We start from the raw sequence: 57,671 nt of genomic DNA, 5'->3' as shown, positions 1-57,671 counted from the left end.
GTGTCGAAGATCACCACCATCGCCTTGGCGGTGTTGGCCATCGGCCTGGGCGTCCTGTTCGAGAACCAGAACATCGCCTTCATGGTGGGCCTGGCATTCTCCATCGCCGCCAGCTGCAACTTCCCGGTGCTGCTGCTTTCCATGTACTGGAAAAAACTCACCACTCGCGGCGCCATGGTCGGTGGCTGGATGGGCTTGATCAGCGCCGTGGGCCTGATGATCCTGGGCCCGACCATCTGGGTACAGATCCTGGGCCATGAGAAGGCGATCTTCCCCTACGAATACCCGGCGCTGTTCTCCATCGCCATTGCCTTCGTCGGTATCTGGTTCTTCTCGATTACCGACAAGTCGCCTTCGGCCGTCGAAGAACGGGCATTGTTCTTCCCGCAATTCGTGCGTTCGCAAACCGGCCTGGGGGCCAGTGGGGCGGTCTCCCACTAAGTTTCAATGAGCATAAAAAAGGCAGCCCGCAGGCTGCCTTTTTTTATGGCGCAACGTTAGCGCTATATTCTGCCCAGCAATACCAAAATCAGCAGGACGACCAACACGACCCCAATAATCCCCGACGGGCCGTAACCCCAACTTCTGGAGTGAGGGAACACGGGTAAACCACCGACCAGCAGCAGTATCAGAATGATGATAAGTATGGTGCCCATGGCGTTTTCCTTGTTTGGACTTAGTTAGTGCTCGCCAGTCAGGAAGTCTTGACCGCTTAATAAGTCGGACTCTGGCGATGTGAAAAAAGTCAGTATTTTTTTGAAAAACTTTATTCAAGCACCCGTGGCGGTTTGCCTTGCCCATTCAGGGCGCTAATGGTACGTGGGCGCAGAGGCTTCCTTCGCTAGACTCGCCATACCACTCAAGGAACTACAAGGCATTCCCTATGCAAAATCGCATCATGATCACTGGCGCAGGTTCAGGCCTGGGTCGCGAAATCGCCCTGCGCTGGGCGCGTGAAGGCTGGCAGTTGGCGCTGTCGGACGTTAACGAGCCAGGGCTTCAGGAAACCCTCAAGCTGGTGCGAGAGGCGGGCGCAGATGGCTTCGTGCAACGCTGCGACGTGCGTGACTACAGTCAGCTCACCGCGCTTGCCCAGGCCTGCGAGGAAAAACTCGGTGGCATCGACGTCATCGTCAACAACGCCGGGGTCGCCTCGGGCGGTTTTTTCAGCGAGTTGCAACTCGAAGACTGGGACTGGCAGATCGCGATCAACCTGATGGGCGTGGTCAAGGGGTGCAAGGCGTTCTTGCCGCTGCTGGAAAAAAGCAAAGGCAAGATCATCAACATCGCCTCCATGGCTGCGCTGATGCAAGGGCCGGCCATGAGCAACTACAACGTCGCCAAGGCCGGCGTGGTGGCATTGTCCGAAAGCCTGCTGGTGGAATTGGGCCAGGAAGAAATTGGCGTGCATGTGGTGTGCCCGTCGTTTTTCCAGACCAACCTGTTGGACTCGTTTCGCGGTCCTACACCGGCCATGAAAGCCCAAGTGGGCAAATTGCTGGAAAGCTCGCCGATCAGCGCCACCGACATCGCCGACTATATTTACCAGAAAGTGGCGGCGGGCGAGTTCATGATTTTGCCCCACGAGCAGGGGCGCCAGGCGTGGGCCCTCAAGCAACAGAACCCGCAGTTGCTGTACAACGAAATGGCCGCAATGGCCGAGAAAATGCGCGCCAAGGCCCGGCAAAACCAGGGCTGAAGCGCCACTTGCGGTATTCTTGAGCGGACAACGGCCCGGGCACGCCCCCGGGCCGATTCCGTTGATGGATGACAGCGAGATCAGACGTGCTCAATTACCTGTGGTTTTTTCTCGCGGCGATCTTCGAGATTGCCGGTTGCTACGGCTTTTACCTCTGGCTGCGCCTGGGCAAGAGTGCTTGGTGGATCCCCCCCGCGCTGGTCAGCCTGACCCTGTTCGGGTTGCTGTTGACCCGGGTGGAAGCCGCCTACGCCGGCCGCGCTTATGCCGCTTACGGCGGGATTTACATCGTGACGTCCCTGGTGTGGCTGGCCGTGGTGGAAAAAGTCCGGCCCATGGGCAGCGATTGGCTCGGCGCACTGCTGTGCGTGGTGGGCGCCAGCATTATCCTGTGGGGCCCGAAGTTGCATTCCGCTTAGTTCAAAAGGATGCAACTTCATACACGCTTAAGTTATAAACTCAGAAATATCTGTAGGTTCATTCTTGAAATGTTGTAGGCCGGGACTAATTTGATTTGTATGCATTGATGCCGTCCATTCGAAGGGGCAGTCTTTAAAAACAGCCACCTTCAAAAGGATTGTGAAATGCTAGTACTGACACGTGACGTAGGCGAAGCCATCTCCATTGGTGACAATATCTGGGTAAAAGTGCTGGAAGTGCGCGGCGGCCAAGTGCGCTTCGGGGTGCAGGCGCCAAAGAACATCGAGATCCACCGTTCCGAAGTCTACCGGCGCATCGTTGCGCAACTGGTCGCCCAGGGGAAGGCGCGCTGAGCCATCAGTCGAACAGCGCCTTGGGAATATCGTGCTTGAGCATCAGCTGGCATTGTTGGCTGTCCGGGTCGAACACAATGAACGCCTGCAGTTTGGTCAGGGCGTGCCGTACGCGCAATACGCGCGTGTCCAGCGGTGTTTCATCGCCGTTGTCGGTGCCGTCGCGGGTAACGAAGTCTTCGATCAGGCGGGTAAGGGTGTCGGCTTCCAGTTGGTCGTAAGGAATCAGCATGGGGTTCTCGCAAAGTGTAGGCAAATGCTACACGAAGGTGACTGCTGCGTCTGTCTGCCTGTAGGCGCGGATTGATCCGAGAAAAGCACACCGCGTTGGGTCAGGAGTACTGCGGCGTGGCCTTCGCGGATCAATCCGCTTGCTCCTACACCTAAGAGCGGGTTGATCCGCGAAAAGTACGGTGGGGGCCTAACTCTTGTTACCCACCAAGCTGTCAACCGCTGGCACTCGGGTATCACTCTCCATCTGCGCATCATGTTCCAGTTGATGGCTGAAGCGCTCCAGCGAGCCGTTGGCCGGCTGGGCATCGCTGGCAAATACCGGTGGGCTTAGCAGGTAGGCCACCAGGATCTTGCTCAAGGCACTGAGGCTGTCGATGTGCGTGCGCTCGTAGCCGTGGGTGGCGTCGCAACCGAACGCCAGCAGGGCGGTGCGGATGTCGTGGCCTGCGGTCACGGCCGAGTGGGCGTCGCTGAAGTAATAGCGAAACAGGTCGCGGCGCAGCGGCAGCTCGTGCTCTTGGCCCAGGCGCAGCAGGTGCCGCGACAGGTGATAGTCATAGGGGCCGCCCGAATCCTGCATGGCCACGCTGACGGTGTGCTCGTTGGAGTGCTGCCCGGGCGCGACCGGCGCGATGTCGATGCCGACGAATTCACTGACGTCCCAAGGCAAGGCGGCCGCTGCGCCGGAACCGGTTTCCTCGGTGATGGTAAACAGTGGGTGGCAGTCGATGGCCGGGGTCTGGCCGCTTTCAACAATGGCCTTGAGCGAGGCCAGCAAGGCCGCGACGCCCGCCTTGTCGTCCAGGTGGCGGGCACTGATGTGGCCGCTTTCGGTGAACTCGGGCAGTGGGTCGAAGGCGACGAAGTCACCGACGTTGATGCCCAGCGATTCGCAGTCGGCGCGGGTGCTGCAATAGGCGTCCAGGCGCAGCTCCACGTGGTCCCAACTGACGGGCATCTGGTCGACGGCGGTGTTGAAGGCATGCCCAGAGGCCATCAGTGGCAACACGCTGCCGCGGATCACCCCGGTGTCGGTGAACACGCTGACGCGGCTGCCTTCGGCAAAGCGGCTGGACCAGCAGCCCACGGGCGCCAACGACAGCCGGCCGTTGTCCTGGAAGGCGCGCACGCTGGCGCCGATGGTGTCCAGGTGCGCCGATACCGCGCGGTCGGGTGAGTTTTTCTGGCCCTTGAGCGTGGCGCGGATGGTGCCACGCCGGGTCAGTTCGAATGGAATGCCCAGCTCTTCCAGGCGCTCGGCGACGTAGCGCACGATGGTATCGGTAAAACCGGTGGGGCTGGGGATGGCGAGCATCTCCAGCAGTACCTTTTGCAGGTAGTGGATATCCGGTTCGGGAATTCGGGAAGTCATGGAATCTCCTGAAGGATGGGTAGAGGGCGGCGTAGGCGCGGATTAATCGGCGAAAAGAACGCTGCGGTTCATTGGGTAAACCGCAGCGGTACAGACGGCTTTAACTGATGACCTGGGTATGCGGAAACAACAGGTCCACAAAGCGTTCGGCCGTGGGTTGCGGTTCGTGGTTGGCCAGGCCCACGCGCTCGTTGGCTTCGATGAACACGTACTCCGGCTGGTCGGCCGCCGGCACCATCAGGTCCAGGCCCACTACCGGGATGTCCAGTGCCCGGGCCGCGCGTTGAGCGGCGTCCACCAAGGTGGGATGGAGGATGGCGGTCACGTCTTCCAAGTGCCCGCCGGTGTGCAGGTTGGCGGCTTTGCGCACCGCGAGCACTTGGCCTGCGGGCAGCACGGTGTCGTAGTCGACGCCGGCGGCGTGCAGCGTGCGCTGGGTTTCGGCGTCCAGCGGGATGCGGCTTTCACCGCCGGTTGCGGCCTGGCGACGGCGGCTTTGTGCCTCGATCAGCGCGCCGATGGAATGCTGCCCATCGCCGGTGATCTGCGCTGGCCAGCGGATGGCCGCCGCCACCACTTCAAAGCCGATGACCACGATGCGCAGGTCGTGGCCCTCGTGGAAGCTTTCCAGCAGCACCCGGCTGTCGAACGCGTGGGCGTGCTCGATGGCCTGTTGCACCTCCTCCAAGGTCGACAGGTCCACGGCGACGCCCTGGCCCTGTTCGCCGTCCAGCGGCTTGACCACGACACGCCCGTGCTCGTCCAGAAAATCCTGGTTGTCGTCAGCGCTGCCGGCCAGTTGTTGCGCCGGCAATTTCAAGCCGGCGGCCTTGAGCACCTTGTGGGTCAGGCTTTTGTCTTGGCACAGGGTCATGCTGATTGAACTGGTCAGGTCGCACAGCGATTCGCGACAACGGACCCGGCGGTTGCCATGGCTCAAGGTAAACAACCCGGCATCGGCGTCGTCGACCTGTACTTCAATGCCACGACGATAGGCTTCATCGACAATGATCCGCGCGTACGGGTTGAGTTCGGCTTGCGGGCCGGGACCCAGGAACAGCGGTTGATTGATGCCGTTCTTGCGCTTGATGGCAAACGTCGGCAGGTTGCGAAAGCCCAGCTTGGCGTAGAGGTTTTTCGCCAGGCGATTGTCGTGCAGCACCGACAGGTCCAGGTAACTCAAACCGCGGCTCATGAAGTGTTCCACCAAGTGGCGCACCAATACCTCACCCACGCCTGGGCGGGTGCAACGGGGGTCTACGGCCAGGCACCAGAGGCTGCTGCCGTTCTCCGGGTCGCGAAAGGCCTTGTGATGGTTCAAGCCCATCACGCTGCCGATCACTTTGCCGCTGTCTTCGTCCTCGGCCAGCCAGTACACCGGCCCGCCTTGGTGGCGAGGGGTCAACAGGCCCGGGTCGATGGGTAGCATGCGACGCTTGAGGTACAACTGATTGATGGCTTCCCAGTCGCCTTCGGTTTGCGCGCGGCGAATGCGAAAGCCGCGAAACACCCGTTGTGCGGGGCGATAGTCACTGAACCACAGGCGCAGCGTGTCGGAGGGGTCCAGGAACAATTGCTGAGGTGCGTGGGCCAGCACTTGCTGCGGTGCGGCCACGTACAGGGCAATGTCGCGCTCGCCTTGCTGCTCGTTGAGCAACTCCTCGGCGAGTTGGGCCGGGTTGGGCCAGGTGTGCCCGATCAGCAACCGGCCCCAACCGCAATGCAGCGCGCGAGGTTGCGCGTCCGGCGTTTCACCGTCCTCGGCAAAGCGCGCCTGCAGGCGTTCGTAGGAGGGCGACTGGCCGCGCAGCAAGCGTTGGCTGTAGGCCGTGGCATGAGCTTTCATCGATCAGATTCCTTGTTCGCTGAGCCACAGGTTCAGCGCGGCCAATTGCCAGAGTTTGGAACCACGCAGAGGTGTGAGTTGGCCTTGCGGGTCGCTCAGCAGGCGGTCGAGTTGGGCGGGGTTGAACAGGCCGCGGTCCTGGCTTGGGTCCAGCAGCAGGTCGCGCACCCAGTTCAAGGTGTCGCCTTGCAAGTGCTTGAGGCCGGGCACCGGGAAGTAGCCTTTCTTGCGATCGATCACCTCGCTGGGGATGACCAGGCGCGCGGCTTCCTTGAGCACTTGCTTGCCGCCATCGGGCAGCTTGAACTTGGCCGGCACCCGCGCCGACAGTTCCACCAGGCGGTAGTCCAGGAACGGCGTGCGTGCCTCCAACCCCCAGGCCATGGTCATGTTGTCGACCCGCTTGACCGGGTCGTCCACCAGCATCACCGTGCTGTCCAGGCGCAGGGCCTTGTCCACGGCGGCGTCGGCGCCGGCCATGGCGAAATGATCACGGACAAAATCACCGGCCGCATCATTGGGCGTGCGCCATTTGGGCTGCACCGTATCGGCATAGTCGGCATAGCTGCGGTCAAAAAACGCCTCGCGGTAGGCAGCATAGGGATCGCTGGCACCGTCCACCTGCGGGTACCAGTGGTAACCGGCAAACAACTCGTCGGCACCCTGGCCGCTCTGCACCACCTTGCAGTGCTTGGCCACTTCACGCGACAGCAGGTAAAAGGCGATGCAGTCATGGCTGACCATCGGCTCGCTCATGGCGCGGAACGCCGCAGGCAGTTGCTCGATGATCTCGCGTTCATCGATGCGCAACTGGTGATGCTCGGTGCCGTAGTGCTTGGCAATCAGGTCCGAATACTGGAACTCGTCGCCGCGCTCGCCACCGGCGTCCTGAAAGCCGATGGAAAAAGTCGAGAGGTTCTCGACCCCAGCTTCGCGCAACAGGCCTACCAGCAGGCTGGAATCGACGCCGCCCGACAACAGCACACCGACGTCCACCGCTGCCCGTTGGCGTATGGCCACGGCTTCGCGGGTGCTGTCCAGCACCCGGTCGCGCCAGTCTTCCAGGGTCAGGTTGGCTTCGTCGGCATGGGGGCCGTACGGCAATGTCCACCAGGTTTTCTGTTCGGTCTTGCCATCGGCATCGATGCGCATCCAACTGGCCGGTGGCAGCTTTTCAATGCCAGCGAGCAGGGTGCGTGGCGCAGGTACCACGGCGTGGAAGTTCAGGTAGTGGTTCAGTGCCACCGGGTCCAGGAGGGGGCTGATATCGCCGCCCTTGAGCAGGGCCGGCAGCGCCGAGGCAAAGCGCAGCCGTTCACCGGTGCGCGACAGGTACAGGGGCTTTACGCCAAGGCGGTCGCGGGCAATGAACAGGCGTTGCGCGTCGCGTTCCCAGATGGCGAAGGCGAACATGCCATTGAGCTTGGGCAGCAGGTCCGCCCCCCAGGCGTGGTAGCCCTTGAGCAACACCTCAGTGTCGCCGCCCGAATAGAAGCCGTAGCCCAGGCCTTCGAGCTCTGCGCGCAATTCGGGGAAATTGTAGATGGCGCCGTTGAATGCCAGGGACAGGCCCAAAGCGCTGTCGACCATCGGTTGGGCGGAGCCGTCCGACAGGTCCATGATTTTCAGCCGGCGGTGGCCCAAGGCGACCGGCCCTTGGCTATGGAAGCCCCAGGCGTCCGGGCCACGAGGGGCCAAATGATGGGTGATCCGTTCTACGGCCGCAAGGTCCGCAGGTTGACGATCAAAACGCAATTCACCAGCTAATCCGCACATAAGTCCTTACCGGGTTTCCGTTGGGGAGATAGGGGGGCACGTGCCCCGTACCCAGAAACTGACCGGTGAGAATCTCAGGAGTTTTAGAACGATCGGTTATAAGCAGGCCTCCCCTACGCCGCGCGCCGTCAGCAGCAGGCGCGCTCGGGAAAGCAGTCATAGGCGTTTGAAAAAAATGTTGCACGAAATAAGAAGGGTTTAATTAGTTGTTTGCCAGCGACAGCGATATGATTTTAAATATTCAATCGATACTCATGAGATGCTTCAAGACAGTACGTTGGTTCATAAGGGAGTTACGGATGCTGAGGTGGATAAGTCAAGTCAGGGAAAGGCTTGAATCGGACTCTGAAGAGCAGTCTTTCTATCAGTCGTTGTTAAAGGTGGTCGAAGAGTTAGGCTTTGAGTTGTATTCTTTTCGAATAATAATCGACACGCCAAGGTACGGTGTAAAGATATTTTCGCGCAATAACTATACCGCCACGTGGAATGACTATTATCAAATGGAACGGTCCCATTTGGTCGATGCCGTTTATCAACACTGTCGACAGTCCATTCTGCCGTTGCGTTGGTCCGACGAGCTGTATACCGATGCTCCGCAGGTGCGGGCCCGAATCATTGAACAGGGCATGCGCCACGGCATATCCCAAGGGGTCCAGGAACATTCAGGCGTTACCAGCATGTTCAGCATGGTCCGCAACAGCCCAGCGGTGGAGGAAGGGGAGTTGCTGGACAAGGCCGGGCACCTGATGTGGCTGGCCAATTACTTGCACAATCGGGAACTGCCTGGTTTTTTGCAGAAGTTTGCGCTGATGCGCAGCCGCAGTTCGCGCGTGCGCTTGTTGTCTGAGCGCGAAATCGAGGTACTGTATTTGAGCGGCCAGGGGCAAACGGCCGAGGAAGTGGGCCTGGCGTTGCACCTGACCCCCCGCACTGTCAATTTTCACATTGCCAGTGCCATCGCCAAACTTGGGGTCACCAATAAGACCGCCGCCGTGGTGCAGTTGGCCCTGATGGGGTTTTTCAACGCTGCGCCCCGTCAGTAACCGGTCATTTCCAGGTAGCCTTCGCCCCGGGTGCTGCCATTGAGCTGGACTGGCCCTTCCCAGTACGGCGGGCTCACATTCATCCAGGCATTGGGGTTAAGCGCCTGCAAGGTCACATCCAGGCCTTTACTGGGTACTTGCACCTGCCAGCGAACCGGCACCGAACGCCCCTGTACACGGTGTGAGGCAGTGGGCGTCAGGGTAATGGCTTCGCTGCCCAGCGACTGGTTGCGCCCATCTGCACTGATCCAGTTACCGCTCAAGTGCTGCGTGCCGTTGGCGTAGCGCAGGCGGTATAGCATCACTTGCTGACCATCGGCCAGGTGCAGCGAGAACCAGTCCCACCCGGTTTGCTGCGCCGCCAGCGGCTGGCTGCTCCATTCGCGATCCAGCCAGGCGTGGCCAGTGACGTGCCAGGTCTTGCCGCCGCTGCTGACCTCGCCACTGGCCTGGTAGAAGGGTTGGCTGTAGTAGTAAGACGCCTGGCCTTGGTCGGATTTCTGGCTGTACCCTTGCTGGCCCTGCAACACCGGCGCCTGGGCGGTGCTCAGGTGCAAGCGGTAACTGAAGTCGTCGCCTCGCGCCGAGAGCAGCAGGTTGCCGGCAGGATCCTGCCCGGGGCTGGCCAGGCTCTGCATTTGCCAATCGTCGATCCACGCCTTGAACGGGCTTGGGTTCACGCCGGCCTGGCCGATGCCGCCACGGGCCAGGGCCTGGGCGACGAAGTGCTGGCTGGCAGTGGTCAGCGCGGCGTGGCCCAGCCACAGGCTGCGGTGGCTCCAGCCTGACGCTTCGGCGCCGGGCGCCAGGGCGTTGCGAAACAGTGTCCATTGCACACCGAACGCCTGGCCGTCATCGGCCTTGAGGTTGGCGGTCACGTACCACCATTCGATGCGGTAGTCCGGATGGGCGCCGTGGTCCTGGGGGAACACGAATGTGCGCCCCGGGGTGACTTGGGCAAAGCCTTGGGCGTTTTGATTGAGCCCGGCATAGCCAGGCGCCGGCGCATCGTTGGCATCACAGCCGGCGAGCAGGGCCAGGGCAATGATTACCCAGGTGTTAGCGTTCATCGGCAAATACCCGTAGGAGGTCGGCCGGGCGGCTGCCGAGCAGCTTGAGCAACGGCCAGGCCGACGCCAGGGCGGTGGCCAGCATCGCCCAGCCCAACAGGCGCAGTAATTGCGCAGGAAATACTTGCAAGGGCAGGCGCCAACCAAAGGCCTGCACATTGACCACGGCCACCAGGCACCACGCCAGGAGGATGCCCAGCGGTACGGCCAGTAATAACGTCAGCAGGCTCAACAACCAGGTTTGCGCCAAGGCCAGGGCGATCAGTTGCCGCCTGCCCACGCCCAGCGCCCAGAGCGGGGCCAGTTGGCCAAGGCGGCTTTGGCTTTGGGTCAGCAGGCCGATGAACAGCGCCACGGCCGCCACGCCCAGGGTCAGGCTGTCCAGGGCCGTGGTGGCGCTGAAGGTGCGCTCGAACACCTGCAGCGCCCAGCCTTTCAATTGCCCTTGATCGATCAGGTGGGTGTCGTCCAGGCCAAAGGTGGCTTGCAACTGGCCTTTGAGCGCTGCCACGTTGGCCGCATCGGTGCGCACGGCGAACCGGCTGGGGGCCTGGTTAGGCCAATGTCGCAGCAATTGCGTGGCTGCCACCAGCACTTGGCCCTTCGGGTTGCCGTAGTCGGCATACAACGCGACGATGCGCGGCGCCCAGGTGCCCGTTTCGCTGGGCAGCACCAGGTGGTCGCCCAGGCCCACCTTGAGCTTGCGTGCCAGTTGCTCGCTGAGCATCAGGCTGTCGCCAGCAAACAGTTGGTCCCAGGGGTTGCCCGGCGCGCTGGCCAGCAATGGCCAGTGCTGGCGATACAAGGGGTCATCGACCACCGCGTTGAGTTCGCTCGGCCAGCCTTGCAGGCGCAGTTCCAGGTCACGCCGGGGCAGCACCGCGCTGATCTGCGGTTGGGCCTGCAGCCAGGTTTGCAGGGCTGCGGTTTGCTCGGGGTTTTGCGGGCGCACGTAGAGTTCGGCGGCCAGGCGTTGTTCCAGCCAACTGGCGAACGTGTGCCGGAAGCCTTCGGTCATGCTGCCGGCGCCGATGTTCGCGGCCATGGCCAGCAACAGCGCCATTAGGGCCAGGCTCAGGGCCGGCAATTGCTGGCGGCAGTCAGCGACAAACCACTGGCCCAGTACCGAGCGCACGTGCAAGGCCAACAGTTTGAGCAGGCCATTGAGCAGCACCGGTAGCCCCAGTGCACCGGCCAGCAACACGCAGCCCATCAGGGCAAAGCCTGTGGCCAAGCTGTCGCCCCACAGGGCGGCGGCCAGGGCCAATGTGGCAGCGCCTGCGGCGATCCAGGCCTGGTTGCGCAGCCAATGGCCGTGGCTGCGCAGCCAGGCTTCGTTGTCGGCCAGCGCCAGCAGCGGCAGTCGGGCGGCGCGCCACAGGCTGTTGCCCCCGGCGAGCAGTGCACCGCCCAGGCTCAGCCCCAGGGCTTGCAACCACCACGCCGGGCTCAGGGTGAGCTGCGTGGCCACCTCGGCGCCGTACAGCCCGCGCAGGCTGGCGGCGACGTCAGGCAGCAGGGCCGCGGCCAGGCCATAACCGCTGACCACGCCCACGACCCCGCCCAGCAGGGCCAGCGCCAGCAGCTCCAGGCCCAGCACCGTCACCAACACCCGTGCACTGACGCCGCAGGCGCGCAAAGTGCGCAACAGCGGCCGGCGTTGTTCCAGGGCCAGGCCGATGGCTGCGTGGGCAATCACCAGGCCCACGGCAAAGGCCAGCAGGCCCAGGGCCTGTAGGTTCAGGTGAAAGCTGTCGGTCAGGCGATTGATATCGGCGCTGGCGTCTTGCTGCTCGCGTTGCAGCTGCTCGCTCCACGGCGCGGGCAGGGGGCGATCGGAATGTGCCGGTAGCAACAGGCTGCTGATTTGCCCGTGGGCCAGAAGCAGTGCCTGTGCGCGGTCGATGTCCATCAGCAACAGCCCGGGGGCCATGTCCTGCTTGGTCAGCAGGGGTGGCAGGCGCTGGCCGCCTTCAGCCTGGGGCTGGTCACCGTCGTGGGCCGCCAGGCTGCGCAGGGTTTGCGGCGCGGCCCAGGTTTGCCCGGGGTCGCCGATAAACCGGCCCAGGCCCTCGCCGTCTGGTACCTCGCCGGCCAGGGAGGTGTCGTGGGGCAAGGTCAGCGGCTCGATGCCCAACACCTGCAGGGATTGGCCGTTGACGCTAATGCGGCCCTGCAACACCGGTGACACCGGCACGCCGGCCAAGCGCAGGTCAACAAAGGCTTGCTGGGTGAAGCGCCCGCCTTGGCGTAATACCAGCCGGGCCTGGGGTTGGCCGCCGATCAGTTGGCTGGCCTGGGCGTAACTTTGCCGGGCCTGGCCGTTCAGCGCCTGCACGCCGATCAACAGGGCAGTGGCCAGCCACAGCCCGGCGAACACACTGAAGAACTGCACTGGATGCTTGCGCCAATGGCTGAGCAGCGCGCGCAAGGTCCAGTACAGCACTTTCACTTGAGGCGGCCCAGGTGCAGCACCACCTGACGTTGCAAGCGGGCGGCAATCTTCTGGCTGTGGGTGACCATCAGCAGGGTGGCAGCGCTGTCTTCAAGCAGTTCGAGCATCAGGCCGAGCACCTCTTCGCTGGTGTTTTCATCCAGGTTGCCGGTGGGCTCGTCGGCCAGCAGCAGGGCGGGCCTGGAGGCCAGCGCCCGGCCCAGGGCCACCCGCTGCTGCTGGCCGCCGGAGAGTTGTTCGGGGTAGCGGCCGAGCAAGGCGCCCAGGCCCAGGCGCTCCACCAATTCGGCCTGCCAACGTGGGTCGAAACGCCCGGCCAGGCGCGCCTGGAAGGCTAGGTTATCGGCGACAGACAAGCTGCCAATCAGGTTGAACTGCTGGAAGATCAGCCCGATCCCGGTGCGTCGCCATTCGGCCAACTGGCTTTCGGTCATCGATTCCAGCGCGTGCCCGGCGACCTGGATGCGCCCGCTGTCGACCCGGTCCAGCCCCGCCACCAGGTGCAGCAAGGTGCTCTTGCCGCTGCCTGACTCGCCCATCAAGGCCAGGCTGGCCCCGCGTTCCAAGGTCAGGTCGATGCCTTGCAGCACCGGCAGCGGGCCTTGTGGGGTGGGGTAGGTCTTGAACAGGTTTTCGATGGATAGCATCACAGGTTCCTTGAAGCTTGCAGCTCACAGCCTACAGCTTCCCCCTCACCAAAGCCCGCACCGCGAACCGGTTCGGGTGGCAAGCCTGGGCCACGTCGCGGGGCAAGGGCAAGGGCTCGTCATCCAGCCAGGCGGCGATCAGTTCCCCCGACAGCGGCGCGGTAATCAGCCCCCGCGAGCCATGGCCGCTGTTGACGTACAAACCATCCAGCCAGGGGCAGGGCAGGTCGGGCACCTGGCGGGCGTCTTTGCCCAGTACCGCATAGGTGGCGTTGAACGCCTCGCGATCGGCCAGGGGGCCGACGATGGGCAAGTAATCCGGGCTGGTGCAGCGAAACGCCGCGCGGCCCTGCGCCTGTTCGGCCGACAGCGGCCCCAGGCGTTCGGCCAAATCCCGGGAGATCTCGTCGAGCATTTGCAGGTTGCCCTGGTGTTCGGCCACGGTGGGGGTCAGGTCATCGTTGTTGAAGTCGAAGCTGGCGCCCAGGGTGTGTTCGCCCAGCCGCGCCGGGGCCACGTAGCCTTCGGCGCACACCACGGTCGCCAGCTGCGCGCTGGCGGCAGTTTGCGCCAGCCGGGTGATCTGCCCGCGGATACGCTTGAGCGGCAAGTCGGCGCTGGCAGCGAAGGCCTTGACCTCGGCCGCCCCGCACAGCACGGCGACCGGGGCTTGGGCCAATAGCCGATCACCGTCCCAGGCCTGCCATTGGCCATTGGCCCGACGCAGGTCGAGGACATTGTGGTGGGGCTGCAGCGAAATCCCCGTGCCACCTGCCTGTTTCTGGCAGAGCGCGGGTGGGTGCACCCAGCCCCCTTCGGGGTAGAACAGCCCGCCGCTGGGCAAGCTGATACCCGCCAACGCTTCGGCGCCCGGGCGGTCCAGCAGGTGCAACAATTGCGGGTCGAAGGCGGCGGCCAGTTGCGCCTGGCGCTCGCCTTCCTTGGCGTCGAAGCCCAGTTGCAGCACGCCGCAGTCGTCCCAGTCGCGGCCCCGCTGCAACTGTTCAAGCAGCCTGCGGGTGTAGCCGAAACCGCTGAGGATCAATTGCGAGAGGGCCGTGCCATGGGCCGAGAGCTTGAGGTACAGCACGCCCTGCGGGTTGCCCGAAGCCTCCTGTGCCACGTCGCCATGGCGCTCCAGCAGGCTGACTTGCCAGCCACGGGCAGCGAGGCTGGCCGCCGTTGCGCAGCCGGCAAGCCCGGCGCCGATCACCAGTGCCCGGCGCTCGCCGGCGGGCAAGGCCGGGCGGGCGAACCAGGGCTTGGCCGGCGCAGGGGCGGGCAGCTCATGGGGCCAGCCTTGAAACTCGCCCCGCAGCACTTCCCATTTATGCCCGATGCCCGGCACGCGCTTCATCTTGAACCCGGCGGCCTTGAGGCTGCGGCGTACCCAGCCGGTACTGGTGAAGGTGCCAATGCTGGTGCCAGGCCGGGACAACCGCGCCAGCTCGGCGAACAATTCGGGGGTCCACATCTCGGGGTTTTTTGCCGGTGCAAAACCGTCCAGGAACCAGGCATCCACCGTGCCGTCCAGCAAGGGCAATTGCTCCAGCGCATCGCCGATCAGCAGTGTCAGGGTCACCCGGCCGCTTTCGAACACCAGGCGCTGGAAGCCCTGGTGCACTGCCACGTACTGCGCCAGCAAGGCATCGGCTTGGCTGCGCAGTTCGGGCCACAGGTGCAGGGCGCGGGTCAGGTCGGCGCGGGTCAGCGGGTATTTCTCGACGCTGATGAAATGCAGCCGCGCTTTTGGGTCGGCGCATTGTTCGAAGAGCTGCCAGGCACATAAAAAGTTCAGGCCGGTGCCAAAGCCGGTCTCGCCGATCACCAGCCGCTCGCCCGCCTGCAGCGCCGTGAAGCGTTCCTCCAGGCGATTTTGCAGCATGAACACGTGACGGGTTTCCGCCAGCCCCGACTCCAGGGAAAAGTACACGTCGGCGTAGGCCCGCGAGTGCGGTCGGCCTTGTTCATCCCAGTCGATCTGGGCGTGGGTAGCGGCGGTGGTCATGCTCAACTCAGGTGGCGGCGGGTATCGAGCGGCACATTTTGCCAGATTGCCAGTCCGATGTTCCGCTAGAGTTGTACTTCACGGAACAGGAGCCGCGCATGTTTGAGTCTGCCGAAATTGGTCACGCCATCGACAAGGACACCTATGACGCCGAAGTCCCGGCGCTGCGCGAGGCATTGCTGGAGGCTCAGTACGAACTCAAGCAGCAGGCGCGCTTTCCGGTGATCGTGCTGATCAATGGCATCGAAGGCGCCGGCAAGGGCGAGACCGTCAAGCTGCTCAACGAATGGATGGACCCGCGCCTGATCGAGGTGCGCACGTTCGACCAGCAAACCGATGAAGAACTGGCCCACCCGCCGGCCTGGCGTTACTGGCGACAGTTGCCGGCCAAGGGCAAGATGGGTGTGTTCTTCGGCAATTGGTACAGCCAGATGATCCAGGGCCGGGTGAGCGGTCGGTTCAAGGATGCGGTGCTCGACCAGGCCATCAACGGCGCCGAGCGCCTGGAGCAGATGCTCTGCGATGAAGGTGCGCTGATCTTCAAGTTCTGGTTTCACCTGTCCAAGCAGCAGATGAAGGCACGGCTCAAGGCGCTCAAGGACGACCCGCTGCACAGCTGGCGCATCAGCCCGCTGGACTGGCAGCAGTCGCGAACCTACGACCGCTTCGTGCGTTTTGGCGAGCGCGTGCTGCGCCGTACCAGCCGCGAATACGCCCCTTGGCATGTGATCGAAGGCGTCGACCCGCACTACCGCAGCCTGGCCGTGGGCAAGATCCTGCTGGAAGGCTTGCAGGCCGCGCTGAAGACGCCGATCGAACCGCTGCACCAAAGCATCGCGCCGTTGGGTGAGTCGCTGGACCAGCGTAGCCTGCTCGACAGCCTGGACTTGAGCCAGCACCTGAGTAAGGACGAATACAATGAACAGCTGATTGCCGAGCAGGCCCGCCTGGCCATGTTGTTTCGCGACAAACGCATGCGCGGCCATGCCCTGGTGGCGGTGTTCGAAGGCAACGATGCGGCAGGCAAGGGCGGCGCCATTCGCCGGGTGGCGGCAGCGCTGGACCCGCGCCAATACAACATCGTGCCGATTGCCGCGCCCACACAGGACGAGTTGGCGCAGCCCTACCTGTGGCGCTTCTGGCGGCAGATCCCGGCACGCGGCAAGTTCACCATATTCGACCGTTCCTGGTACGGCCGGGTCTTGGTGGAGCGGGTCGAAGGCTTTTGCAGCCAGGCCGACTGGATGCGTGCCTATGGCGAGATCAACGACTACGAGGAGCAACTGCACGATGCCGGCGTGGTGGTGGTCAAGTTCTGGTTGTCGATAGACAAGAAAACCCAGTTGGAGCGCTTCGAGGCCCGCGAGAAAATCCCCTTCAAGCGCTTCAAGATCACCGAGGACGACTGGCGCAACCGCGAGAAGTGGGGCTTGTACCGCGATGCCGTGGGCGACATGGTCGACCGTACCAGCACCGAGATCGCGCCCTGGACCCTGATCGAGGCCAATGACAAGCGCTTTGCGCGGGTCAAGGTGCTGCGCACTTTGTGCGATGCCCTGGAAGCAGCGTTCAAGAAGGACAAGAAATCCAAATAGGCCTCCATACAGCGTTTCGATGATCGTCGCGAGGGGCGAGGTGCGGGCCTATGCTGGGCGCAACCTTGACTCCTACAACAACGAACAATGAGGTGTGCCATGCGTGAAGTGGTGATCGTCGACAGCATGCGGACTGGCCTGGCCAAATCCTTTCGCGGCAAGTTCAACCAGACCCGGCCCGATGACATGGCGGCCCATTGCGTGAATGCGTTGCTCACGCGCAATGGCATCGACCCGGCCAGCGTCGAGGACTGCATCGTGGGCGCGGCCTCCAACGAAGGCGCTCAGGGCTTCAATATCGGCCGCAATGTCGCGGTGTTGTCCAAGCTGGGCACCGGCACCGCCGGCATGACCCTCAACCGCTTCTGCTCCTCGGGCCTGCAGGCCATCGCCATCGCCGCCAACCAGATCGCTTCGGGCTTCAGTGACATCATCGTCGCCGGGGGCGTGGAGTCGGTCAGCCTCACGGCCAAGAGCCGCAACCAGGAAAACCTGGTGAACCCGGCGCTGATGGACATCTCGCCCGGCATCTACATGCCCATGGGCCAGACCGCCGAAGTGGTCGCCCGGCGCTATAACATCAGCCGCCAAGCGCAGGACAGCTATGCCCTGCAAAGCCAGCAGCGCACCGCCCAGGCACAGGCCGACGGTTTGTTCGACGACGAAATCGCCCCGCTGGCCACCCGCTACCTGGTCGAGGACAAAGCCACTGGCGAGCAGTCCTGGAAGGACGGGGTGGTGGATCGTGACGATTGCAACCGCCCCGACACCACGTTGGAAAGCCTGGCGAGCCTCAAGCCTGCCTTTAGCGAAGACGGCTCGGTGACGGCTGGCAACGCTTCGCAACTGTCCGACGGGGCATCGATGACCCTGGTGATGAGCCTGGAAAAAGCCCTGGCCCTGGGGCTCAAGCCCAAGGCGTTTTTCCGCGGCTTTACCGTGGCCGGCTGCGAGCCCGACGAGATGGGCATCGGCCCGGTGTTCGCGGTGCCCAAGCTGCTCAAGCTGGCCTCGGTGAAGCAGGCCGATGTCGACCTGTGGGAGCTTAACGAAGCCTTCGCCTCGCAGTGCCTGTACTGCCGCGACCGCCTGGAAATCGACAACGCCAAGTACAACGTCAACGGCGGCTCGATTTCCATCGGCCACCCCTTCGGCATGACCGGTTCCCGGCAAGTCGGGCACCTGGTGCGCGAGCTGCAGCGGCGTCAACTGCGCTATGGCGTGGTGAGCATGTGCGTGGGCGGCGGGATGGGCGCGGCGGGGTTGTTTGAGGCAATTGGCTAGGGCTCATTGACAGCCCCCTCACCCCAACCCTCTCCTTAAGGGAGAGGGCAGGGGTGAGGGGGTAGCAGTCTTCCATCAAGAATCAACACCTTCAGCCGATAAGCCAAACGCCCCCGGTTTATTTGGCTGAATGTTCATGAAGCAGTTTTTCAACAAACCCTATCTGTTACCCACCCTGGTCTCGCTGGCCTTGCTGGTGGCACTTACCCTCGCCCTGACCCCAGCCACCCTGAGCCTTGCCACGCTGGCCCAGGACGTGCGCTGGCTGGTGCTGCTGGCGGTGTTCCTCTACTGCTTGTTCTGCTGGGCCTGCATCGGCCTGGCGCGTTGGGGCGAAGTGGCCTGGAAGCGCGTGGACTACCTGTGGCTAGGCTTGGCGGCCTTGGCGCTGATGGTGCAAACCAGCCTGGGCGATTCGATCCAGGCGCTGGCCACGCCGCTGTTGCTGGTGGTTGCCCTGGCAGTGCGCGCAGCCAAGGTCAAGGCTGAGGTCTTGTTCAAGACCCCGCGGCGCAAGACGGTCTGGCTGGTGCTCAACCAACGCCTGGAAATCCCCGTGGAGGAGCGTTTGGACATGCGCCTGCAACGGGCCAAGGTGCGCCTGGTGCAGTTGCTCAAGGACTGGCGCATCGGCCAGTTGCCCCTGGCCCACGTCGAGGTGGGTTTGCCGAGCAAGGGCCCGGCGCCTTTGGCCAGTGCGGTGATCGCGGTCAAGCCCAGGTTCCAGGAGCCGGAGTTCAGCTACGATTTCCAGCAGTCGCTGGAAACCACGGCGCTGGGCCAGTGGATCCTTGAGCAGCCGGTGGATTCGATCTACCTGTTCGGCGAGATCAACGCGACCTTGCTGGCGCAATTGTTCCGCTGGGGCAAGGCTCACCAACTGGAAGTGATCGTGGACGGCGGGGTCACGCTGATGACCGAGGAAGCGGCGATCGCCTGAGGCGCTTGCGGGCAAGCGGTGGTAGAGTTGATAGCTCACTACCCATGCAAAGATTCGCGCCATGAGCGTTCACCCCTTGCCGGTACGCGTCACCCACTGGATCAACGCCTGCGGCATGCCCTGCATGTTCCTCAGCGGCTGGGGTATCTACAACGCCTCGCCGCTGTTGGCCTTCAAGTTCCCCCTGTGGGCCACCTTGGGTGGTTGGCTCGGTGGCTCGATCGCCTGGCATTTGGCAGTGATGTGGCTGCTGGTGGTCAACGGCCTGGCCTATGGGGTGTATGGGCTGTGCAGCGGGCACTTCGCCAAGGCCTTTGGGCGTGTATCGGCAAAGGCGGTCAGGACCGACCTGGCCCAGGCGTTGCACTTTAAATTGCCCCATCAGGCGGGCCGCTATAACGCGGTGCAGCGCCTGTTGTATTGGCTGGTGCTGCTGTTGGGCGTGGCCGTGGTGCTCTCGGGCCTGGCCATCTGGAAACCCATTCAGCTGTACTGGCTGGCCGACCTGCTGGGCGGCTTTGACGTCGCCCGCTACGTGCACTTCGCCGCCATGGCCGGCATCGGCCTGTTCGTGGTGATCCACCTGGCGTTGGTGCTGCTGGTACCGCGCACCTTGTGGCCGATGATCGCCGGAGGCAAGCCATGACTTCGCGCAAACCGCGCCTGAAGTTGGAGCCGGCCCAGCAGACCGAACTGGTCAACCTGCAACGCCGCCTGGTGCTGCGCTCGGGGCTGACTTTGGGCGCGCTGTCGATGCTCAGCGGCTGTAACCTGCAGGACGGCGACCAAGTCGACAAAGTGCTGTGGGCCATGTCGCGTTGGAACGACAAGGTCCAGGCCTGGCTGTTCAGCGGCCAGCGCCTGGCGCCGACCTACAGCGAAGCGCAGGTGACCCAGCCGTTCCCCTTCAACGCCTTCTACCCCGAATACAACGTGCCCGACATCGACCTGGACGATTACCGCTTCGAGGTCTCGGGCCTGGTGCGTGACAAGCAACCCTGGACCCTGGACAAGCTGCGCCAATTGCCCCAGCGCAACGACATTACCCGGTTGATCTGCATCGAGGGCTGGAGCGCCATCGGCCAGTGGGGCGGGGTGCCGCTGCGCACGTTCCTGGAACACATCGGCGCCGATCTCACGGCTAAATACGTCGCCTTCAAATGCGCTGACCGTTACTACTCAAGCCTGGACATGCCCACCGCCCTGCACCCGCAAACCCTGCTGGCGCTGGATTTCGGCAAGGTCGCGCTGCCCCCCGACTACGGCTACCCGCTGCGGGTGCGGGTGCCCACCAAGCTGGGTTTCAAGAACCCCAAGCACATCGCCGCGATCATCGTGACCAACGACTACCCTGGCGGCTATTGGGAAGATCAAGGCTACAACTGGTTCAGCGGTATTTGAACCGACCCTCATGAACTGCAAAGGATGAACCGTATGACAGGCAAGCTATTCAAAAGCACCGTGCTGGCTTCGGCGATTGCCGTGAGCGCGTTGATGACCTTCACCAGCGCCCAAGCCGACGACGCCAAGCCGGTAGGGGTGCGTGGCGCGATTACGGCCATTGCCGGCGACACCCTGCAAGTGCACACCAGCAAGGGCGAGGACGTGACCGTGCACCTCAATGCCGACACCCAGGTGCGTGGCGTGACCCTGGCCCAGGTCTCGGACATCAAGCCTGGTAGCTACATCGGCTCGGCCGCCGTGCCGCAGCCCGATGGCACGCTCAAGGCCCTGGAGGTGCACGTGTTCCCGCCGGCCATGGCTGGCACCGGCGACGGTCACCGTGCCTTCGACCTGACCAAGGACAGCACCATGACCAATGGCAGCGTCGGCGACCTGGTGGAGAGTAACGGCCGTACCATTACCGTGAAGTACAAGGGCGGCGAGAAGAAGATCCTGGTGCCGGACGACGTGCCCATCGTCAACCTGGTACCGGGCGACCGCAGCTTGCTCAAGCCTGGGGTGAAGGTGGTGCTGTTCGCACCCAAGGAAAGCGATGGTACCTACACGGCGAAGTTCATTTCGGCGGGGGAGAACGGAGTCAAGCCGCCGATGTGAGGTAACACCACTGGACTGTAGGAGCGGATTTATCCGCGAAGAAAGCGGCGCGGTGTGTCTGATGCTCTGTGGTGTGGCTTTCGCGGATGAACCGGGGGCGCCGGTCCGCCGCTCCTACCGGTTTATTGGGTGTAAATCTGGTCGAAAATCCCGCCGTCGCCAAAGTGGGTCTTCTGCACGGTCTTCCAGTCACCAAAGGTTTTTTCCACCGACAGGAAGTCCACTTTCGGGAAGCGGTCGGTGTACTTGGCCAGCACGGCGGGGTCGCGTGGGCGCAGGTAGTTGGCAGCGGCAATTTCCTGGCCTTCGGGTGACCACAGGTACTTCAGGTATTCTTCGGCAGCGGCGCGGGTGCCTTTCTTGTCGACCACTTTGTCCACCACGCTTACCGGCGGTTCGGCTTCGGCGCTGACGCTTGGGTAAACCACTTCGAACTGATCGCGGCCGAACTCGCGGGCGATCATTTCCGCTTCGTTCTCGAAGGTGATCAGCACGTCGCCGATCTGGTTGGTCATGAAGGTGGTGGTGGCGCCACGGCCACCGGTATCGAGCACCGGCGCCTGTTTGAACAGCTTGCCGACGAAGGCCTTGGCCTTGGCGTCGTCACCGCCATTTTTCAGTACATAGCCCCAGGCCGAGAGGTAGGTGTAGCGGCCGTTGCCCGAGGTTTTTGGGTTGGGCACGATCACTTGCACGCCGTCCTTGAGCAGGTCGGGCCAGTCCTTGAGTTGCTTGGGGTTGCCCTTGCGCACGATGAACACGGTGGCCGAGGTAAAGGGCGCACTGTGGTTGGGCAGGCGGGTCACCCAATCGTCCGGCACCAGCTTGCCGTTGTCGGCCAGGGCGTTGATGTCGGTGGCCATGTTCATGGTGATCACGTCGGCCGGCAGGCCATCGATCACCGAGCGTGCCTGTTTGCTGGAACCGCCGAAGGACATTTGCAGGTTGATCGGCTCATTGTGCTCGGCCTGCCAGTGCTTTTGGAACGCCGCGTTGTAGTCCTTGTAGAAGTCGCGCATCACGTCGTAGGAAACGTTGAGCAGGGTAACGGGCGCGGCCTGGGCGAAACTGGCCATGGCCAGGCCCGCTGCCAGCAGCGAGGCACTGAGGATTTTCTTCACGTGGCATTCCTTGTTGATTGTGATAGCGGCATTTTGCCCGCGACTATAGCGGGCCAGCCTGCCAGGCTGAAAGATCGAAATGCTTGGGGCTTATTCAATTTTGCGAAACAGCGCGTTGCCGCAGCGCGAGCAGAACGCGGCGCCGTGTTCGTGGCTGTTCTTGCGGCACACCGGGCAGTCGTGATCCAACTGCTCGCCGCGCATGGCATTGGCCAACTCGGCGGTGAAAATACCGGTGGGCACGGCGATGATCGAATAGCCGGTGATCATCACCAGCGACGAAATGACCTGGCCCAGCGGGGTCTTGGGCACGATGTCGCCAAAGCCCACGGTGGTCAGGGTGACGATGGCCCAGTAGATGCCCATGGGGATGCTGGTAAAGCCGTGCTCCGGGCCCTCGACCACGTACATCAGGGTGCCGAACACCGTGACCAGGGTAGAGACGCTCATCAGGAACACGATGATTTTCTGCTTGCTGCCGCGCAACGCGGCCATCAGGTAGTTGGCCTGTTTGAGGTAAGGCCCAAGCTTGAGTACGCGGAAGATGCGCAGCATGCGGATTACCCGCACGATCATCAGGTACTGGGCGTCGCTGTAGTAGATCGCCAGGATGCCCGGCACGATGGCCAGCAGGTCCACCAACCCGTAGAAGCTGAACGCATAGCGCAGGGGGCGTGGCGAGCAGTACAGGCGCAGCAAGTATTCCACCGTGAAGATCCCGGTCAGCCCCCATTCGATGTTGGCAAACAGGTCGGCGTACTGTTGGTGCACGCCTTCGATGCTGTCGATCACCACGATGACCAGGCTTGCCAGGATGATCCACAGCAACGTGGTGTCGAAACGCCGGCCGGCCGGCGTGTCGCTTTCAAAGATGATGGTGTAGAGCCGTTGGCGCAAAGGCATGGAAGGTCTTCTGAGGTTTTGAACCTCTGAGCCTAGGGGGTTGGGCTGTCACTGCGCAAGGTTTGGCTGGTGGCGGGTTTGTACAGGTGGGTGCCGGCCTTGACCAACCAACAGGCGAAAATGAAGGGGGCGGTCAGCATGGGCAGTTGGAAATGCTCGAAGCCTTGCTGCACGGCAACGGCCAGGCTGATGGCCAGCAAGGGTTGCCAGCGCCCGCTGCTGAACGCCAGTGCCGCCAACGCCGGGTTGAAGCCGTACAGTCCGCTGATTGCAGGTTGGCCCAGCAACCAGGCAACGCCCAGCCCCAAGGCCGAGCCCGCCAGCGCCCAGCACGCGGCGCGGCGATCGGCAATCAACACGCCCAGGGCGATCAGCGCGCCGGCGATGGGGCTGTTCAACACGAAGATTTGCCCCAATGCGTTAAACACATCACTGGGGCTGAAATGGGCGGCCACAGGCGGCGGCGGGGCTGGCTGGCCCAGGCTCAATACCAGCCAGCCGAGCAGCACGAAGGGGCTGGTGTAGGCGGGCAGCAGGGGCCTGCGCAGCAACCATTGCTCGACCAGCATGGCGCTCAGGCCACTGGCGCTCAAAATGAGCAATGGCAGCAGCGCCGACCAGGGCAGTTGCGCGCTCAGCAACAAGCCGATCAGTACCCCGTTGTAGCTGTACAGGCCAGCTTGGCGATGGGCGCGCAAATAGCCACGCCGCTGCGCCGTCAACAACCCGCCCACGGCGCCCAGCAGGGCACCACCGAGCAGGTCGGGGGCGGCGTACAGAATTGCCAGCAGGCAGAGCACCCCGCACAGCGGGTTGCGCTGCAACAGCACCTGGCTGAAGCCATTGAGCAGCGCGGTGGCCCAGTCCGGGCAATAAGGTTGTGCCGGTTTCATGAGCTCAGATCAAGGTTTCGATGCGCAACGAATTGGTCGACCCCGGCTGCCCGAACGGCACGCCTGCGGTAATCACCAAGGTGTCGCCCCGGCTGGCCATGCCTTGGGCCTGGGCGATCTCCAGGGCCGTGGAGCACACTTCGTCGACCTGGCGCAGGCGATCATTGACCACCGAATGCACGCCCCAGGCCACCGACAGCCGGCGGGCGGTTTGCAGGTTGGGGGTCAGGTTGAGGATTGGCACCCGTGGCCGCTCGCGCGCGGCGCGCAAGGTCGAGGCCCCCGACTCGCTGTAGTTGACCAGCACCGCCACCGGCAAAATGCCGCTGATGCGACGGATCGCGCAGCTGATGGCGTCCGACACCGTGGCTTCGGCCTGGGGCCGGCCGACGTCCAATTGGGCCTGGTAGTCCGGGCCGCTTTCGACCTGGCGGATGATCTTGCTCATCATCTGCACGGCTTCCAGCGGGTAGTCGCCGGAAGCGGTTTCGGCCGACAGCATCACCGCGTCGGCGCCCTCGGCCACGGCGTTGGCCACGTCGGTGACTTCAGCGCGGGTCGGTGCAGGCGAGAAGCGCATCGATTCGAGCATCTGCGTGGCCACTACCACCGGTTTGCCCAGTTGGCGGCACACGTTGATGATGTTCTTCTGGATTTGCGGCACGCTCTCGGCAGGCACCTCTACGCCCAGGTCACCACGGGCGACCATGATCGCGTCGCTCAGCTCGGCGATTTCGCGCAATTGGGTCACGGCCGAGGGTTTCTCGATCTTGGCCATCAAGAAGGCACGGTCACCGATCAGCTCGCGGGCTTCGCGGATGTCTTGCGGGCGCTGCACGAACGACAGCGCCACCCAGTCCACGCCCAACTCCAGGCCGAAGCTCAGGTCGCGGCGGTCCTTGGCGGTCAGTGGGCTCAGTTCCAGCACCGCCTGGGGCACGTTCACACCCTTGCGGTCAGACAACTCGCCGCCGTTGAGCACTTCGGTGTCGATGGCGTCGGCATGCTTGCCGGTCACCCGCAGGCGCAGCTTGCCGTCGTCCAGCAACAGGTCCATGCCCGGCTCTAGCGCGGCGATGATTTCCGGGTGCGGCAGGTTCACCCGGCGCGTGTCGCCCGGGGTGTCGTCCAGGTCCAGGCGCAGGACCTGGCCGCGGTGCAGCTGCACCTTGCCAGCGGCAAAACGGCCTACCCGCAGCTTGGGCCCTTGCAGGTCCATGAGCACGCCCAGGGGCGTGTTGAGTTGCGCTTCGACGTCGCGAATCCATTGCAGGCGCAGGGCGTGGTCGCTGTGCTCGCCGTGGCTGAAGTTCAGCCGGAAAATGTTCACGCCGGCTTCCACCAGTTGGCGAATGTCGTCGATGCCCTTGATGGCCGGGCCGAGGGTGGCGAGGATTTTGACTTTTTTATCCGGGGTCATTGGGCAGGTTTCTCAAGGATCAAAATGGCGCGAAAGTCGTTGACGTTGGTGCGGGTGGGTTCGGTGACGATCAGCGCATCGAGGGCGGCGAAGTAGCCGTAGCCGTTGTTGTTGTCCAACTCGTCGCTGGCGCTCAAGCCCAGTTGGGCGGCGCGGGCATAACTGTCGGGGGTCATGAGGGCGCCGGCGTTGTCTTCCGAGCCGTCGATGCCGTCGGTGTCACCGGCCAGCGCATACACCCCCGGCAGGCCTTTGAGGCTCTCGGTCAGGCTGAGCAAGAACTCGGCGTTGCGCCCGCCACGGCCGTTGCCGCGCACGGTGACCGTGGTTTCACCGCCCGAAAGAATCACGCAGGGCGCGGCCAGTGGTTGGCCGTGCAGCAGCACTTGGCGGGCGATGCCGGCATGCACCTTGGCCACCTCGCGAGACTCGCCCTCCAGGTCGCCCAGGATCAACGGGCTGAACCCGGCCTGGCGAGCTTTCACCGCAGCCGCTTCCAACGATTGTTGAGGTTTGGCGATCAGCTGGAAGTGGCTGCGGGCAAGGCAAGCGTCGCCTTCCTTGACGGTTTCGGACGCGGGGTTGTGCAGCCAGTCGCGCACCGCTTGCGGCACTTCGATGCTGTAGCGCTGCAAGATCTGCAAGGCCTGCGCCGAGGTGCTCGGGTCGGCCACGGTGGGGCCGGAGGCGATGACCGTGGCCAGGTCCCCCGGCACATCGGAAATCGCATAGGTGTTCACGGTGGCCGGCCAGCAGGCCTTGGCCAGGCGGCCGCCCTTGATCGCCGAGAGGTGCTTGCGCACGCAGTTCATCTCGCCAATGGTGGCGCCGGATTTGAGCAGGGCTTTGTTGATGGCTTGTTTGTCGGCCAGGGTAATGCCCGCGGCCGGCAGCGCCAGCAGCGCCGAGCCACCGCCAGACAGCAAAAAGATCACCCGGTCGCTTTCGCTCAGGTTGCTGACCATCGCCAGCACCCGTTTGGCCACGGCCAGGCCGGCGGCATCGGGCACCGGGTGAGCGGCCTCGACCACCTCGATTTTTTCGCAGCGGGCGCCGTGGCCATAACGGGTCACGACCAGGCCCGACACGTCACCTTGCCAGCAGCGCTCGACCACTTCGGCCATGGCGGCTGCGGCTTTACCGGCACCTATCACGATGACCCGGCCGGTGCGGTCGGCAGGCAGGTGGTTTTCCAGGACTTGATGCGGATGGGCGGCGGCGATGGCCGTGGCGAACAGCTCGCGCAGGAAGAGTTGCGGATCGACCGACATGGCAGGCTCCCGTCTAATTATTATTGTTAAATCACGCACCTCCCCCCTGTAGGAGCGCCGGACCGCCGCGCCTACAGGGGACTGAGGGTTACTTGTCGCGGATCGAGAAGTTGGCCATGTGTTCCAGGCCCTTGATCAGTGCCGAGTGGTCCCAATTGCTGCCACCGATGGCCGCGCAGGTGCTGAACACCTGTTGTGCGTTGGCGGTGTTGGGCAGGTTGATCGACAGCTCCTTGGCGCCTTGCAGGGCCAGGTTCAGGTCCTTCTGGTGCAGGCTGATGCGGAAGCCCGGCTCGAAGGTGCCCTTGATCATGCGATCGCCGTGCACTTCCAGGATTTTGGAGGAGGCAAAGCCGCCCATCAGCGCTTCACGCACCTTGGCGGGGTCTGCGCCGTTCTTGGCGGCGAACAGCAACGCTTCGGCCACGGCCTGGATGTTCAGCGCGACGATGATCTGGTTGGCCACCTTGGCCGTCTGGCCGTCGCCATTGCCGCCCACCAAGGTGATGTTCTTGCCCATGCTCTGGAACAACGGCAAGGCGCGTTCGAACGCGTCGGCGTCGCCGCCGATCATGATGCTCAGGGTCGCGGCCTTGGCGCCGACTTCGCCGCCCGACACGGGTGCGTCCAGGTACTGCGCGCCCTTGGCATTGACCTTGGCGGCAAACGCCTTGGTGGCGGTAGGCGAGATCGAGCTCATGTCGATCACGATCTTGTTCGGGCTCAGGCCGTCGGCGATGCCGTCGGCGCGAAACAGCACGTCGTCCACCTGCGGGGTATCGGGCACCATGATGATGATGAATTCGGCTTCCTGGGCCACTTCCTTCGGGTTGGCCAGGGCCACCGCGCCGGCGGCGATCAGGTCCGACGGGGGCAGCGTCGTGGTGGGCCGACAGGAACAGGCTGTGGCCGGCTTTCTGCAGGTTCTGAGCCATGGGGTGGCCCATGATGCCGGTGCCGATAAATCCGATTTTAGCCATGATGGGGTTACTCCAATTTTTGTTGTGGGGGCCGGTTCGCGGATAAATCCGCTCCTACACAGTGGGTGGGGGCGGATTCATTCCGGCTCGGTCAAATGGCGTTGTGCGATTTCAACCAGCCGAGGCCGGCTTCGGTGGTGGTCAGCGGCTTGTACTCGCAACCGACCCAGCCCTGATAGCCGATCTTGTCCAGGTGCTCGAACAAAAAGCGGTAGTTGATCTCGCCCGTTCCCGGCTCGTTGCGGCCAGGGTTGTCGGCCAGTTGCACATGGTTGATCAGCGGCAGGTGCGCGGACAGGCTGCGGGCCAGGTCGCCTTCCATGATTTGCATGTGGTAGATGTCGTATTGCAGGTACAGGTTGGCGCTGCCGACCTTTTCCTGAATGGCCAGCGCCTGGCGCGTGGTGTTCAGGTAAAAGCCCGGGATGTCACGGGTGTTGATCATTTCCATGACCAGCTTGATGCCAGCGGCCTCAAGCTTTTCGGCGGCGTACTTGAGGTTGCCGACGAAGGTGTTTTCCACGGTGGCGCAGTCCAGCCCCTGGGGGCGGATGCCGGCCAGGCAGTTGATCTGGGTATTGCCCAGCACTTGGGCGTAGGCGATGGCCAGGTCCACGCCGGCACGGAACTCCTCGACGCGGTCGGGGTGGCAGGCGATCCCGCGCTCACCCTGGGCCCAGTCACCGGCCGGCAGGTTGAACAGCACCTGGGTCAGGCCGTTGGCCTCCAGGTGCGATTTGATCTCGGCCGAGCTGAAGTCGTAGGGGAACAGGTACTCGACCCCACTGAAACCCGCGTCGGCAGCAGCCTTGAAGCGGGCCAGGAAGTCCTGTTCGGTGAACAGCATGGACAGGTTGGCGGCAAAACGTGGCATAAAAACTCCTGCATCTAGTGGGCCCTCCCCAAAAGGAGAGGGCACCTCGTTTAGCTCCCTCTCCTTGAGGGTGAGGGCTGGGGTGAGGGGGCTTTAGTCCAACAGCGAAATCGCCGTCGGCGCGTCATTGCCCACCAACGCCAGGTCTTCGAACTCGTTGACCGCGTTGATCTCGGTGCCCATGGAAATATTGGTCACGCGCTCCAGGATGATCTCCACCACCACCGGTACCTTGAACTCGTCCATCAGTGCCTGGGCCTTGCGCAGCGCCGGCTGGATCTGTGCCGGTTCGAACACGCGCAGTGCCTTGCATCCCAGGCCCTGGGCCACGGCGACGTGGTCTACGCCATAGCCGTTGAGTTCCGGCGCGTTGAGGTTTTCAAAGGCCAACTGCACGCAGTAGTCCATTTCAAAGCCGCGCTGCGCCTGGCGGATCAGCCCCAGGTAGGAGTTGTTCACCACCACGTGGATGTACGGCAGGTGGAACTGCGCGCCCACGGCCAGTTCTTCGATCATGAACTGGAAGTCGTAGTCGCCCGACAAGGCCACCACCTTGCGCGATGGGTCAGCCTTGACCACGCCCAATGCCGCAGGAATGGTCCAGCCCAGCGGGCCTGCCTGGCCACAGTTGATCCAGTGGCGCGGCTTGTACACGTGCAGGAACTGCGCGCCGGCGATTTGCGACAGGCCGATGGTGCTGACGTAGCAGGTGTCTTTGCCGAACACCTGGTTCATCTCTTGGTACACGCGCTGCGGCTTGACCGGCACATTGTCGAAATGGGTCTTGCGCTGCAGGCTGGCCTTGCGCTGTTGGCAGTCGGCGAGCCAGGCACTGCGGTCCTTCAGCTTGCCGGCGGCTTTCCATTCGCGGGCCACTTCCAGGAAGCGGTCCAGGGCCAGGCCAGCATCGGACACGATGCCCAGGTCCGGGGTGAACACCCGGCCGATCTGGGTCGGCTCGATGTCCACGTGGATGAAGCGCCGGCCTTCGGTGTACACGTCCACGGAGCCGGTGTGGCGGTTGGCCCAGCGGTTGCCCAGGCCCAGTACCACGTCAGACTTGAGCATCGTGGCGTTGCCATAACGATGCGAAGTTTGCAGGCCGACCATGCCCACCATCAGCGGGTGATCGTCCGGGATGGTGCCCCAGCCCATCAGGGTGGGCACGACCGGAATACCGGTCAACTCGGCGAACTCCACCAACTTGTCGCTGGCGTCGGCATTGATCACGCCACCACCGGCTACCAGCAGTGGGCGCTCAGCCTGGTCGAGCAGGGCCAGGGCTTTTTCCACCTGGGTGCGGCTGGCGGCAGGGCGGTGTACTGGCAGCGGTTCGTAGGCGTCGATGTCGAATTCGATCTCGGCCATCTGCACGTCGAACGGCAGGTCGATCAGCACCGGGCCTGGGCGGCCGGAGCGCATTTCATAGAAGGCTTTCTGGAAGGCGTAGGGCACCTGGCCAGGCTCGAGCACCGTGGTGGCCCACTTAGTGACCGGCTTGACGATGCTGGTGATGTCCACGGCCTGGAAGTCTTCCTTGTGCATGCGGGCACGTGGCGCTTGGCCGGTGATGCAAAGGATCGGGATGGAGTCGGCCGAGGCGCTGTAGAGGCCGGTGACCATGTCGGTGCCCGCTGGGCCCGAAGTGCCGATGCACACGCCGATGTTGCCGGCTTTGGTGCGGGTGTAGCCCTCGGCCATGTGCGAGGCACCTTCAACGTGACGAGCGAGCACGTGATCGATGCCGCCGACTTTTTTCATGGCCGAATACAAGGGGTTGATGGCGGCGCCGGGGATGCCAAAGGCGACGTCGACACCTTCGCGGCGCATCACCAGAACGGCTGCATCGATTGCTCTCATTTTGCTCATGGTTTTGTGCCTCTTTCGTTTTGTAATTGTATACAAGTGGCTTTTCAGCCGAGTTTATTCAGGGTCGATGAGCCAGGTCAAACCCTTTTCGTCAGTCGGTAGACTTTTCGTTGGGCACCGTTAAATCGACTCTCAATCAGCTGTTTGAAAATGTTGTATACAATAATACTTCGTTTTGTGATCTATTTGTCCAGTCGAATTTTCAACCGTTCTCACACTCAAGAGGATTTACCCATGAACACATTGGCCTTGAAGGACGCTGTCAGCCTGGTCAGCCGGGCACTGGCGGCAGGGCGCAAGATCGCCGCCGCACCGCTGACCGTGGCGGTGCTGGACAACGGTGGGCACCTGATTGCCCTGCAACGCGAGGACGGCGCCAGCCTGCTGCGCCCACAGGTGGCGATCGGCAAGGCATGGGGCGCCATCGCCTTGGGCAAAGGCTCGCGCCTGCTGGCGCTGGACGCACAGAACCGCCCGGCGTTCTTCGCAGCGCTAAATACCTTGGGGCAGGGCGCGGTGGTGCCGGCACCGGGTGGTGTGCTGATTCGCAATGAAGCGGGGGTGGTGATCGGCGCGATCGGCATCAGCGGCGACACGTCGGACATCGACGAGCAATGCGCGATCAGTGCGATCGAGGGGTTGGGGTTGCTGGCGGATGCTGGCGTGAGTGCCTGACACGATGCGCCTGTGGGAGCGGATAAATCCGCTCCCACAGCGATAGCCGCTCAGGCGAGGATCGTGTTCACACGTTTCATAGGGCTAGGCGTCCGGCGTACAACCCTTGAGCACCAACCGGATGATCGTCTGCGCTGCCGCCTCGTAGTCCGTCTCGTCCAGCTTGGCCTTGCCGGTGACCACCGAGATCTGCCAGTCGAAGTCGGCGTAGGTCTGGGTCGCGGCCCAGATGCTGAACATCAGGTGGTGGGCGTCGACGTTGGCGATCTGGCCGCGGTCGATCCAGGTCTGGATGCATTCGATGTTGTGCTTGGCCTGCACGTTAAGCTGTTCCACCTGGTCGGGGCTCAGGTGCGGGGCGCCGTGCATGATCTCGCTGGCGAACACCTTGGAGGCGAAGGGCAGGTCGCGGGAGATATGGATCTTGGAGCGGATATAGCCGCTTAACACCTCGAATGGGTCGCGATCGGCATTGAACGGCGTGGACGCCTGCAGGATCGGCTCGATGATGCTTTCGAGCACCTCGCGGTACAGGTTTTCCTTGGACTTGAAGTAGTAGTACACGTTGGGCTTGGGCAGGCCGGCCTTGGCCGCGATGTCGCTGGTCTTGCTGGCGGCAAAACCCTTGTCGGCGAATTCTTCGCTGGCCGCGCGAAGGATCAACTCTTTGTTGCGCTCGCGGATGGTGCTCATAAACCGGGTCGTTCCTTGCCTGCTCGGGCGGAGGCGCATGGTAGCACCGGGGTTGCGCGCGGCTCAAGATTGCCACTTGGGCGGCGAGGCACGCTATGCTCCGACCATTGGATTGGATGATAAGGAGTTGCACATGGCAGGGGGCAGTTTGTTGGTCTTGCTGGACGACATCGCCGCAGTGCTGGACGACGTCGCGCTGATGACCAAGGTCGCCGCGAAGAAGACCGCCGGCGTGCTGGGCGATGACTTGGCACTCAATGCCCAGCAGGTCACCGGTGTGCGCGCCGACCGCGAGTTGCCCGTGGTGTGGGCGGTGGCCAAGGGCTCGTTCGTGAACAAGCTGATCCTGGTGCCGGCGGCCTTGGCCATCAGCGCATTCGCGCCTTGGGCAGTGACCCCATTGCTGATGGTGGGCGGTGCCTATTTGTGCTTCGAGGGCTTTGAAAAAATCGCCCACCCATTGCTGCACGGTAAAGGTGACGCCGCTGCCGAGCACGCTCAATTAAGTAAAGCGGCGGCCGACGAGACGGTCGACCTGGTGGCCTTCGAGAAAGACAAGATCAAGGGCGCGGTGCGCACCGATTTCATCCTCTCGGCAGAAATCATCGCCATCACCCTGGGCATCGTCGCCGACTCGCCCCTGACCCAGCAGATCATCGTGATGAGCGGCATTGCCATCGTCATGACCGTCGGCGTGTACGGTTTGGTAGCCGGCATCGTCAAGCTTGACGACCTGGGCCTGTGGCTCAGCCAGAAGGCCTCAAGCGTGGCCCAGGGCACTGGCCGGGCGATCCTGCGCGCCGCGCCCTACATGATGAAAAGCCTCTCGGTGATCGGTACAGCCGCCATGTTTCTGGTCGGTGGCGGCATCCTGGTGCACGGCATCGTCCCGGTGCATCACTGGGTGCAAGCGGTGGGCGCAGGCTTGGGCGGTGGCCTCACCGTGGCGCTGCTCAATGGCCTGATCGGCGTGGTGGCCGGTGCTTTGGTGCTGGCGGTGGTGTCGGTGCTGGGCAAGGCCTGGGGCTTGGTCAAGCGCTGAAGGAATGACGTCTTGAGCAATGGTCGTTTGCCGCTTTAACGCCTAAGGTTCGATACTCGCCTATCAGCCCTGAGCGAGCCGCGCCGTGAACGACCTGACCCCCACCTACCGCTTTGCTCCTGCCTTCCAAGCGCCGACCGGTTCGGCCATTCGCGAGCTGTTCAAGTACCTGGCGCAGCCGGGGATGATTTCCTTTGCCGGCGGCTACCCGGCGACGGGTTTTTTTGACCAGGCCAACTTGCAACTGGCGGCCGATCGAGCGCTGCGCGAATCGCCGGTCGACTGCCTGCAATACGCCGCCACCGAAGGCCTGCCGCTGCTGCGTGAGCAATTGACGGCGTTGATGGCGCGGCGCGGGGCGCAGGTTGACGTTGCCGACCTGCTGGTGACCACGGGTTCGCAACAGGGTCTCGATTTACTGATCAAGGTGTTGCTCAGCCCAGGCGATCAGGTGCTGGTGGAGCGCCCCACTTACCCTGCAGCCTTGCAGGCCCTGCGCCTGGCCGGCATGCAGGTGCACAGTGCCGCCACCGACGCGCAGGGGCTGGACACCGACGCCCTGGCCGAACGCTTGGCGGGTCTGCCGCACGGCGCTATCCGGCTACTGTACTGCGTGCCCACCTTTGCCAACCCCACCGGTGCCTGCCTGAGCCTGGAGCGCCGCCTGGCCTTGCTGGCGCTGGCGGCCCGGCATGACTTTCTGATCATCGAGGACGACCCCTACGGCGCGCTGCGCTTTGCGGGCAGCGAGCTGCCGTCCTTGTTGGCATTGAGTGAGCAGGTGGAGGGCGCGCGGGGGCGGGTGGTGCACTTGTCGAGCCTGTCCAAGGTGGTGGCGCCGGGCTTGCGCATCGGCTGGCTGATCGCGCCGCCAGCGGTGTTCACGCGCTGCGTGATCGCCAAGCAGACCGTGGATCTATGCACCTCGCCCTGGGCGCAGCGCATTGGCGCGTTGTACTTGCAGGAGGGCGCACTGGAACGGGCATTGCCTGGCTTGGCGCAAGGCTACGGGGCAAAATGCCAACGCATGCTTGAGGGGCTGTCGGGTTTGCAAGAGGTGCTGGAGGTGTCGCCACCGGCCGGCGGCATGTTCATCTGGGGGCGCTGCCGCCATGGCGTCGACGCCGCCACGCTATTGCAGCGGGCGATCAAGCAGAATGTATTGTTCGTGCCGGGCAGTGCGTTCTACGCGCAAGAGGCCGATGCCAGCAGTATCCGGCTGTCGTTCGCCGCGCCGTCGCTTGAACAGATCGATGAGGGCTTGCTGCGCCTGGGGCGGGCGTTTGGCTGACCGCCCCGGCGAAGGTAGGGCTTAGAAGAACACTTTGAGCAGGAAGCTTGCAGTGTTCTGCGTGGTTTCGAACGCGTGGGTATCCTGGATACCGTACTTGTCGCGCCAGTAGTCGTATTCAAAGCCCACGTACACTTGCTTCTCGGACCAGTTCAACGCCTTGCCCAAGTCGTACTTGACCTGTGGGTTGAAGTGCAGGTTGTTGTGGTAGTCGCCATTCTTGTTCGAATCGCTGCCCACCACCCAGTCCATGTAGCCATCGATCAGGATGTCGGACTTGCCGACGGGGATGGTGTACGACCACACCGGGGTGATCTGCCAGACGTTGTTGCCGGCGCGGTCGCCGTCCACGATGCGGTCGTAGAAGTTCAACTGGAAGTAGTCGAAGCCGGGGATGTCCAGGTCAAAGCCCGGGCCGATCAGGTAGGACTCCACGTCACCTTCGCCAAACTCGTAGGTCATGGCCAGCAGCACGTCCTTGACCGGGCCAAAACCGATCTTCTGGCCGAAGATCTTGCTCGCCGACAAGCGCGGGCTGAACTCGCCGTACAGGGTGTTGTTGCCCACGCCGGAGTCTTTTTTACCGTTGTAGAAGATGTTGTCGACAAACAGGAAGTTGTCACCGTACTTCCAACCATCGGCGTGTTCGAACGTGATGGTTTGCTGATTTTCCGGGTTGACCTTGAAGTTCTGGCCATACAGGTAGGTCAGGCTGTTGCTTTGCCATTGAATCAGGTCGTCGGCCATGGCGGTGTTGGCGGCCATACCGCCTGCCATCAGACTGCCGGCCATCATCAGGCTCGAAAAAGTACGCTTCATTGATCGGTTGCTCCCAGGGGTGGATGGTTCTAGTTTTTTTTTGGTGGCGCTCTGTAATGGCGCCTTTTTGCTGCATTAAAAATCGTCTGATCGGTCAGTTTTTTGAACGATACAAGTCCATTAGCAAGAGCCTTGCCAAAGCCCGCAGTCGGCCGCACAAATCCTTCCCGACCGTTGAAAAAAACGGTGGGAATTGAAACGTGACGTTAGCGCTTGCAGGTAAAACAGGTGTTTGAAGGTTCTGGCCGACCGATCAGCTTTGTCAGGCGGGTTTTACCCCATCCGTTTTCGCGGCCGCGCAGGGTACTGGCTTGCGCGGCGCGGCTCAAGTGCTCTGTGATGGCGCATGGCTGGCAAAAGTGGGGCACTCGGTCAGCTTTTCGCCGAGTGCCAACACTCAGTGCGGATGCGCGGCCTCGCCCATGTGGGCCCGGCCAGCCCCGCCCAGTATGTTGAACAACAGGTTCAACAACATTGCGCTGAGGGTGGCCATGGCGATGCCGCTGTGGGTAATGGGGCCCATCCAGGCTGGCAAGTGGGCGAAAAATTCCGGACGAACGACCGGGATCAGGCCCATGCCGATGCTCACCGCCACCAGCAGTTGGTTGCGGCGGTCGCCGATGTCGGCCTCCTGGAGGATCTTGATACCGGTGGCGGCGACCATGCCGAACATGGCGATGGCCGCGCCGCCCAAGACCGCAGGCGGGATGGAGGCCACCAGGAACGCGGCCTTGGGCAACAGGCTCAGGGCAATCAGAAACGCGCCCGCCACCATGGTCACCGAACGGCAGCGCACCCCGGTCATCTGCACCAGGCCGATGTTCTGGGCAAAGGAGGAGTGGGTGAAGGTGTTGAAAAAGCCGGCCACGAACGAGGCGCCGGCGTCGCACAGCAAGCCGCGGCGCAACATGCCCGGGGTCACTTCGCGGTCAGTGATGGTGCCCAGGGCCAGGAACATGCCGGTGGACTCGACGAAGATGATCACCACCACCAGGCACATCGACAGCACCGGCGCCAGGCTGAAGGTCGGCATGCCGAAGTGCAGCGGTGTGACCACTTGCAGCCACGGGGCGGCGGCCATGCCGCTGAGGTCGACCATGCCCAGCAGGCCGCACAGCACATAACCCAGGCCCATGCCGATCAGCACCGAGATGTTCACCCAGAAGCCCTGCATGAAGCGGTGGATCAACAGGATGACCCCCAGCACCAGGGCTGCGACCATCAGATAAATCGGCGAGCCGAACTGCGGGCCGCTGCCGCCACCGGCCCAGTTCACCGCCACCGGGAACAGCGACAGGCCGATGGAGGTGATCACGGTGCCGGTGACCAAGGGCGGAAAGAAGCGCACGATCTTGGACATGAACGGGGCCATCAGCATGCCAAAGAAACCGGCGGCGATGGTGGCGCCGAAGATGCCGGGCAGGCCGACACCGTCCATGCCGGCCATGGCGACCATGCTGCCGACGGCGGCAAAACTGGCGCCCATCATCACCGGCATGCGAATGCCGACGGCGCCGATGCCCATGGACTGGACGACGGTGGCAACACCGGCCACCAACAGGTCGGCATTGATCAAAAAGGCGATGTCTTCACGGGAGAGGCCGGCGGCTTGTCCGACGATCAGCGGCACCGCGATGGCGCCTCCATACATCAGCAGTACGTGTTGCAAACCAACCAGAATCAGTTGCAACAGGGGCAGGGGCTGTCGTGGTGGCGCGGGTGGAATGCGCGCAGGGCGTGACTCGGACATGCAACACCTCGGATTTTGTTTTTATTGTGGAGCTGTGTTTCAGGTTTGAATCCATTGCTGCCTTGAACGGCTGTTGTGGGAGCAAGGCTTGCCTGCGATGGCGTTCTTTTGATCGCTATCGCGGGCAAGCCTTGCTCCTACAAGGGTGGTTTCAGTTCGTCTGGGCTCCGTTGGCAATCCACTGGCCGATCATGTTGCGTTCTTCCTGGGTCATCTGGGTGATGTTGCCCAGCGGCATGATCTGGCTGGCGACGGCTTGTGCCTGGATACGCGGGGCCAATTGCTGGATCTGTTGCGGGGTGTCGAACATGATCCCGGCAGGTGCAGTGCTGAACAGCGGGCTGGTCGGCTTGGCCGAGTGGCACACCGCGCAGCGTTCCTGGATCACGCTGTGGATCTTGTTGAAATCCGCATCGCTGCTGCCGGAATTACTGGCCTGGGCAGGCTCAGGTTCTTCGGCTGGCGCGGCGGGTGCTACCGGTTGCTGATCATGACGCACGCCGCCCTGGGCGGTTTCCGGCAAGGGCTGGTACTGGATCTTTGCCGGCGCGGTGGCAACGTTTGAGGCTGGCGCCATTTGCGCAGGGCCGGTCACGTAGGCCAGGCAAATCATGCCCAAGGCGCCGGCGGGCAGGGCCCAGGCGTACTTGTTGCTGTTGTGGCGGGTGTTGAAGTAGTGCCGCACCAACACCGCCGACACCGCGATCCCGGCCAGGATCAGCCAGTTGTAGTGGCTGCCGTAGGTGCTGGGGAAGTGGTTGCTGATCATGATGAACAGCACGGGCAAGGTGAAGTAGTTGTTATGCCGCGAACGCAGCAGGCCCTTGGCCGGCAGGGCTGGGTCGGGGGTGCGGTTCTCGGCGATGGCCGCCACCAGTGCACGCTGGGCGGGCATGATGATGCGGAACACGTTGCCCACCATGATGGTGCCGATGATGGCGCCGGTGTGCAGGTACGCACCACGGCCGCTGAACACCTGGCTGAAGCCATAGCAGGCACCGATCACCAGCACGAACAGCACCAGGCCCAACAGGCCCGGGCGCTTGCCCAGGGGCGAGTCGCACAAAAAGTCGTAGATGAACCAGCTTGCCACCAGGGCACCGACACCAATGGCGATGCCTTCGGCGCCGCTCAAGGTGCTGCCGGGGGCTAGCAAATACAGGGTAGGGTTGGAGTAGAACACCACGCACAACAGCGCGACGCCCGACATCCAGGTCCAGTAGGCTTCCCATTTGAACCAATGCAGGTTGTCCGGCATGGTCGGTGGGGCCAGTTTGTATTTTTCCAGGTGGTAGATACCGCCACCGTGGATCGCCCAGAGATCGCCGCTCAGGCCATCACGCGGGTTGGCCCGGTTAAGGTTGTTCTCCAGCCAGACGAAATAGAAGGATGCGCCAATCCAGGCAATCCCGACAATCATGTGCAGCCAGCGCACGCACAGGTTCAGCCACTCGATCAGATGTGCTTCCACAGTCTTTACCTCTCGCCTGGCATCAATGCGCGACGCCAGGCCCTTCTCTTATAGGTGGGGGGCGAGGATCAACAATTCGTCCTCATTGAAAAAATGCTCATCGCAGTTATTGCCTGTGCCACTGCGATCAACCACCAGGAAGTCATCCCGCTTTTCGATCGTCAGCACCGGGTGGTGCCAAACGCCGCGATGGTAATTGATGCCCTGCCTGCCGTTGGTAACGAAGGCACGGACCAGCCCTGATACAGGTGCATCGCCAAGTGGCGCGACCACGATCAGAAAGGGGTTGCCGAGCAGCGGGATGAAAGCCTGGCTGCCCAGCGGGTGGCGCTCCAGCATGCGAACGGTCAGCGGCATGTCCTGCGCGTCGGCGCGGAAGATGCTGATGATCGCCTTGTCCTCGGGGGTGGCCGTTTCTACGTCGGCCAGCCGATGGAAACGCATGGTCGAGCCGTTGTTGATCATGAAGTGGTCGCTGCCGTCAGTTTCGATCACGTCACCGAAGGGGGCGAAGGCTTCTTTTGTCAGGGGCTCGATCACTAGTGTGCGCATGTGGGTTCTTCTGTTCTTGAATTCAAATCACGGTATGGGGTGTTGCACTGTGTGAGCTTGGCTTGCCAGCGATGGCGATCTTGAGACCGTCCTCGCTGGCAAGCCATGCTCCCACAAGGGCGCCGCTTACTTGGCCACTTTGCCCAGTACGCGCAGGCGGCTCACGCCACCGTCCGGGAACACGTTCAGACGGATGTGGGTAATCGGGCCCAGGTCCTTGATCTGTTCCTTGAAGCTGTGTTCCTGGTGCATTTCCAGTTTCTGGCTAGGCAGCAGCTCACGCCAGAACAGGCTTTGGGTTTCGACCTGGCTGTCGGTGCCGCCCTTCACGAACGCGCCCTGGATCGAGCAGCTGTCCGGGTAGTTGCCCTTGAAGTGCAGGGTGTCGACCACCACTTGTTCCACGGTACCGGCATGGCCCAGGGCGACGATCACCCAGTCATTGCCAGGCGTGCGGCGGCGTGCGGTTTCCCAGCCGTCGCCCATGTTGATGCCACGGCCTGGGTTGAGGATGTTGCTCATGCGCCCAAAGTGCTCGTCGGAGCAGGCCAGCGCGCGGCCGCCGTTCAGGGCCGAGGCCAGGTCCACTTGCTCGTTGTCACCGGTAGCCGACCAGTCGCGGAATGGCACGCCGTACACGCGCAGGCGCGCCACGCCGCCATCGGGGTAGATGTTGAAACGCAGGTGGCTGAAGGCCTGGTCGTTGTTGATTTCGTGGTAGTGGTGGCTGTTGCCTTGCAGCTCCACGGCCGACAGCACTTCAACCCACTGGGTGTGCTCGGTGGGGTCGCCTTCAGCCACGAAGCAGGCTTGCAGCGACGCCGACGGCGGAAAGTTGCCGGTGAAGAACGAGGTGTCGATGTCCACGCCCTTGATCGAGCCCGGTACGCCCAGGCGGATCACCGCGCTGTCGTAGCCTTCGAAACGCTTGCGGCGCGATTCCCAGCCGTCCATCCACTTGCCGTTGTCGTCGAACACGCCTTCCTTCCACACCGCAGGGGTGGGCTGGAACAGGCGGTTCACGTCGGCGAACCAATCGTCGGTCACGGAGACGGCTTTGGTGCCCAGGCGCGCGTCGGCCAGGTTGACGAATTTCTCGAAGGGTACGGCGTATGCTTTCATTTTTTCTTGTCTGCCTTGAATGAGTGGCTGGGAGAGCGTGCAGGGCCCTGGGTGCGATCGGCGTTCATGAGTGCACTCGGGCCAAGCGTGCTAAAGGGTCAGTAATCGGAACAGGGCGATCAGGTTGATCTGCGCCAGTGCCTCCTTGAACTCGGCCTCGGCCGAGTTATGGATGCGTACTTCGAACGCGGCGAGGATCTGATGCCGGTTGCTGCCTTTTACCGCCATGATGAAGGGGAACTGGAACTTGGCCTTGTAGGCGTCGTTGAGTTCCGTGAAGCGTTTGAACTCTTCGGCCGTGCATTGGTGAATACCGGCGCCGGCTTGTTCATGGGTGCTGGCTTCGGTCAGTTGGCCCTGGACGGCAGCTTTGCCGGCCAGGTCCGGGTGGGCGTTGATCAAGGCCAATTGGCGGTCATGATCAGCGCTCAACAGGATATCGCTCATGCGTTGGTGCAGGTTTTCGATGGTGTCCAGCTCTTGGAGCTGGCCCAGGTCGAAGGCCCGTTCGGCCACCCATGGCGAGTGTTCGTAGATGTCGGCGAAGGCGGCGACGAAGGCGTCGCGGCTCAGGGTCGAGGGCTTCAGGGTTTTGAAAGCGGTCATTTCGCGTCTCCGGCCTGGAAAGGATGAACCGTGTGCCAGTGGCGGGCAATATCGACGCGACGGGTGAACCAGACCTGTTCGTGGCCCTTGGCGTACTCGAGGAATTTCTTCAGCGCGGCCAGGCGGGCAGGGCGGCCGATCAGGCGGCAGTGCAGGCCAATGGAGAGCATCTTCGGCGCCTCGGCCCCTTCGGCGTACAGCACGTCGAAGGCGTCTTTCAAATACTGGTAGAAGTCATCGCCATGGTTGAAGCCCTGCACCTGGGTGAAGCGCATGTCGTTGGTGTCCAGGGTATAGGGGATCACCAGGTGCGCCTTGCCGGTGGGGTTGTTGTTTTCCCAGTAGGGCAGGTCGTCGTCGTAGGTGTCGGAGTCATATAGAAAGCCACCTTCTTCCATCACCAGGCGGCGAGTGTTCGGCCCGGTGCGGCCGGTGTACCAGCCCAGCGGGCGTTCGCCGCTGACTTCGGTGAGGATGCGAATGGCTTCGAGCATGTGCTCGCGTTCCTGGTTCTCATCCATGTACTGGTAGTCGATCCAGCGATAGCCGTGGCTGCAGATCTCGTGGCCGGCGGCAACCATGGCGCGGATCACGTCCGGGTGGCGTTGGGCGGCCATGGCCACGGCGAAGATGGTCAATGGAATGTCGAATTCCTTGAACAGCTTGAGGATGCGCCACACGCCGGCGCGGCTGCCGTATTCGTACAGCGACTCCATGCTCATGTTGCGCTCGCCCTGCAGGGGCTGGGCGGCGACCATCTCGGAGAGGAAGGCTTCGGACTCTTTGTCGCCGTGCAGGATGTTGCGTTCGCCACCTTCCTCATAGTTGAGCACGAAGGACAGGGCAATGCGCGCGTTCCCCGGCCATTGTGGATGGGGTGGGTTGTTGCCGTAACCGATCAGGTCGCGTGGGTAATCAGCGCTCACTGCACTCTTCCTTCTTCGCGGGATTTGGGTACGGGACGGCTCGAGGTGGGTTGGCGTCCCGGCGATGGAGTGATTGTATACAACTTTATCCACGTATTGTAAGCCTGTTTTTTTGCATTTCTGCCCGGCGAGCGTCTAGCAATGTGCTTGCAAAAAACTTGCCCATTTGGTCAGGTAATGCCCTTCTAGGGCATGAATGGCTTGCTTTGCAGGGATTTTGGCGTATTTATAGAAGCCGTAAAGGCGCTTGAAAAATTTGCACGAATTATTGTGTACAATTTTAATCGAAAATGTCTTAATAATCCGCAAGCCTGCACCGGCGCTGCTCCAATAGGGTGCGCGGGCACTCACTCCAGTCTTAGAAGAGGTCGTACACGCAATGGGACGTTTGACTACGCATGTTCTGGATGCCGCCCATGGCTGCCCCGGCAGCTCGATCCAGGTCGAGCTTTACCGTGTTGAAGGCCAGCAACTGGAATTGGTCGCCAGTGCCCTGACCAACAGCGACGGCCGCTGCGACGCCCCGTTGCTGCAGGGTGATGATTACCGCAGCGGCGTGTACCAGTTGCAGTTCGCCGCAGGCGACTACTACCGCGCCCGTGGCGTGGCCCTGCCGGACCAAGCCTTTCTGGACGTGGTGGTACTGCGCTTCGGCATCAGCGCCGAGCAGGACCATTACCATGTCCCGCTGTTGATATCGCCTTACAGCTACTCGACTTATCGCGGTAGCTAGTTCACCGAGCAATGCGCTTCGTTGGTACCTCTTGCCCGCCCACACTGCGGGCTTTTTTATGCCTGATTGTATTGATTTATGTAACGCCAAGGTCCAACGGCCGCGCAGTTCAATAGGGGCTTCTTTCCAGGAGCGCCAACCATGACTTTTTCAACACTGCACAACCCTATCGCCACGCTGACTGGGCTTATCGAGTCACTGGGCGAAGCGGCAGGCTTGGAACGGCTGCACGCCGAAGGCCGGTCGGCCGACGACTATCTGCGCCAGCTTGATCAGGGCTGGGAGCTGCCCGACACCCAAGGCGCAAGCTTGGCGCAGCGGGTAGGTGAGTGCCTGTGGCAGGCCTTGTGGGCCGATGCAGCCAATCAAGAAGGCCAGTTGGGCGAGGTTGAGCGGGCCTTGCTTACCCAGCCTGACGCGGTGGCCAGCGCCCTGCACCTGAGTATCAACGCGGGGCCCTCTTGGCCAGTGCCCGGGGCATTTGTGCTGGCGGCCCAAGCCATGTCGGTGGATGACGAGGGCGCGCCGCCAGCCTTGGCCTTGATCCACATGCCGGGAACAGGGCTTGCCCGTGTGCGCGAGAGCCTGGCGGTGCACTTGGGCCAGGCCCTGGCGGATGAACCCAGTTGGTCGTTGCTGATGGAGGGCATGGCGTTGGCCCATCAGGCCGACTATGTCGCCGGGGCGACTTGCCGCTGGTCAATGGTGCCTATTGCCGAGGGGCTGCCTGCCTACCTGTTCGCCAGCGCTCGCCAGCGCCAACGGCAGGATGTACTGCATGTGCTTGGTGCGCCTGTGGCTGAAGCGGCCGATACACTGCAAGCACTGAAGGAGGCGCTCGCGTCAGCTTTCGTGCAGCCGCTGCAAAGCCTTGCAGCTTATCGAAACCGCTTGCGCGATGCCCGTGAGGCCTTCAAGGCCTTGCCCGCTTGGTTGCGTACCGCCAGTGCACAAAACCTGTCGCGTTATGAGGCGCGGCTGGCAGCCTGGCATCAGGCGCAGATTGACTTGGCCGGTGAGTTGGGCGAGGGCGCCAGCCTTGAGCACTATGTGCAAAGCACGGCTGGCGCTTGGCTCAAACAGTTGTGCGGGGTAGCGCTGGACCCTGGCGACTTGCTGTTCGAAACGCGCCGTGCGCTGCCCGGCATGGCGGCGCACTTCAGCACGCGTAGCAGCTTCAGCGAGCTGGCGCTTAATGGCCTGCCAGCGGGGGATGAGGTGCAAGGCTCAGACTTTTTGCTGCACAGCGCGCTGACTTACCAAGGGGAAACGTACACCGGGCTGCCTCTGCAATCGGCGGCCCAGGCGTTGCTGGGGCGGCCGTTGCGGTTGGCATTCGTGGCCGTGCGCCAACAGGCCCTGAGCACCGCGCTGCTGGCGCCCATGCTGCGCCTGGCCAAGGCGCAGTGGGCCTTGTCGGCCTTTGCTGGAAGCCTCAGTGGCCAACTGTCGGACACCCAATTCCAGCAAATGGAAAACCAGGCCATGCCCCTGGTGCTAGACGACTTGCCCAGCCTGCAGGTGTTTACCCTGCAGGCCAACGGTGCGGACCTGGGAGGCATGCTGGCGTTGGGCCGGCAGGACAGCAATGGGCATTTCGACCAGTTGCTGCTGTATACGCCCGACGCACCACGCGCCTTGCAGTGGCAGCATTGTGCCGGCCTGCATGCCTTGCACTTCGAGGTTGCCGGTTGGAGCGCGAACCCCGTTATGGCTGAGTACCTGCTGACCGGCACCGCCGAAAACCAGCGTCAGGCACTGGCCGACGAATTGGCGCGCATCGCCGAAAAACCCGAGGGCTACCCGCGCCTGATCAGCCTGAAGGCGCAGCCAGGTTTAAGCGTGGCGCTGCAGCAGTTGGCGGAGCACCAGTTGGCCCGGCAAATGGAAGCCAATGCCAGCGCCATATCCGCCTGGCACTTGGGTGCAAGCCTGGCGCAATGCCGTCAATTGGTATTGCTGGAAACGCAAAGTACAGGGCGCACGCCAATGCTTGGAGCAACGCACCGACGTGCGCCTGCAGCGTTTCGACGATTTTTTGCAGCACACGGCGACCGTCAGCCTCAACCGCTTGCTGGGCGATGCACAGGGCCAGGTCAACCCTGGCCAGGTTATCGTCACGCTGGATGGCCAGCCTTTCACGTTCAGCCAGCTGATGCGCGATGGTTACCCCGCGCATCTCAACCTGACGGGCAATGTGCCGGCCGGGTTGATGAGTGTCACGGGCCCGCCGGGCGTGGACCTTGGCGGCCTGCAACCAGAACGTGTAGGGGGCGTACTGCGCAAGGGCATCGCCGCGCGTTTTGCCGAGTACATCGAGCAAACCTTGCTGGCCCCGGGCAGCCCCGGCCTTGCTTGGCGGCGCACGGCTTACCTGGAGCTGACACGCCTGCAAATGAGCCATGCCGCCGTGCAGGGGCACTTGAAAGGTGAACTGGATGCGCGTCAATACCAGCAGCTGGAACGGATGCTGGCAACGCTGCACAAGGGCGGTGATCGCTCGCGGTTGATGTTCGCGCCCTTGCAGTTTCGCCTGGAGGCAGTACTGAACGAAGGTGAGCACCCTTGGATTAAAACGTTGGTACCCGATGCACTGCGCGACCTCCATAAGGCCTTGGGTAGTACTGAGCGCGTAGAGGGCGTGTACGTCGTGGGGCGTCACAGTTCGGCAGGCAAACTGCAAGCCTTGATCTATACGCCTCAGGCGCCGGATGGCGTGCTGTGGCGCGACTACGCGGATTTTGCTCGCGATCTGAAAATCCCAGGCTTGCTGGACTACTACAAGGACCGCATGCGCGCAAAGCTTGGCCGCTGGATGGCTTATCGCTTGAATGCCGTGCGTGAAGACCGCGCCGAGGGGCCACTGGCGCCGATGCCCTGGTTAGACCGTCTGGCCATTCACGACATCGCCCTGCAACGCCTGGTCGATGAGGTCAATGACGTTTATGACCAGCGCTGGGAACGCGTTCGCCAGACCATCGACCATTTTTTTATGGTGGCCGAGGTGATCGTGATCATTGCCACATTGCCATTCCCGCCCGCTGCGTTGGTGGCGGGCTCGCTGTTTGCGATCAAAGACAGCCTGTGTGCGTTGAAGTCGGTGAGCGAAGGTGACTACGACGGTGCGCTGGGCCATTCGCTGCTTGCCTTGCTGAACGTGGCGGGCGCGGCGAGCGATCTGGTGGCGGTGGTGAACAAGGCCAGTGGGGTGGCGCGGCTGGCCAGGCCACCCGCCAAGTTCGAGATTGACCCAAGCCTGGCCTTGAGTTCACGGCCCAAGGGGTTGCAGCGCGTGAGCGAGGGTAAATACGCTGGCACCTGGCGCTCGCCGGTGCGCGAGAACGGCTACCCTGACTATTTCATCGAGTTGGAGAACGGCAAGCTGTTCCAGGTACGCCATAGCGCCAACAGTGCGTATGCAAACCTGCGTGTAGTCAACCGCAGGCGCGGCACCGAGGGGGCGCCGGTGCACCTCAACGCCGTCGGGCAATGGCGCGTCGTGCGCAATACCGGCACGGTTGGCGGTGCAGATGACAAGCCGGCCGACCTGTTGCACAGAGCGTTCGCGCACATGAGCGACGATCAATTGCGGGCGTTCTTTGCGCGCACGCCTTTGGGCGACGGGGTTTCGTTGTACAGCCTGCCGGTGCACTTGCGCGGCTGCACGCAGCATCAGCTGGAGGCCCTGTGGGCGAAGTTCCAGTTCAACCGCGTGTTCGATATCGAGCAGGCCTTGCTGGAGCACTTGCGCAAGCACCGGGCGTTGCCAGCCTGGGCCAGGCAGTTCCTTGGGCGTGGGCAAGTGCTGGACGACCCGATGGCGATGCTGCGCAGGCGTTATCCGGCATTTACCGAGCAGCAATGGGCGCATTACGCCAGCCAATTTCGGTTCCTGCCCGAGCAGCGTGACGCAGCACTCCAGCAATTGGCCCTGTACCTTGAGATACATGGGGTAACGCCTTCCTGGGCGTTGAAAAACATCGCTGGTATTGAATACGCCGCGTTCAATAGCGAGCGTTTCATTCTCGACGGCCTGCTCCCGCCTTTGCCGCCAGCGGCCCAATGGAAGGCCTGGCAGCGCATCGGGGAGCTGACCTTGATACCCTCCCAGGCCAGTGCGGTACCCGCAGGTTCTGTGGCCGGGCCTGCGGTGCACCGCGTGAACGGTGTGGGTGCCCCGCTGATCGAACTGCAAGGGGGGTGGTACGAGGTGGCCTCCGACTTTGCCAATGCCACCAACCCCCACGTGGCTTTCCGGGGTGCGCCGGTGACCCCGGTCCAATCCTTGGCCGACATAACGGCCAACCCGCCCCAGCTAGCGCGATACGTGGGTGGGCAATGGCAGTATGTGGGCCCGGCGTTTAGCCGGCCAATGAGCGAGTCGATCGCCGAGCCATTTCCGCAAATGCTCAGTGGCAGCCGCGAATGGGTGGCACAAAACCTGTTGCGAGAAGCCCGCGAGCAGGCGGTGCTGCACGGCGTGGGGTTGACCTCGCAAATGGCTGACGTCAACCGCGTGCTCGATTGCTGGGGCCGTGGCGCGCCCATTGCCAACCCGCGGGTGGCCGATCCACTGGGCATGCTGCCGGTGTCGGTCCCGGAGCGCATCAACCACATGGCGCAGGTCAATGTGCTGAGCGAACAGGAGGCGCCGCTGGTGTTCGGCCAGTTGGGGGTGATGCCGGCCTCCGGGTCGATGCGAACTGCTGCGCAAATGTTGCAGGTCAACGGCTACGAAGTGCTGGCGCGGGGTGGTTTTTTCAGTACGCCCACCGCCTATTCCGGCGAGCTGGTGGTTCGCCATCCCTGCTCGACCAACTTGTACGTGATATTCATGCGTTCCTCCGTCTGGGGCTCGGGTACGTCCTTGCTCGTTGCCAGGGATCTGGCCGGCGCAGTGCGCAAAGTCGAACGCAAGGCCATGATCAACGCCCAGGTTTGGGGCCGGGCCCATCGGGAGGCCAGCGTGGTGGTGCTTTTTGGAGCCGTGCGTGATTTGGGCCGCAGCGTGGACCTGCGTTTCATGCGCATGCCCGATGTGCCCCGCCAACCTTGATAGGCACGCTCGCAGGTTGCGCCGCCTTTGCAGCAACGGTATTTGGCTGGCGCAAACGGCAGCTTTAGGCGAAAGTGCTCGGTGAATGGATCTCGTCGAGCATACCTATGAGCAAAGCAGCAAAGTTCGTTTTAGCCGCTGTAGTGGTGGTGGGCGCCGTGGCCACGGCCGGTGCCTGGTACACGGGCACGCGCCTGGAAGGCACGTTGCAGGCCGCCATCGCCCAGGCCAACCAGCAGTTGCAGGCCCAGACGCCGGGGCCTGATGGCAAGGCGCAGGTCAGCCTGGAGTTGGTGTCGTTGGACCGCCACCTGTTCAGCAGCGAGGCCCACTACCGCCTGACCGTGCAAGGGCGTGAATTCGGTACCGGCGATGCCCCGGTGCCCCTGGACTTCACCGACCATATCGAGCATGGCCCGCTACCGTTGTCACGGTTGATCACCCTGCGCTGGGTGCCAGTGATGGCGGTCAGCAACATCAGCTTGCAAAACACCCCCGTGTCGCAACCTTTCTTTGCCCAGAATAATGGCAACGTGCCGTTGAAGGGCCAGGTGACCTTGCAGTATGACCGCAGCAGCGAAAGCCATATGCAGGTGGCGCCGTTGAAACTCGATGCGCCGGGTCGCACGTTCAAGGTCCAGGGTTTGAGCGTTAACCTCTCCGCCACGGCAGACACCGAAAAATATGAAATGAACGCGGTGATCGATAGCCTGGCCGTCGACACGCAAACGCCCGAAGGCGTGCTGCAGTCCGAGTTTCACAAGGTGGAAATCAACAGCGGCGGCACCCGTGGCACCTCTGGTTTCTACCTGGGCCATACCGACGTGAAGGCCGGTACTGCCTCGTTCCAGGTGCCCGGCAAGCCACTGATCATGCTCAAGGACACCACTGGCACTAGCCTGTTGCAAGAGGTGGAAGGCAAGCTGGCGGCACAGGTCAATTATGATCTGGGCCAGTTGCAGGTCGGTGGCAAAGACATCGGCACTGGCCAGTTGGCGTTCAAGGTCGATCGTTTCGACATCGCCGCCAGCAAGCGCCTCAACGAGCTGTACCAGACCCGCGTGGTGCCCCAACAGCAAGTGGCCATGATGAACGGCGAACCCTTGGAGTTGCACCTGACCGAGCAAGACAAGGCCCAACTGAACACTGCCTTGTCCGCGTTGCTGGATGGCAAGCCGCACGTGGAACTGGAAAAGTTGTCACTCAAGACCGCCAACGGCGAAAGCCATGCGAGCGTGGCCGTCGACTTGGCCAACCCGAGCACGCAGGGCAAAGCAGCGCCGGGGCTGGGCCTGGATGCGGTGAGTGTGGTCGATGCCAAGGTGCTGCTGTCCAAGGCGATGATCAACGACATCGGCCGCGTGCAGGCGCAACTGCAGGGTCAGACCGACCCCGCGGCGATTGACGCCCAGGCAAAAAATGCCAGTGACCTGGTCAGTGGCATGGCGGTGACCTTCCAGTGGGGCAAGGTGGACGGCGATAACGTGGTGTCCGACCTGCATTACGCCAACGGCGTGGTTGACTTCAACGGGCAGAAGATGACGCCACAGCAATTCGTGGGGTTGGTGGCGGGCAGGTTTATTCAGCAATAAAACGTTGACCGCCCGTGGGGAGAGGGCGCTAAAAGCAGATCGCATTGGCAACTCGATCGGCCCCCTCTCCCTCAGGCAGAGGGGGGGATTCAGCTACGGCTCAACAACGATACTGCTCCTGCGCCACCAAACAACGCTGCACTCACCCGATTGAACCAGCTCTGCCCGCGGCCGCTGCGCAAGTAGCGCGCCGCGCCATGGGCACCCAGCCCGTACGCCAGCTTGCACAGCAAGTCGAGCACCGCCCAAGTCAAAATCATCACGATCAACTGCCCGGCCAAAGGCCGCTCGGCGCTGAGGAACTGTGGCAGGAACGCGGCGAAGAACAGGATGTCCTTCGGGTTGCTGGCGCCCAGTGCAAAGGCGCGCCAGAACAGCGCGCGGAAACGCGGTACTGGCAGCGAGTCAGGCACTTGGGCCGCCGTGGCCGGTTGCCGGGATTGCTGCCAGCTCTGCCAGGCGAGGTAGAACAGGTAAAACGCCCCGACGATTTTCAAGCCGTTAAACACTTGCTCGCTGGCCAGCAGCAACGCGCCCAGGCCCAAGGCCGAGGCGCTGAGCAAGCAGATCGAGGCGCTCACCCCGCCCAGGAACGCCGGGTAGGAGCGGCGCAGGCCGTAATTCAGGCTGTTGCCGATCATCAACAACGACAAGGGGCCGGGGATCAGGATCACCACCAATGCCGCGGCACTGAACAACAACCAGGTTTCCACACTCATTGCTTTTCTCCTTATGTGCAAAAGCCCCACCCGAAGGTGAGGCCTGTTTGTTTCTGTTGCTAAAGCTTACAGGAAGATGAACTTGGCGATGAAAATCGCGCAGAGCACCCACAGGCTGATGGAAATGTCCTTGAACTTGCCGGTGCCGGCCTTGAGCGCCACGTAGGTGATAAAGCCCAGGGCGATGCCGTCGGCGACCGAGAAGGTTAGCGGCATCATAATCGCCGTGACGATCGCCGGAATGCTGTCGGTGGCTTCATCCCAGTTGATGTGGGCCATGCCGCTCATCATCAGCATGGCCACGTAGATCAACGCGCCGGCTGTAGCATAAGCCGGAATCATGCCCGCCAGCGGTGCAAAGAACATCGCGGCGATGAACAGCAGGCCCACTACCACGGCGGTCAGTCCGGTGCGACCGCCGGCGGCCACGCCCGCAGCACTTTCCACGTAGCTGGTCACCGGCGGCACGCCGACCATGGCGCCAAACACGCTCGAAGCGCTGTCGGCCTTGAGTGCCCGGGACAGGTTTTCGATGCGCCCGTCGGGGTTCACCAGGTTGGCGCGTTGCGCCACGCCCATCAGGGTGCCGGCGGTGTCGAACATGTGCACGAACAGAAAGGCCAGCACCACGCTGATCATGCTGACGTTGAACACGCCTTTGATGTCCATCGCAAGCCAGGTCGGCGCCAGGCTCGGTGGCAGCGAGAACACCCCGCCGTACTGCACGATGCCCAGGCCCCAGCCGATCAGGGTGACAGTGACGATGCTGATCAGGATCGCGCCGAACACCCGGCGGTAGCTGAGCACGGCGATCATCAGGAAGCACAGCGCGCTGAGCAGGGGCCCGGCTTCATGCAGCGAACCCAGCTTGATCAGGGTGGCGGGGCTGGCGACGATGATGCCGCTGGTTTTCAACCCGATCACCCCCAAAAACAGCCCCACGCCCGCGCCCATGGCGTGGCGCAAGCTGGTGGGGATGCTGTTGAGCAGCCACTCGCGCACCCGTGACAGGGTCAGGATCATGAACAGCACGCCGGAGATAAAGACGGCCCCCAGCGCGGTCTGCCAGGAATAGCCCATGGTGCCCACTACCGTATAGGTGAAGAAGGCGTTCAGGCCCATGCCCGGTGCCAGGCCCACCGGCCAGTTGGCGTACAGGCCCATCAGCAGGCAACCCAGAGCTGCTGCGATGCAGGTAGCGACGAAGGCGGCGCCGTGGTCGATGCCAGCGTCGGCCATGATGTTGGGGTTGACGAAAATGATGTACGCCATGGTGATGAAGGTGGTCAGCCCGGCGATCATTTCAGTTCTGACGGTGGTGCCGTGTAACTTGAGTTTGAAAATCCGCTCCAGCCAACTGTTGCGCGACGGCGGGGCGAGATCCAGCGTAGGGGCTTCGGATTTATTGCTTTCCACAGCGAGTTACTCCTCAAGGCTTTTGTTGTTTTCCGGGCCCATGCGCGTATTCACGTCACGGTTCCGTGAGGCAGGTAAAGGGTGGCACAGGCGACAGAATTGTTTTGTTGACCCTGCGGTCAGGAAGTCGCTCGTGGTGGATTATCCTTTTGTATACAAATAATGCAAATAATGTTTTTGGTTTTGTGCGCAGAATATTCCATGATTAGGGCATAACGTTGTCGCATCAACGCCCAAGCCAGTGCGGTACCTGACCTGTCACAAGGCCATGCCCCTGTGTACAATGGCCAAAACGCCGGAACCATCGCCCCCGAGAACCCATGAACGAACAGCTGCAACCCCTCAAGAAACAATCGCGACTGGCCAAGGCCGGGCGTGTCGGCACCCAGGACGATATTGTCTACGCACATATCTTCGAGGCCATCCTCGAACAGCGCCTGGCGCCGGGTACCAAGTTGAGTGAGGAAGCCCTGGGCGAGATCTTTGGCGTCAGCCGCACCATCATTCGCCGTGCGCTGTCGCGCCTGGCCCATGAAGGCGTGGTGTTGCTGCGGCCCAATCGCGGCGCAGTGGTCGCCAGCCCCAGTGTCGAGGAAGCCCGCCAGGTGTTTTTCGCCCGGCGCATGGTCGAGCGCGCGATTACCGAGCTTGCGGTGGAGCACGCCACGGCCGAGCAATTGACCGAGTTGCGGCAGATGGTGCTGGACGAACGCGACAGCTTCTCGCGCGGTGATCGCGGCGCCGGCATCCGGTTGTCGGGGGAGTTTCACCTCAAGCTGGCCGAGGCGGCGAAGAACGCGCCGTTGATCAGCTTCCAGCGCAGCCTGGTTTCGCAAACCTCGCTGATCATCGCCCAGTACGAAACGGGCAACCGCTCGCACTGCTCCTACGATGAGCACACCCAACTGATCGACGCCATCGAGGCGCGAGACGCACACCTGGCGGTGGGCCTGATGATGCACCACATGGACCACATCGACAGCAAGCTGAACCTGGACGAAGAGAGCGCCTCGGACGACCTGCACGCGGTGTTTTCACACTTGCTGCAAACCCGTAAACCGGTTCACAAAGGCACCGCATAAACCTGTAGGAGCGCATTTGTCCGCGAAGAAAGCGCCGGTGATCTTCCAGACAAACCGCAGCGGCCTTTTCGCGGATGAATCCGCTCCTGCAGGGCGACCGTCAATCGCGCTCGTGCACCCGTTGGCCGGCGGCATAGGTCTGCTGCACGGTGCGGTCATCCCCCAGCGTGGTCAACACGAACAATGTCTCCTCAATGCTGCGTGACTGCTTGATGCGGTACGACAGCAGTGGCGTGGCGTTGTAATCGAGCACCAGGAAGTCTGCGTCACTGCCCGGTTGCAGCGTGCCCACCTTGTCTTCCAGGCGCAGGGCCCGGGCGCCGCCCAGGGTGGCCAGGTACAGCGACTTGAACGGGCTCAGGCGCGCGCCCTGCAGCTGCATCACCTTGTAGGCTTCGTTCAGGGTTTGCAGCAGTGAGAAACTGGTGCCGCCGCCGATGTCCGTGCCCAAGCCCACGTTGACCTTGTGCTTCTCGGCCATCGGCAGGTTGAACAGGCCGCTGCCCAGGAAGAAGTTCGAGGTGGGGCAGAAGGCGATGGCCGAGCCGGTTTCGGCCAGGCGCGCGCATTCGTCGTCGCACAGGTGCACGCCGTGGGCAAACACCGAACGCTCGCCCAGCAGCTTGAAGTGGTCGTACACGTCCAGGTAGCCCTTGCGCTCGGGGAACAGCGCCTTCACCCACTCCACCTCCTTGAGGTTCTCGCTGATGTGGGTTTGCATGTACAGGTCCGGGTATTCACCCAGCAGTTGCCCGGCCAGCGCCAGTTGCTCCGGCGTGCTGGTGGGGGCGAAGCGTGGCGTCACCGCGTAGTGCAGGCGGCCCTTGCCGTGCCAGCGTTCGATCAGCGCCTTGCTTTGGCTGTAGCTGGTTTGAGCGGTGTCGGTCAGGTAGTCCGGGGCGTTGCGGTCCATCATCACCTTGCCGGCGATCATGCGCAGGTCAAGCTTTTGCGCCGCTTCAAAAAATGCGTTCACTGACTCCGGGTGCACGCTGCCAAATACCAGCGCGGTGGTGGTGCCGTTGCGCAGCAGTTCCTTGATGAAGATGCCCGACACCTCGTCGGCGTGGGCCTTGTCGGCGAACTGGCGCTCGCAAGGGAAGGTGTAGGTGTTCAGCCAGTCCAGCAATTGCTCGCCGTAGGAGCCGACCATGCCGGTTTGTGGCAGGTGGATGTGGGTGTCGATAAAGCCGGGGGTGATCAGCGCATCCGGGTAATGGCTGACGTCGATATCAGCCGGCAGGGTGGGCAGCAACTGCTCGGCCGGGCCCACGGCGCTGATCTTGCCGTTATCCACCACCAACAAGCCGTCGGCGAAGTATTGGTAGGAGTTTTCAACGCCGACTTCGGCGGGGTCACCCAGGCTGTGCAGGATGGCGGCGCGGTAGGCTTTGCGGGTCAGGCTCATAAAAGTCTCGTTTCTCAGGCTTGGCTGCGTCGCGAGGGCGGCAGCAGTTGGGCGATCGGTTCGGCGCTGGCAGTGCCCTGGCCGAAGTTGACGTTGTAGGTGGCGATGATTTCGGCGGCAACCGACACGGCGATTTCTATCGGCAGTTTGCCTTTGACCTCGGCCAGGCCCATGGGGCAGCGCATGCGCTGCACGATGGCCGGGTCAAAACCGCGATCGCGCAAGCGGTGCTCGAACTTGACCCGCTTGGTTTTCGAGCCGATCAGGCCGAACCAGGTGAAATCGTTGCGCTTGAGGATAGCGGCGGTCAGTTCGAGGTCCAGGGCGTGGTTGTGGGTCATGACGATGCAGTAGCTGCCTTTGGGCAACTCATCGACTTCATCCAGCGGTTCTTCGTTGACGATTTTACGCACGCCGTGGGGGATGTGTTCGGGAAACTCCTGCTCGCGCGAGTCGATCCAGCGCACCCGGCACGGCAAACTGGCCAGCAGCGGCACCAGCGCACGGCCGACGTGGCCGGCGCCGAACACGGCGATCTGCGCCTGCACCTGGCCCATGGGTTCAAACAGCAACACGGTCACCCCGCCGCAGCACTGGCCCAGGCTGGCGCCCAGGCTGAAGCGCTCAAGGTGGGTATCCTGTTTGCCGCTTTCGAGCATCTGGCGGGCGATGTGCATGGCCTTGTATTCCAGGTGGCCACCGCCGATGGTGTCGTACAGGTGCGTGGCGCTGACCACCATTTTGGAGCCGGCGTTGCGCGGCGTGCTGCCCTTTTCCTCGATGATGGTCACCAGTACACAGGGTTCGCCTTGTGCCTGCAGGTCGGCGAGGGCGCTGATCCAGTTATTCATTTGGGCCTCCGGTGACGCTGGCCCTCACCCCAGCCCTCTCCTGGGGGAGAGGGGGTAGGGTGAGGGTGTACTCGAAAAGTTTAGACGCCACCCACAAGCTCCCTCTCCCCTTGGGAGAGAGCTGGGGTGAGGGTAGCGGCCTTGCGCATCTGCTCGCACCCCCACAGCACCCGCTCAGGGGTGGCCGGGGCATCGACCTGCGGCTGCACCCGGTAGTCGGCAATGCTCGCCACCGCATCCTTGATCGCGCACCATGCGGCGATACCCAGCATGAACGGCGGCTCGCCCACGGCCTTGGAATGGAACACCGTGTCCTCGGGGTTCTTGCGGTTCTCCACCAGTTTCACCCGGCAGGTCCATGGGCATGTCGGCCACGGCCGGGATCTTGTAGCTGGCCGGGCCATTGGTCACCAGCTTGCCCTTGGCGTTCCACACCAACTCCTCGGTGGTCAGCCAGCCCATGCCCTGGATATAGCCGCCTTCTACCTGGCCGATGTCGATGGCCGGGTTCAGCGAGGCGCCCACGTCGTGCAGGATGTCGGTGCGCAGCATCTTGTACTCGCCGGTCAGGGTGTCGACGATCACCTCGGCGCAGGCCGCGCCAAAGGCGAAGTAGTAGAACGGCCGACCACGGGCCTGGCTGCGGTCGTAGTAGATCTTCGGGGTTTTGTAGTAGCCGGTGCTGGACAGCGACACCTGGCCCATCCACGCCTGCACGATCAGGTCGGGGAACGGCAAAATCAGCTCGCGAATGCGCACGTGGCCGTTGCGAAATTCGACGTCCTCTTCGGTGACCTGGTACTTGCGCGCGGCAAACTCCACCAGGCGTTGCTTGATGATCTCGGCGGCGTTTTGCGCCGCCTTGCCGTTCAGGTCGGCACCGCTGGAGGCGGCGGTCGGCGAGGTGTTGGGCACCTTGTCGGTGTTGGTCGCGGTGATTTGCACGCGGTCGATGTCCACCTGGAACACTTCGGCTACAACTTGGGCAACTTTGGTGTTCAGGCCCTGGCCCATCTCGGTGCCGCCGTGGTTGAGGTGGATGCTGCCGTCGGTGTAGATGTGAATCAGGGCGCCGGCCTGGTTGAGGAAGCTGGCGGTAAAGGAAATGCCGAACTTCACCGGCGTCAGCGCCAGGCCTTTTTTCAGCACCGGGCTGTGGGCATTGAAGCGGCGGATCGATTCGCGGCGCTCGGCGTATTCGCTGCTGGCCTCAAGCTCGGCGGTCATCTCTTCGAGCATGTTGTGCTCGACGGTCTGGTAGTAGTGGGTGACGTTGCGCTCGGTCTTGCCGTAGTAGTTGGCCTTGCGCACAGCCAGCGGGTCGAGCACCAGGTGCCGGGCGATGGCGTCCATCACTTCTTCGATGGCGACCATGCCTTGCGGGCCGCCGAAGCCGCGGTAGGCGGTGTTGGAGGCGGTGTTGGTCTTGCAGCGGTGGCCGTTGATGGTGGCCTCGCCCAGGTAGTAGGAGTTGTCGGCGTGGAACATCGCCCGGTCGACGATGGACGCCGACAGGTCGGGCGAGTAGCCGCAGTTGCCGGCCAGTTCCATGTTGATGCCGTGTAGCCGTCCGTTGTCGTCGAAGCCTGCGTCATATTCGACGTAGAACGGGTGGCGCTTGCCGGTCATGGACATGTCCTCCACCCGTGGCAGGCGCATCTTGGTCGGCTGGCCGGTGAGGCGCGCCACCACCGCGCACAGGCAAGCGGGGCTGGCGGCCTGGGTTTCCTTGCCGCCAAAGCCGCCACCCATGCGGCGCATGTCGACCACGATCTTGTTCATCGATACGTCCAGCACCTCGGCCACCAGCTTCTGCACTTCGGTGGGGTTTTGGGTGGAGCAGTACACGATCATGCCGCCGTCTTCGGTAGGCATTACCGAGGAGATCTGGGTTTCCAGGTAGAAGTGCTCCTGGCCACCGATGTGCAAGGTGCCCTGGATGCGGTGCGGCGCAGTTGCCAGCGCGGCATTGGAGTCGCCGCGTTTGTGGGTGTGGCTGTCGAGCACGAAATGCTGGTTGCGGTAAGCCTCGACCACGTCGAGCACCGGCACCAGGTCTTCGTATTCGATGATCGCGGCCATGGCGGCCATGCGCGCGGTTTCATGGTCGCGGGCGGCGACGGCGATCACCGGTTGGCCGACGAACTCGACCAGGTCGATGGCCAGCAGCGGGTCACCCGGCATCAACGGGCCGATGTCTTTGAGGCCCGGAATGTCTTCGTGGGTGATGGCAATGCGCACGCCGGGAAAGGCGTAGCAGGGCGACACGTCGACCTTGACGATGCGCGCGTGGGCGCGGTCGGACATGCGCGCATACACGTGCAACTGGTTGGGGAATTCCAGCCGGTCATCGATGTACTGCGCCTCACCCGACACATGCTTGTCGGCGCTGTCGTGCTTGACGCTGCGGCCTACGCCGGTGGTCAGGCCCTGGCTGAACAGCTCGGCCAATTGGGCCTGGGTTCTCTCGACTTTGTGATGGTTAGACATAAGCGGTCACCCGAGTCTCGATGTGCGGCGTTTGCAGTTCGATGAAGTATTTGCGCAGCAGGTTCTGCGCGCTCAGCAAGCGGTATTCCTTGCTGGCACGGAAATCCGAGAGCGGGCTGAAATCGTCGGCCAGGGCGGCGCAGGCGGCCTCCAGGGTGGCGTTGTTCCACGCCTTGCCGACCAGCGCCGCTTCGCAGGCCTTGGCCCGCTTGGGGATGGCGGCCATGCCACCGAAGGCCGCGCGGGCGTCGGTGATCAGCCCTTGCTCCACTTGCAGGCTGAAAGCTGCGCACACCGCCGAGATGTCGTCGTCCAGGCGCTTGGACACCTTGTAGGCGCGGAACGCCCGTTTGGCGCTTGCGCGCGGCACGATGACCTTCTCGATGAACTCACTTTCCTGGCGGGCGGTGATGCGGTAGTCGATGAAATAGTCTTCCAGGGCCAGGGTGCGCGTGCTGTCGCCTTTGCGCAGCACGATCTGCGCGCCCAGGGCGATCAGCAGGGGCGGCGAGTCGCCGATGGGCGAGGCGTTGCCGATGTTGCCGCCCAGGGTGCCCTGGTTGCGGATCTGCAGGCTGGCGAAGCGGTGCAACAGCTCGCCGAAGTCTGGGTACTCGGCGCTCAGCGCGCCGTAGCAATCGGTGAGCGGGGTGGCGGCGCCAATCTCGATATGGTCGTCCAAGTGCTCGATGCGCTTGAGTTCGGCCACGTTGCCCACGTAGATCATGACCGGCAGGGTACGGTGGAACTGCGTCACTTCCAGGGCCAGGTCGGTGCCGCCGGCCAGCAGCCGGGCTTCGGGGTGCGAGCCGTACAGGTCGGCCAGGTCGCCGATGGTCAGCGGCACCAGGCAGCGCTTGTCGCCACTGTTCAGTTCGCCGGTTTCACTGGGCGCGATGGCCTTGAGCTGGGCAATGGTGTCGGCCTGGGCGCTGTCGAACTGGTCGGGGGCGCGCGTAGCCTGGCAGCAGGACTGCTCGGCGGCGGCCAGGATCGGGCGGTAGCCGGTGCAGCGGCACAGGTTGCCGGCCAATGCTTCCTGGGCTTGGTGCACGTCGGCGTCAGCGCTGTTTTTTTGCAGGGCGAACAACGACATCACAAAACCTGGGGTGCAGAAGCCGCACTGCGAACCGTGGCAGTCGACCATGGCCTGCTGCACGCTGTGCAACTGGCCCTTGTGCTTGAGGTCTTCAACGCTGATCAACTGTTTGCCGTGCAGCGAGGAGACAAACGTGAGGCAGGAGTT

At 62.9% G+C, this 57,671-nt stretch carries 47 protein-coding genes and 2 pseudogenes (2 of these 49 only partly in view); 18 read left to right on the top strand and 31 right to left on the bottom strand.

Features of this window, described 5'->3' with window-relative positions; genetic code table 11:
• Positions 1 to 441, top strand: the end of a protein-coding gene (locus tag L9B60_RS03720) for a cation acetate symporter (RefSeq protein ID WP_249676385.1). Its footprint begins 1,218 nt before the window's first position; only the last 441 of its 1,659 coding nucleotides appear in the window; its start codon lies beyond the left edge, outside the window; the stop codon is at positions 439 to 441.
• A 62-nt stretch (positions 442 to 503) separates the two neighbouring features.
• Here the strand turns inward: L9B60_RS03720 and L9B60_RS03715 are convergent, their stop codons facing one another.
• The gene (locus L9B60_RS03715; RefSeq protein ID WP_249676383.1) at positions 504 to 656 is read right to left on the bottom strand and encodes a DUF3309 family protein; all 153 of its coding nucleotides are present in this window, start codon (positions 654 to 656) and stop codon (positions 504 to 506) included.
• A gap of 227 nt (positions 657 to 883) precedes the next feature.
• Between L9B60_RS03715 and L9B60_RS03710 the strand changes: the two genes are divergently transcribed.
• The 3 genes from L9B60_RS03710 (at position 884) to csrA (ending at position 2,472) form a co-directional block, all read left to right on the top strand.
• The gene (locus L9B60_RS03710) at positions 884 to 1,699 is read left to right on the top strand and encodes an SDR family oxidoreductase (protein WP_249676381.1); all 816 of its coding nucleotides are present in this window, start codon (positions 884 to 886) and stop codon (positions 1,697 to 1,699) included.
• Positions 1,700 to 1,785: 86 nt separating this feature from the next.
• Positions 1,786 to 2,118: a YnfA family protein gene (locus tag L9B60_RS03705; RefSeq protein WP_249676378.1), complete on the top strand. Its 333-nt coding sequence runs from the start codon at positions 1,786 to 1,788 to the stop codon at positions 2,116 to 2,118.
• Positions 2,119 to 2,283: 165 nt separating this feature from the next.
• Complete coding sequence (gene csrA, locus L9B60_RS03700) at positions 2,284 to 2,472, top strand: carbon storage regulator CsrA (RefSeq protein ID WP_249676376.1); 189 nt, start codon at positions 2,284 to 2,286, stop codon at positions 2,470 to 2,472.
• Between the two features lie 4 nt (positions 2,473 to 2,476).
• On the opposite strand, the gene L9B60_RS03695 is transcribed toward csrA, so the two are convergent.
• The 4 genes from L9B60_RS03695 to L9B60_RS03680 all read right to left on the bottom strand — a co-directional run bounded on the left by L9B60_RS03695 (position 2,477) and on the right by L9B60_RS03680 (position 7,700).
• The gene (locus tag L9B60_RS03695; protein WP_249676373.1) at positions 2,477 to 2,704 is read right to left on the bottom strand and encodes a YheU family protein; all 228 of its coding nucleotides are present in this window, start codon (positions 2,702 to 2,704) and stop codon (positions 2,477 to 2,479) included.
• Between the two features lie 189 nt (positions 2,705 to 2,893).
• Entirely contained in the window at positions 2,894 to 4,078 is a 1,185-nt protein-coding gene (locus L9B60_RS03690; protein ID WP_249676372.1) for an osmoprotectant NAGGN system M42 family peptidase, read from the bottom strand.
• Positions 4,079 to 4,178: 100 nt separating this feature from the next.
• Positions 4,179 to 5,924: an N-acetylglutaminylglutamine synthetase gene (gene ngg, locus L9B60_RS03685; protein WP_249676370.1), complete on the bottom strand. Its 1,746-nt coding sequence runs from the start codon at positions 5,922 to 5,924 to the stop codon at positions 4,179 to 4,181.
• A 3-nt stretch (positions 5,925 to 5,927) separates the two neighbouring features.
• Positions 5,928 to 7,700, bottom strand: coding sequence for an N-acetylglutaminylglutamine amidotransferase (locus L9B60_RS03680; protein WP_249676367.1), 1,773 nt, complete (start codon positions 7,698 to 7,700; stop codon positions 5,928 to 5,930).
• 206 nt (positions 7,701 to 7,906) lie between these two features.
• Between L9B60_RS03680 and L9B60_RS03675 the strand changes: the two genes are divergently transcribed.
• Positions 7,907 to 8,743, top strand: coding sequence for a helix-turn-helix transcriptional regulator (locus L9B60_RS03675; protein ID WP_249676364.1), 837 nt, complete (start codon positions 7,907 to 7,909; stop codon positions 8,741 to 8,743).
• Here L9B60_RS03675 and L9B60_RS03670 read toward each other — a convergent pair.
• Genes L9B60_RS03670 through mnmC form a run of 4 tightly spaced genes read right to left on the bottom strand, consistent with a single transcriptional unit; the run spans position 8,737 to position 14,923 of the window.
• Positions 8,737 to 9,813: a lipocalin-like domain-containing protein gene (locus tag L9B60_RS03670; RefSeq protein WP_249676362.1), complete on the bottom strand. Its 1,077-nt coding sequence runs from the start codon at positions 9,811 to 9,813 to the stop codon at positions 8,737 to 8,739. The genes L9B60_RS03675 and L9B60_RS03670 overlap by 7 nt on opposite strands.
• Positions 9,803 to 12,265 (bottom strand): ABC transporter permease, encoded by a 2,463-nt coding sequence (locus L9B60_RS03665; RefSeq protein ID WP_249676360.1) that lies wholly within the window; start codon positions 12,263 to 12,265, stop codon positions 9,803 to 9,805. Before L9B60_RS03665 ends, L9B60_RS03670 begins: the two co-directional genes overlap by 11 nt.
• Entirely contained in the window at positions 12,262 to 12,915 is a 654-nt protein-coding gene (locus L9B60_RS03660; RefSeq protein WP_249676358.1) for an ABC transporter ATP-binding protein, read from the bottom strand. Before L9B60_RS03660 ends, L9B60_RS03665 begins: the two co-directional genes overlap by 4 nt.
• Before the next feature lie 31 nt (positions 12,916 to 12,946).
• On the bottom strand, positions 12,947 to 14,923 hold the full coding sequence (gene mnmC / locus L9B60_RS03655; protein ID WP_249676356.1) for a bifunctional tRNA (5-methylaminomethyl-2-thiouridine)(34)-methyltransferase MnmC2/FAD-dependent 5-carboxymethylaminomethyl-2-thiouridine(34) oxidoreductase MnmC1: 1,977 nt from the start codon (positions 14,921 to 14,923) through the stop codon (positions 12,947 to 12,949).
• Positions 14,924 to 15,021: 98 nt separating this feature from the next.
• Between mnmC and pap the strand changes: the two genes are divergently transcribed.
• The 6 genes from pap (at position 15,022) to L9B60_RS03625 (ending at position 20,800) form a co-directional block, all read left to right on the top strand.
• Positions 15,022 to 16,518 (top strand): polyphosphate:AMP phosphotransferase, encoded by a 1,497-nt coding sequence (gene pap, locus L9B60_RS03650; protein ID WP_249676355.1) that lies wholly within the window; start codon positions 15,022 to 15,024, stop codon positions 16,516 to 16,518.
• Between the two features lie 99 nt (positions 16,519 to 16,617).
• A complete protein-coding gene (locus L9B60_RS03645) occupies positions 16,618 to 17,802 on the top strand; it encodes a thiolase family protein (protein ID WP_249676351.1) in 1,185 nt (394 codons plus the stop codon).
• A 136-nt stretch (positions 17,803 to 17,938) separates the two neighbouring features.
• Positions 17,939 to 18,742, top strand: coding sequence for a hypothetical protein (locus tag L9B60_RS03640; RefSeq protein ID WP_249676349.1), 804 nt, complete (start codon positions 17,939 to 17,941; stop codon positions 18,740 to 18,742).
• Between the two features lie 61 nt (positions 18,743 to 18,803).
• Positions 18,804 to 19,388, top strand: a complete 585-nt coding sequence (locus L9B60_RS03635; protein WP_438866061.1) for a cytochrome b/b6 domain-containing protein — start codon at positions 18,804 to 18,806, stop codon at positions 19,386 to 19,388.
• Positions 19,385 to 20,143: a molybdopterin-dependent oxidoreductase gene (locus tag L9B60_RS03630; protein WP_249676345.1), complete on the top strand. Its 759-nt coding sequence runs from the start codon at positions 19,385 to 19,387 to the stop codon at positions 20,141 to 20,143. The genes L9B60_RS03635 and L9B60_RS03630 overlap by 4 nt, the downstream gene beginning before the upstream one ends.
• A gap of 24 nt (positions 20,144 to 20,167) precedes the next feature.
• Positions 20,168 to 20,800 carry a DUF5666 domain-containing protein gene (locus L9B60_RS03625; RefSeq protein ID WP_438866060.1) on the top strand — a complete coding sequence of 211 codons (633 nt, stop codon included), beginning with the start codon at positions 20,168 to 20,170 and terminating at the stop codon, positions 20,798 to 20,800.
• A 122-nt stretch (positions 20,801 to 20,922) separates the two neighbouring features.
• Here the strand turns inward: L9B60_RS03625 and L9B60_RS03620 are convergent, their stop codons facing one another.
• The 8 genes and pseudogenes from L9B60_RS03620 to gcl all read right to left on the bottom strand — a co-directional run bounded on the left by L9B60_RS03620 (position 20,923) and on the right by gcl (position 30,131).
• Complete coding sequence (locus L9B60_RS03620) at positions 20,923 to 21,921, bottom strand: sulfate ABC transporter substrate-binding protein (protein WP_249676340.1); 999 nt, start codon at positions 21,919 to 21,921, stop codon at positions 20,923 to 20,925.
• Between the two features lie 90 nt (positions 21,922 to 22,011).
• On the bottom strand, positions 22,012 to 22,824 hold the full coding sequence (locus L9B60_RS03615) for an ion transporter (protein ID WP_249676337.1): 813 nt from the start codon (positions 22,822 to 22,824) through the stop codon (positions 22,012 to 22,014).
• Positions 22,825 to 22,856: 32 nt separating this feature from the next.
• Positions 22,857 to 23,717, bottom strand: coding sequence for an urea transporter (locus tag L9B60_RS03610; protein WP_249676335.1), 861 nt, complete (start codon positions 23,715 to 23,717; stop codon positions 22,857 to 22,859).
• Positions 23,718 to 23,721: 4 nt separating this feature from the next.
• Positions 23,722 to 25,137, bottom strand: a complete 1,416-nt coding sequence (pyk, locus tag L9B60_RS03605; protein WP_249676332.1) for a pyruvate kinase — start codon at positions 25,135 to 25,137, stop codon at positions 23,722 to 23,724.
• Positions 25,134 to 26,408, bottom strand: coding sequence for a glycerate kinase type-2 family protein (locus tag L9B60_RS03600; RefSeq protein WP_249676328.1), 1,275 nt, complete (start codon positions 26,406 to 26,408; stop codon positions 25,134 to 25,136). The genes pyk and L9B60_RS03600 overlap by 4 nt, the downstream gene beginning before the upstream one ends.
• 88 nt (positions 26,409 to 26,496) lie before the next feature.
• Positions 26,497 to 27,388 (bottom strand): annotated as a pseudogene (locus L9B60_RS03595) (2-hydroxy-3-oxopropionate reductase).
• Between the two features lie 91 nt (positions 27,389 to 27,479).
• Positions 27,480 to 28,262: a hydroxypyruvate isomerase gene (hyi, locus tag L9B60_RS03590; RefSeq protein ID WP_249676325.1), complete on the bottom strand. Its 783-nt coding sequence runs from the start codon at positions 28,260 to 28,262 to the stop codon at positions 27,480 to 27,482.
• Between the two features lie 93 nt (positions 28,263 to 28,355).
• Positions 28,356 to 30,131 carry a glyoxylate carboligase gene (gene gcl, locus L9B60_RS03585; protein WP_249676322.1) on the bottom strand — a complete coding sequence of 592 codons (1,776 nt, stop codon included), beginning with the start codon at positions 30,129 to 30,131 and terminating at the stop codon, positions 28,356 to 28,358.
• A gap of 234 nt (positions 30,132 to 30,365) precedes the next feature.
• On the opposite strand from gcl, the gene L9B60_RS03580 reads away from it, so the two are divergent.
• On the top strand, positions 30,366 to 30,806 hold the full coding sequence (locus L9B60_RS03580; RefSeq protein ID WP_249676321.1) for a GlcG/HbpS family heme-binding protein: 441 nt from the start codon (positions 30,366 to 30,368) through the stop codon (positions 30,804 to 30,806).
• A gap of 84 nt (positions 30,807 to 30,890) precedes the next feature.
• Here the strand turns inward: L9B60_RS03580 and L9B60_RS03575 are convergent, their stop codons facing one another.
• Positions 30,891 to 31,499 (bottom strand): TetR/AcrR family transcriptional regulator, encoded by a 609-nt coding sequence (locus tag L9B60_RS03575; RefSeq protein ID WP_249676318.1) that lies wholly within the window; start codon positions 31,497 to 31,499, stop codon positions 30,891 to 30,893.
• A gap of 133 nt (positions 31,500 to 31,632) precedes the next feature.
• Here L9B60_RS03575 and L9B60_RS03570 point away from each other — a divergent pair, with 133 nt between their 5' ends.
• Positions 31,633 to 32,541, top strand: a complete 909-nt coding sequence (locus tag L9B60_RS03570; protein ID WP_249676315.1) for a DUF808 domain-containing protein — start codon at positions 31,633 to 31,635, stop codon at positions 32,539 to 32,541.
• Between the two features lie 85 nt (positions 32,542 to 32,626).
• The gene (locus L9B60_RS03565; protein WP_249676312.1) at positions 32,627 to 33,832 is read left to right on the top strand and encodes an aminotransferase-like domain-containing protein; all 1,206 of its coding nucleotides are present in this window, start codon (positions 32,627 to 32,629) and stop codon (positions 33,830 to 33,832) included.
• 21 nt (positions 33,833 to 33,853) lie between these two features.
• On the opposite strand, the gene L9B60_RS03560 is transcribed toward L9B60_RS03565, so the two are convergent.
• From L9B60_RS03560 to puuE, 7 genes are all read right to left on the bottom strand, one after another.
• Positions 33,854 to 34,651, bottom strand: coding sequence for an outer membrane protein OmpK (locus tag L9B60_RS03560; protein WP_249676310.1), 798 nt, complete (start codon positions 34,649 to 34,651; stop codon positions 33,854 to 33,856).
• A 397-nt stretch (positions 34,652 to 35,048) separates the two neighbouring features.
• Positions 35,049 to 36,401: a nucleobase:cation symporter-2 family protein gene (locus L9B60_RS03555; RefSeq protein WP_249676309.1), complete on the bottom strand. Its 1,353-nt coding sequence runs from the start codon at positions 36,399 to 36,401 to the stop codon at positions 35,049 to 35,051.
• Between the two features lie 151 nt (positions 36,402 to 36,552).
• Positions 36,553 to 37,872: a urate hydroxylase PuuD gene (locus L9B60_RS03550; protein WP_249676307.1), complete on the bottom strand. Its 1,320-nt coding sequence runs from the start codon at positions 37,870 to 37,872 to the stop codon at positions 36,553 to 36,555.
• A gap of 48 nt (positions 37,873 to 37,920) precedes the next feature.
• Positions 37,921 to 38,424, bottom strand: a complete 504-nt coding sequence (locus tag L9B60_RS03545; RefSeq protein WP_249676305.1) for an ureidoglycolate lyase — start codon at positions 38,422 to 38,424, stop codon at positions 37,921 to 37,923.
• 126 nt (positions 38,425 to 38,550) lie between these two features.
• On the bottom strand, positions 38,551 to 39,546 hold the full coding sequence (alc, locus tag L9B60_RS03540) for an allantoicase (protein ID WP_249676303.1): 996 nt from the start codon (positions 39,544 to 39,546) through the stop codon (positions 38,551 to 38,553).
• 90 nt (positions 39,547 to 39,636) lie between these two features.
• Positions 39,637 to 40,152, bottom strand: a complete 516-nt coding sequence (uraD, locus tag L9B60_RS03535) for a 2-oxo-4-hydroxy-4-carboxy-5-ureidoimidazoline decarboxylase (RefSeq protein WP_249676300.1) — start codon at positions 40,150 to 40,152, stop codon at positions 39,637 to 39,639.
• Positions 40,149 to 41,078, bottom strand: coding sequence for an allantoinase PuuE (gene puuE / locus L9B60_RS03530; protein WP_249676297.1), 930 nt, complete (start codon positions 41,076 to 41,078; stop codon positions 40,149 to 40,151). The genes uraD and puuE overlap by 4 nt, the downstream gene beginning before the upstream one ends.
• Before the next feature lie 379 nt (positions 41,079 to 41,457).
• Between puuE and uraH the strand changes: the two genes are divergently transcribed.
• The 3 genes from uraH (at position 41,458) to L9B60_RS03515 (ending at position 48,459) form a co-directional block, all read left to right on the top strand.
• On the top strand, positions 41,458 to 41,811 hold the full coding sequence (gene uraH, locus L9B60_RS03525) for a hydroxyisourate hydrolase (RefSeq protein ID WP_249676295.1): 354 nt from the start codon (positions 41,458 to 41,460) through the stop codon (positions 41,809 to 41,811).
• 1,993 nt (positions 41,812 to 43,804) lie between these two features.
• Entirely contained in the window at positions 43,805 to 46,867 is a 3,063-nt protein-coding gene (locus tag L9B60_RS03520; RefSeq protein WP_249676293.1) for a hypothetical protein, read from the top strand.
• A 107-nt stretch (positions 46,868 to 46,974) separates the two neighbouring features.
• A complete protein-coding gene (locus tag L9B60_RS03515; RefSeq protein ID WP_249676290.1) occupies positions 46,975 to 48,459 on the top strand; it encodes a YdgA family protein in 1,485 nt (494 codons plus the stop codon).
• 89 nt (positions 48,460 to 48,548) lie between these two features.
• Here the strand turns inward: L9B60_RS03515 and L9B60_RS03510 are convergent, their stop codons facing one another.
• Positions 48,549 to 49,178 carry a LysE family translocator gene (locus L9B60_RS03510; protein ID WP_249676286.1) on the bottom strand — a complete coding sequence of 210 codons (630 nt, stop codon included), beginning with the start codon at positions 49,176 to 49,178 and terminating at the stop codon, positions 48,549 to 48,551.
• A 66-nt stretch (positions 49,179 to 49,244) separates the two neighbouring features.
• Positions 49,245 to 50,480 carry an NCS2 family permease gene (locus L9B60_RS03505; protein ID WP_438866121.1) on the bottom strand — a complete coding sequence of 412 codons (1,236 nt, stop codon included), beginning with the start codon at positions 50,478 to 50,480 and terminating at the stop codon, positions 49,245 to 49,247.
• 434 nt (positions 50,481 to 50,914) lie between these two features.
• On the opposite strand from L9B60_RS03505, the gene L9B60_RS03500 reads away from it, so the two are divergent.
• Positions 50,915 to 51,676 (top strand): GntR family transcriptional regulator, encoded by a 762-nt coding sequence (locus tag L9B60_RS03500; RefSeq protein WP_249676283.1) that lies wholly within the window; start codon positions 50,915 to 50,917, stop codon positions 51,674 to 51,676.
• 100 nt (positions 51,677 to 51,776) lie between these two features.
• Here the strand turns inward: L9B60_RS03500 and guaD are convergent, their stop codons facing one another.
• The 4 genes and pseudogenes from guaD to xdhA all read right to left on the bottom strand — a co-directional run.
• On the bottom strand, positions 51,777 to 53,084 hold the full coding sequence (gene guaD / locus L9B60_RS03495; protein WP_249676281.1) for a guanine deaminase: 1,308 nt from the start codon (positions 53,082 to 53,084) through the stop codon (positions 51,777 to 51,779).
• 14 nt (positions 53,085 to 53,098) lie between these two features.
• Positions 53,099 to 53,935 carry a xanthine dehydrogenase accessory protein XdhC gene (xdhC, locus tag L9B60_RS03490; RefSeq protein WP_249676278.1) on the bottom strand — a complete coding sequence of 279 codons (837 nt, stop codon included), beginning with the start codon at positions 53,933 to 53,935 and terminating at the stop codon, positions 53,099 to 53,101.
• Positions 53,936 to 54,015: 80 nt separating this feature from the next.
• Positions 54,016 to 56,425, bottom strand: a pseudogene (gene xdhB / locus L9B60_RS03485) (xanthine dehydrogenase molybdopterin binding subunit).
• Positions 56,418 to 57,671: the 3' portion of a xanthine dehydrogenase small subunit gene (gene xdhA, locus L9B60_RS03480; RefSeq protein WP_249676276.1), read on the bottom strand. The gene runs 207 nt beyond the window's last position; 1,254 of the gene's 1,461 nt are visible here — the last part of the coding sequence; the start codon falls outside the window, past its right edge; the stop codon is at positions 56,418 to 56,420. Before xdhA ends, xdhB begins: the two are co-directional and overlap by 8 nt.

This window comes from Pseudomonas abieticivorans (genome assembly GCF_023509015.1).
In the GTDB taxonomy this organism is placed as follows: Bacteria; Pseudomonadota; Gammaproteobacteria; order Pseudomonadales; family Pseudomonadaceae; genus Aquipseudomonas; species Aquipseudomonas abieticivorans.
This window is presented reverse-complemented; position numbering and strand designations above follow the sequence as displayed.

Coding starts and splice junctions, on each gene's coding strand:
- ngg (WP_249676370.1), bottom strand. CDS start 5,924: ATGAAAGCTCATGCCACGGCCTACAGCCAACGCTTGCTGCGCGGCCAG.
- L9B60_RS03570 (WP_249676315.1), top strand. CDS start 31,633: ATGGCAGGGGGCAGTTTGTTGGTCTTGCTGGACGACATCGCCGCAGTG.
- L9B60_RS03635 (WP_438866061.1), top strand. CDS start 18,804: ATGAGCGTTCACCCCTTGCCGGTACGCGTCACCCACTGGATCAACGCC.
- L9B60_RS03505 (WP_438866121.1), bottom strand. CDS start 50,480: ATGATCGCCGGGCTGACCACCTTCATCACCATGGCGTACATCATTTTC.
- L9B60_RS03680 (WP_249676367.1), bottom strand. CDS start 7,700: ATGTGCGGATTAGCTGGTGAATTGCGTTTTGATCGTCAACCTGCGGAC.
- L9B60_RS03545 (WP_249676305.1), bottom strand. CDS start 38,424: ATGCGCACACTAGTGATCGAGCCCCTGACAAAAGAAGCCTTCGCCCCC.
- pap (WP_249676355.1), top strand. CDS start 15,022: ATGTTTGAGTCTGCCGAAATTGGTCACGCCATCGACAAGGACACCTAT.
- pyk (WP_249676332.1), bottom strand. CDS start 25,137: ATGACCCCGGATAAAAAAGTCAAAATCCTCGCCACCCTCGGCCCGGCC.
- L9B60_RS03630 (WP_249676345.1), top strand. CDS start 19,385: ATGACTTCGCGCAAACCGCGCCTGAAGTTGGAGCCGGCCCAGCAGACC.
- hyi (WP_249676325.1), bottom strand. CDS start 28,262: ATGCCACGTTTTGCCGCCAACCTGTCCATGCTGTTCACCGAACAGGAC.
- L9B60_RS03690 (WP_249676372.1), bottom strand. CDS start 4,078: ATGACTTCCCGAATTCCCGAACCGGATATCCACTACCTGCAAAAGGTA.
- csrA (WP_249676376.1), top strand. CDS start 2,284: ATGCTAGTACTGACACGTGACGTAGGCGAAGCCATCTCCATTGGTGAC.
- uraD (WP_249676300.1), bottom strand. CDS start 40,152: ATGACCGCTTTCAAAACCCTGAAGCCCTCGACCCTGAGCCGCGACGCC.
- L9B60_RS03695 (WP_249676373.1), bottom strand. CDS start 2,704: ATGCTGATTCCTTACGACCAACTGGAAGCCGACACCCTTACCCGCCTG.
- L9B60_RS03640 (WP_249676349.1), top strand. CDS start 17,939: ATGAAGCAGTTTTTCAACAAACCCTATCTGTTACCCACCCTGGTCTCG.
- gcl (WP_249676322.1), bottom strand. CDS start 30,131: ATGAGCAAAATGAGAGCAATCGATGCAGCCGTTCTGGTGATGCGCCGC.
- L9B60_RS03500 (WP_249676283.1), top strand. CDS start 50,915: ATGAACGAACAGCTGCAACCCCTCAAGAAACAATCGCGACTGGCCAAG.
- uraH (WP_249676295.1), top strand. CDS start 41,458: ATGGGACGTTTGACTACGCATGTTCTGGATGCCGCCCATGGCTGCCCC.
- L9B60_RS03645 (WP_249676351.1), top strand. CDS start 16,618: ATGCGTGAAGTGGTGATCGTCGACAGCATGCGGACTGGCCTGGCCAAA.
- L9B60_RS03555 (WP_249676309.1), bottom strand. CDS start 36,401: ATGTCCGAGTCACGCCCTGCGCGCATTCCACCCGCGCCACCACGACAG.
- L9B60_RS03600 (WP_249676328.1), bottom strand. CDS start 26,408: ATGTCGGTCGATCCGCAACTCTTCCTGCGCGAGCTGTTCGCCACGGCC.
- L9B60_RS03610 (WP_249676335.1), bottom strand. CDS start 23,717: ATGAAACCGGCACAACCTTATTGCCCGGACTGGGCCACCGCGCTGCTC.
- L9B60_RS03660 (WP_249676358.1), bottom strand. CDS start 12,915: ATGCTATCCATCGAAAACCTGTTCAAGACCTACCCCACCCCACAAGGC.
- L9B60_RS03710 (WP_249676381.1), top strand. CDS start 884: ATGCAAAATCGCATCATGATCACTGGCGCAGGTTCAGGCCTGGGTCGC.
- L9B60_RS03515 (WP_249676290.1), top strand. CDS start 46,975: ATGAGCAAAGCAGCAAAGTTCGTTTTAGCCGCTGTAGTGGTGGTGGGC.
- L9B60_RS03715 (WP_249676383.1), bottom strand. CDS start 656: ATGGGCACCATACTTATCATCATTCTGATACTGCTGCTGGTCGGTGGT.
- L9B60_RS03625 (WP_438866060.1), top strand. CDS start 20,168: ATGAACCGTATGACAGGCAAGCTATTCAAAAGCACCGTGCTGGCTTCG.
- mnmC (WP_249676356.1), bottom strand. CDS start 14,923: ATGACCACCGCCGCTACCCACGCCCAGATCGACTGGGATGAACAAGGC.
- alc (WP_249676303.1), bottom strand. CDS start 39,546: ATGAAAGCATACGCCGTACCCTTCGAGAAATTCGTCAACCTGGCCGAC.
- L9B60_RS03575 (WP_249676318.1), bottom strand. CDS start 31,499: ATGAGCACCATCCGCGAGCGCAACAAAGAGTTGATCCTTCGCGCGGCC.
- guaD (WP_249676281.1), bottom strand. CDS start 53,084: ATGAGCCTGACCCGCAAAGCCTACCGCGCCGCCATCCTGCACAGCCTG.
- xdhC (WP_249676278.1), bottom strand. CDS start 53,935: ATGAATAACTGGATCAGCGCCCTCGCCGACCTGCAGGCACAAGGCGAA.
- L9B60_RS03560 (WP_249676310.1), bottom strand. CDS start 34,651: ATGAAGCGTACTTTTTCGAGCCTGATGATGGCCGGCAGTCTGATGGCA.
- L9B60_RS03580 (WP_249676321.1), top strand. CDS start 30,366: ATGAACACATTGGCCTTGAAGGACGCTGTCAGCCTGGTCAGCCGGGCA.
- L9B60_RS03670 (WP_249676362.1), bottom strand. CDS start 9,813: ATGAACGCTAACACCTGGGTAATCATTGCCCTGGCCCTGCTCGCCGGC.
- L9B60_RS03510 (WP_249676286.1), bottom strand. CDS start 49,178: ATGAGTGTGGAAACCTGGTTGTTGTTCAGTGCCGCGGCATTGGTGGTG.
- L9B60_RS03615 (WP_249676337.1), bottom strand. CDS start 22,824: ATGCCTTTGCGCCAACGGCTCTACACCATCATCTTTGAAAGCGACACG.